The 56,234-nt window shown below is 71.1% G+C and carries 54 protein-coding genes and 2 pseudogenes; 35 read left to right on the forward strand and 21 right to left on the reverse strand.

Features of this window, described 5'->3' with window-relative positions; genetic code table 11:
- Positions 1-47: 47 nt before the first annotated feature.
- Positions 48-740 carry a ScbR family autoregulator-binding transcription factor gene (locus ACFWBW_RS28610; RefSeq protein ID WP_385378161.1) on the reverse strand — a complete coding sequence of 231 codons (693 nt, stop codon included), beginning with the start codon at positions 738-740 and terminating at the stop codon, positions 48-50.
- Between the two features lie 281 nt (positions 741-1,021).
- Between ACFWBW_RS28610 and ACFWBW_RS28615 the strand changes: the two genes are divergently transcribed.
- The 5 genes from ACFWBW_RS28615 (at position 1,022) to ACFWBW_RS28635 (ending at position 5,989) form a co-directional block, all read left to right on the forward strand.
- Positions 1,022-1,771, forward strand: coding sequence for a TetR/AcrR family transcriptional regulator (locus ACFWBW_RS28615; RefSeq protein ID WP_385378164.1), 750 nt, complete (start codon positions 1,022-1,024; stop codon positions 1,769-1,771).
- A gap of 476 nt (positions 1,772-2,247) precedes the next feature.
- Positions 2,248-3,417 (forward strand): epoxide hydrolase family protein, encoded by a 1,170-nt coding sequence (locus ACFWBW_RS28620; protein ID WP_385378167.1) that lies wholly within the window; start codon positions 2,248-2,250, stop codon positions 3,415-3,417.
- 92 nt (positions 3,418-3,509) lie between these two features.
- On the forward strand, positions 3,510-4,430 hold the full coding sequence (locus ACFWBW_RS28625) for an NAD-dependent epimerase/dehydratase family protein (protein WP_385378170.1): 921 nt from the start codon (positions 3,510-3,512) through the stop codon (positions 4,428-4,430).
- A 6-nt stretch (positions 4,431-4,436) separates the two neighbouring features.
- Positions 4,437-5,405 carry an RNA polymerase sigma factor SigJ gene (gene sigJ, locus ACFWBW_RS28630; RefSeq protein WP_385378173.1) on the forward strand — a complete coding sequence of 323 codons (969 nt, stop codon included), beginning with the start codon at positions 4,437-4,439 and terminating at the stop codon, positions 5,403-5,405.
- A 77-nt stretch (positions 5,406-5,482) separates the two neighbouring features.
- Positions 5,483-5,989, forward strand: a complete 507-nt coding sequence (locus tag ACFWBW_RS28635) for a DinB family protein (RefSeq protein WP_385378176.1) — start codon at positions 5,483-5,485, stop codon at positions 5,987-5,989.
- A 43-nt stretch (positions 5,990-6,032) separates the two neighbouring features.
- Here ACFWBW_RS28635 and ACFWBW_RS28640 read toward each other — a convergent pair whose 3' ends face one another.
- The 3 genes from ACFWBW_RS28640 to ACFWBW_RS28650 form a co-directional block, all read right to left on the reverse strand.
- Positions 6,033-6,581, reverse strand: coding sequence for a flavoprotein (locus tag ACFWBW_RS28640; RefSeq protein ID WP_385378179.1), 549 nt, complete (start codon positions 6,579-6,581; stop codon positions 6,033-6,035).
- A gap of 167 nt (positions 6,582-6,748) precedes the next feature.
- The gene (locus tag ACFWBW_RS28645; RefSeq protein WP_385378182.1) at positions 6,749-6,994 is read right to left on the reverse strand and encodes a hypothetical protein; all 246 of its coding nucleotides are present in this window, start codon (positions 6,992-6,994) and stop codon (positions 6,749-6,751) included.
- Positions 6,991-7,896 carry an alpha/beta fold hydrolase gene (locus ACFWBW_RS28650; protein WP_385378185.1) on the reverse strand — a complete coding sequence of 302 codons (906 nt, stop codon included), beginning with the start codon at positions 7,894-7,896 and terminating at the stop codon, positions 6,991-6,993. The genes ACFWBW_RS28645 and ACFWBW_RS28650 overlap by 4 nt, the downstream gene beginning before the upstream one ends.
- A 105-nt stretch (positions 7,897-8,001) precedes the next feature.
- On the opposite strand from ACFWBW_RS28650, the gene ACFWBW_RS28655 reads away from it, so the two are divergent.
- From ACFWBW_RS28655 to ACFWBW_RS28665, 3 genes are all read left to right on the forward strand, one after another.
- Positions 8,002-8,205 carry a DUF4287 domain-containing protein gene (locus ACFWBW_RS28655; RefSeq protein WP_385378188.1) on the forward strand — a complete coding sequence of 68 codons (204 nt, stop codon included), beginning with the start codon at positions 8,002-8,004 and terminating at the stop codon, positions 8,203-8,205.
- A 95-nt stretch (positions 8,206-8,300) separates the two neighbouring features.
- Positions 8,301-9,143, forward strand: coding sequence for an NAD(P)H-binding protein (locus ACFWBW_RS28660; protein WP_385378191.1), 843 nt, complete (start codon positions 8,301-8,303; stop codon positions 9,141-9,143).
- Positions 9,144-9,257: 114 nt separating this feature from the next.
- Positions 9,258-10,217: an AraC family transcriptional regulator gene (locus ACFWBW_RS28665; protein WP_385378194.1), complete on the forward strand. Its 960-nt coding sequence runs from the start codon at positions 9,258-9,260 to the stop codon at positions 10,215-10,217.
- 22 nt (positions 10,218-10,239) lie between these two features.
- Here the strand turns inward: ACFWBW_RS28665 and ACFWBW_RS28670 are convergent, their stop codons facing one another.
- Positions 10,240-10,722: a GNAT family N-acetyltransferase gene (locus ACFWBW_RS28670; RefSeq protein ID WP_385378197.1), complete on the reverse strand. Its 483-nt coding sequence runs from the start codon at positions 10,720-10,722 to the stop codon at positions 10,240-10,242.
- A 59-nt stretch (positions 10,723-10,781) separates the two neighbouring features.
- Between ACFWBW_RS28670 and ACFWBW_RS28675 the strand changes: the two genes are divergently transcribed.
- Positions 10,782-11,138, forward strand: a complete 357-nt coding sequence (locus tag ACFWBW_RS28675) for an anthrone oxygenase family protein (protein ID WP_385378200.1) — start codon at positions 10,782-10,784, stop codon at positions 11,136-11,138.
- Positions 11,139-11,177: 39 nt separating this feature from the next.
- Here the strand turns inward: ACFWBW_RS28675 and ACFWBW_RS28680 are convergent, their stop codons facing one another.
- On the reverse strand, positions 11,178-11,666 hold the full coding sequence (locus tag ACFWBW_RS28680; protein WP_385378203.1) for a DUF1772 domain-containing protein: 489 nt from the start codon (positions 11,664-11,666) through the stop codon (positions 11,178-11,180).
- A gap of 240 nt (positions 11,667-11,906) precedes the next feature.
- On the opposite strand from ACFWBW_RS28680, the gene gdhA reads away from it, so the two are divergent.
- The 3 genes from gdhA (at position 11,907) to ACFWBW_RS28695 (ending at position 15,949) form a co-directional block, all read left to right on the forward strand.
- Entirely contained in the window at positions 11,907-13,271 is a 1,365-nt protein-coding gene (gene gdhA / locus ACFWBW_RS28685) for an NADP-specific glutamate dehydrogenase (protein WP_385378206.1), read from the forward strand.
- A 326-nt stretch (positions 13,272-13,597) separates the two neighbouring features.
- Positions 13,598-14,953, forward strand: coding sequence for an AMP-binding protein (locus tag ACFWBW_RS28690; RefSeq protein ID WP_385378209.1), 1,356 nt, complete (start codon positions 13,598-13,600; stop codon positions 14,951-14,953).
- 99 nt (positions 14,954-15,052) lie between these two features.
- On the forward strand, positions 15,053-15,949 hold the full coding sequence (locus ACFWBW_RS28695; RefSeq protein ID WP_385378212.1) for a DMT family transporter: 897 nt from the start codon (positions 15,053-15,055) through the stop codon (positions 15,947-15,949).
- A gap of 15 nt (positions 15,950-15,964) precedes the next feature.
- Here the strand turns inward: ACFWBW_RS28695 and ACFWBW_RS28700 are convergent, their stop codons facing one another.
- The 3 genes and pseudogenes from ACFWBW_RS28700 to ACFWBW_RS28710 all read right to left on the reverse strand — a co-directional run bounded on the left by ACFWBW_RS28700 (position 15,965) and on the right by ACFWBW_RS28710 (position 18,151).
- Positions 15,965-16,396 carry a GNAT family N-acetyltransferase gene (locus ACFWBW_RS28700; RefSeq protein WP_385378329.1) on the reverse strand — a complete coding sequence of 144 codons (432 nt, stop codon included), beginning with the start codon at positions 16,394-16,396 and terminating at the stop codon, positions 15,965-15,967.
- A gap of 30 nt (positions 16,397-16,426) precedes the next feature.
- Positions 16,427-17,146: pseudogene (locus tag ACFWBW_RS28705) on the reverse strand (alpha/beta fold hydrolase); the annotation flags it as partial.
- A gap of 9 nt (positions 17,147-17,155) precedes the next feature.
- On the reverse strand, positions 17,156-18,151 hold the full coding sequence (locus ACFWBW_RS28710; protein WP_385378332.1) for an endonuclease/exonuclease/phosphatase family protein: 996 nt from the start codon (positions 18,149-18,151) through the stop codon (positions 17,156-17,158).
- A 558-nt stretch (positions 18,152-18,709) separates the two neighbouring features.
- On the opposite strand from ACFWBW_RS28710, the pseudogene ACFWBW_RS28715 reads away from it, so the two are divergent.
- Positions 18,710-19,853 (forward strand): annotated as a pseudogene (locus tag ACFWBW_RS28715) (ABC transporter substrate-binding protein).
- Between the two features lie 22 nt (positions 19,854-19,875).
- Here the strand turns inward: ACFWBW_RS28715 and ACFWBW_RS28720 are convergent.
- The 4 genes from ACFWBW_RS28720 to ACFWBW_RS28735 all read right to left on the reverse strand — a co-directional run bounded on the left by ACFWBW_RS28720 (position 19,876) and on the right by ACFWBW_RS28735 (position 24,115).
- Complete coding sequence (locus ACFWBW_RS28720; protein ID WP_385378215.1) at positions 19,876-20,823, reverse strand: NAD-dependent epimerase/dehydratase family protein; 948 nt, start codon at positions 20,821-20,823, stop codon at positions 19,876-19,878.
- A gap of 90 nt (positions 20,824-20,913) precedes the next feature.
- Positions 20,914-21,678, reverse strand: coding sequence for an SDR family NAD(P)-dependent oxidoreductase (locus ACFWBW_RS28725; RefSeq protein ID WP_385378218.1), 765 nt, complete (start codon positions 21,676-21,678; stop codon positions 20,914-20,916).
- An 80-nt stretch (positions 21,679-21,758) separates the two neighbouring features.
- Complete coding sequence (locus ACFWBW_RS28730; protein ID WP_385378221.1) at positions 21,759-23,021, reverse strand: cytochrome P450; 1,263 nt, start codon at positions 23,019-23,021, stop codon at positions 21,759-21,761.
- A gap of 149 nt (positions 23,022-23,170) precedes the next feature.
- Positions 23,171-24,115 (reverse strand): ScbA/BarX family gamma-butyrolactone biosynthesis protein, encoded by a 945-nt coding sequence (locus ACFWBW_RS28735; RefSeq protein ID WP_385378224.1) that lies wholly within the window; start codon positions 24,113-24,115, stop codon positions 23,171-23,173.
- A gap of 166 nt (positions 24,116-24,281) precedes the next feature.
- On the opposite strand from ACFWBW_RS28735, the gene ACFWBW_RS28740 reads away from it, so the two are divergent.
- The 19 genes from ACFWBW_RS28740 (at position 24,282) to aroA (ending at position 45,144) form a co-directional block, all read left to right on the forward strand.
- The gene (locus ACFWBW_RS28740; protein ID WP_385378227.1) at positions 24,282-24,977 is read left to right on the forward strand and encodes a ScbR family autoregulator-binding transcription factor; all 696 of its coding nucleotides are present in this window, start codon (positions 24,282-24,284) and stop codon (positions 24,975-24,977) included.
- Positions 24,978-25,210: 233 nt separating this feature from the next.
- On the forward strand, positions 25,211-26,824 hold the full coding sequence (locus ACFWBW_RS28745) for a class I adenylate-forming enzyme family protein (protein ID WP_385378230.1): 1,614 nt from the start codon (positions 25,211-25,213) through the stop codon (positions 26,822-26,824).
- Positions 26,821-27,204, forward strand: a complete 384-nt coding sequence (locus ACFWBW_RS28750; RefSeq protein ID WP_385378233.1) for a hypothetical protein — start codon at positions 26,821-26,823, stop codon at positions 27,202-27,204. Before ACFWBW_RS28745 ends, ACFWBW_RS28750 begins: the two co-directional genes overlap by 4 nt.
- 196 nt (positions 27,205-27,400) lie before the next feature.
- Positions 27,401-27,679: a LysR family transcriptional regulator gene (locus ACFWBW_RS28755; RefSeq protein WP_385378236.1), complete on the forward strand. Its 279-nt coding sequence runs from the start codon at positions 27,401-27,403 to the stop codon at positions 27,677-27,679.
- A 358-nt stretch (positions 27,680-28,037) separates the two neighbouring features.
- Positions 28,038-29,558: a 4-hydroxyphenylacetate 3-hydroxylase family protein gene (locus ACFWBW_RS28760; RefSeq protein ID WP_385378239.1), complete on the forward strand. Its 1,521-nt coding sequence runs from the start codon at positions 28,038-28,040 to the stop codon at positions 29,556-29,558.
- A gap of 80 nt (positions 29,559-29,638) precedes the next feature.
- The gene (locus ACFWBW_RS28765) at positions 29,639-30,136 is read left to right on the forward strand and encodes a flavin reductase family protein (protein WP_385378242.1); all 498 of its coding nucleotides are present in this window, start codon (positions 29,639-29,641) and stop codon (positions 30,134-30,136) included.
- Between the two features lies 1 nt (position 30,137).
- On the forward strand, positions 30,138-31,181 hold the full coding sequence (locus ACFWBW_RS28770) for a hypothetical protein (protein WP_385378245.1): 1,044 nt from the start codon (positions 30,138-30,140) through the stop codon (positions 31,179-31,181).
- A gap of 173 nt (positions 31,182-31,354) precedes the next feature.
- Positions 31,355-32,899 carry an FAD/NAD(P)-binding protein gene (locus tag ACFWBW_RS28775; RefSeq protein WP_385378248.1) on the forward strand — a complete coding sequence of 515 codons (1,545 nt, stop codon included), beginning with the start codon at positions 31,355-31,357 and terminating at the stop codon, positions 32,897-32,899.
- 96 nt (positions 32,900-32,995) lie between these two features.
- Entirely contained in the window at positions 32,996-33,808 is an 813-nt protein-coding gene (locus tag ACFWBW_RS28780) for a class II aldolase/adducin family protein (RefSeq protein WP_385378250.1), read from the forward strand.
- 77 nt (positions 33,809-33,885) lie between these two features.
- Positions 33,886-34,533, forward strand: coding sequence for an NAD(P)-dependent oxidoreductase (locus tag ACFWBW_RS28785; RefSeq protein WP_385378253.1), 648 nt, complete (start codon positions 33,886-33,888; stop codon positions 34,531-34,533).
- A 29-nt stretch (positions 34,534-34,562) separates the two neighbouring features.
- The gene (locus ACFWBW_RS28790; protein ID WP_385378256.1) at positions 34,563-35,840 is read left to right on the forward strand and encodes a multidrug effflux MFS transporter; all 1,278 of its coding nucleotides are present in this window, start codon (positions 34,563-34,565) and stop codon (positions 35,838-35,840) included.
- A gap of 156 nt (positions 35,841-35,996) precedes the next feature.
- The gene (locus ACFWBW_RS28795; protein WP_385378259.1) at positions 35,997-37,403 is read left to right on the forward strand and encodes a class II 3-deoxy-7-phosphoheptulonate synthase; all 1,407 of its coding nucleotides are present in this window, start codon (positions 35,997-35,999) and stop codon (positions 37,401-37,403) included.
- Between the two features lie 48 nt (positions 37,404-37,451).
- Complete coding sequence (gene aroH, locus ACFWBW_RS28800; RefSeq protein WP_385378262.1) at positions 37,452-37,829, forward strand: chorismate mutase; 378 nt, start codon at positions 37,452-37,454, stop codon at positions 37,827-37,829.
- Positions 37,829-38,953, forward strand: coding sequence for a prephenate dehydrogenase (locus tag ACFWBW_RS28805; protein ID WP_385378335.1), 1,125 nt, complete (start codon positions 37,829-37,831; stop codon positions 38,951-38,953). The genes aroH and ACFWBW_RS28805 overlap by 1 nt, the downstream gene beginning before the upstream one ends.
- Positions 38,954-39,115: 162 nt before the next feature.
- A complete protein-coding gene (gene aroC / locus ACFWBW_RS28810) occupies positions 39,116-40,303 on the forward strand; it encodes a chorismate synthase (RefSeq protein WP_385378265.1) in 1,188 nt (395 codons plus the stop codon).
- Entirely contained in the window at positions 40,300-41,391 is a 1,092-nt protein-coding gene (gene aroB / locus ACFWBW_RS28815) for a 3-dehydroquinate synthase (RefSeq protein ID WP_385378267.1), read from the forward strand. The genes aroC and aroB overlap by 4 nt, the downstream gene beginning before the upstream one ends.
- A complete protein-coding gene (locus ACFWBW_RS28820; RefSeq protein ID WP_385378270.1) occupies positions 41,388-41,726 on the forward strand; it encodes a hypothetical protein in 339 nt (112 codons plus the stop codon). Before aroB ends, ACFWBW_RS28820 begins: the two co-directional genes overlap by 4 nt.
- Entirely contained in the window at positions 41,723-43,855 is a 2,133-nt protein-coding gene (tkt, locus tag ACFWBW_RS28825) for a transketolase (RefSeq protein ID WP_385378273.1), read from the forward strand. Before ACFWBW_RS28820 ends, tkt begins: the two co-directional genes overlap by 4 nt.
- Entirely contained in the window at positions 43,852-45,144 is a 1,293-nt protein-coding gene (aroA, locus tag ACFWBW_RS28830; RefSeq protein ID WP_385378276.1) for a 3-phosphoshikimate 1-carboxyvinyltransferase, read from the forward strand. Before tkt ends, aroA begins: the two co-directional genes overlap by 4 nt.
- Before the next feature lie 70 nt (positions 45,145-45,214).
- On the opposite strand, the gene ACFWBW_RS28835 is transcribed toward aroA, so the two are convergent.
- Positions 45,215-45,787: a dihydrofolate reductase family protein gene (locus tag ACFWBW_RS28835; RefSeq protein ID WP_385378279.1), complete on the reverse strand. Its 573-nt coding sequence runs from the start codon at positions 45,785-45,787 to the stop codon at positions 45,215-45,217.
- Between the two features lie 95 nt (positions 45,788-45,882).
- Positions 45,883-46,665, reverse strand: a complete 783-nt coding sequence (locus tag ACFWBW_RS28840) for a helix-turn-helix domain-containing protein (protein ID WP_385378282.1) — start codon at positions 46,663-46,665, stop codon at positions 45,883-45,885.
- A gap of 222 nt (positions 46,666-46,887) precedes the next feature.
- Here ACFWBW_RS28840 and ACFWBW_RS28845 point away from each other — a divergent pair, with 222 nt between their 5' ends.
- The 3 genes from ACFWBW_RS28845 to ACFWBW_RS28855 are packed head-to-tail and all read left to right on the forward strand — an operon-like array spanning position 46,888 to position 49,327.
- Entirely contained in the window at positions 46,888-47,556 is a 669-nt protein-coding gene (locus tag ACFWBW_RS28845; protein WP_385378285.1) for a DUF4097 family beta strand repeat-containing protein, read from the forward strand.
- A 26-nt stretch (positions 47,557-47,582) separates the two neighbouring features.
- Entirely contained in the window at positions 47,583-48,545 is a 963-nt protein-coding gene (locus ACFWBW_RS28850) for an ATP-binding cassette domain-containing protein (RefSeq protein WP_385378288.1), read from the forward strand.
- Positions 48,542-49,327, forward strand: coding sequence for an ABC transporter permease (locus tag ACFWBW_RS28855; protein WP_385374174.1), 786 nt, complete (start codon positions 48,542-48,544; stop codon positions 49,325-49,327). The genes ACFWBW_RS28850 and ACFWBW_RS28855 overlap by 4 nt, the downstream gene beginning before the upstream one ends.
- Positions 49,328-49,464: 137 nt before the next feature.
- Here ACFWBW_RS28855 and ACFWBW_RS28860 read toward each other — a convergent pair whose 3' ends face one another.
- The 6 genes from ACFWBW_RS28860 to ACFWBW_RS28885 form a co-directional block, all read right to left on the reverse strand.
- Positions 49,465-51,648, reverse strand: a complete 2,184-nt coding sequence (locus tag ACFWBW_RS28860; RefSeq protein ID WP_385378290.1) for a hypothetical protein — start codon at positions 51,646-51,648, stop codon at positions 49,465-49,467.
- Positions 51,645-52,343, reverse strand: a complete 699-nt coding sequence (locus ACFWBW_RS28865) for an ABC transporter ATP-binding protein (RefSeq protein WP_385378338.1) — start codon at positions 52,341-52,343, stop codon at positions 51,645-51,647. Before ACFWBW_RS28865 ends, ACFWBW_RS28860 begins: the two co-directional genes overlap by 4 nt.
- Before the next feature lie 86 nt (positions 52,344-52,429).
- Positions 52,430-53,296: a hypothetical protein gene (locus ACFWBW_RS28870; protein WP_385378293.1), complete on the reverse strand. Its 867-nt coding sequence runs from the start codon at positions 53,294-53,296 to the stop codon at positions 52,430-52,432.
- On the reverse strand, positions 53,293-54,207 hold the full coding sequence (locus tag ACFWBW_RS28875) for an ABC transporter ATP-binding protein (RefSeq protein ID WP_385378296.1): 915 nt from the start codon (positions 54,205-54,207) through the stop codon (positions 53,293-53,295). The genes ACFWBW_RS28870 and ACFWBW_RS28875 overlap by 4 nt, the downstream gene beginning before the upstream one ends.
- Before the next feature lie 250 nt (positions 54,208-54,457).
- Positions 54,458-54,736 (reverse strand): hypothetical protein, encoded by a 279-nt coding sequence (locus ACFWBW_RS28880; RefSeq protein ID WP_385378299.1) that lies wholly within the window; start codon positions 54,734-54,736, stop codon positions 54,458-54,460.
- A 114-nt stretch (positions 54,737-54,850) separates the two neighbouring features.
- Positions 54,851-55,255 carry a hypothetical protein gene (locus ACFWBW_RS28885; protein WP_385378302.1) on the reverse strand — a complete coding sequence of 135 codons (405 nt, stop codon included), beginning with the start codon at positions 55,253-55,255 and terminating at the stop codon, positions 54,851-54,853.
- Between the last annotated feature and the right edge of the window lie 979 nt (positions 55,256-56,234).

The following is a 56,234-nucleotide window of genomic DNA, read 5'->3' on the forward strand; positions in this document are numbered from 1 at the left end:
CCCCCGTGGTTCACCACGGCGCGTGCGAGGCCGCCCTGGACGCGTCGTCAGGCGGTTGTGGCCGGAGCGGAGTCCGGGGCCGGCGCGGAGTCCGGGGCCGACAGGCCCAGTTCGGACCGGCACTCGGGGGAGCCGGTCGGGTCGAAGCGGGAGATGCGCTCCGCGGGCACGATCCCCGGGAGCATGAACTTCCACAGGTCGATGACCCGGGCGTGCAGGTCCGCGCGGCCGGTGCGTACGTGCGAGGTCACCTGGATGCCGGAGAACGCGGCGACGAGCATGGTCGACAGGCCGTGGGCGTCGACCGAGGGCAGGACGTCGCCGCGCTCCTGGGCCGGTGTCAGACAGCTCTGGCAGGTGTCGATCCAGGCGTTGTACGGGCTCGGGTCCGGGTCGGTGAAGGAGCCGAACTCGATGACCAGGCGGATCCCGGCGCGGACCCGGACGTTGGAGCGGAGGCCGAAGGCCATCCGGTGGGTGAGGTCGATGGCGGTCTGAAGGCCCGGCTCGGCGATGGCGGACATGCCCTCGGAGACCTGGAACTGCTCGTCCATCAAGGTTCGGGCGATGGCTTCCTTGGACGAGAAGTGGAAGTACAGGGCGCCCTTGGTGACGCCGGCGTGCCCGACCACGTCGGTCAGGCTGGTGCCGTGGAAACCGGTCCGGTCGAAGGCGATGGCCGCACCGTCGAGGATCGCCTGCCGGGTGATCTCGGCTCGTTCCTGTCTGGCCCTCGCCATGCGGGTTCTCCCTGGGGTCGCGGTAGTTGGGCGGAACCGGGGAGGTGGTCACCGTGGTTCGGCCAGGGCCAATCTAGGCAGATGAGCCTGAAGAAAACCAGTCGACCAGTACTTTTTACGGAAGTGGATCATTAACGGCGTTAACGCGGCGGGGGCGGGCGGAGGGTGGGCGGAGGTTGGGCTGAGGGTGGGGGAGTGGCGTTAACGCCGGGAACGGCATTAACGCCGTTAACGTGTACGGTAGACGCAGTTTAATGGCGGGTGGAGTACGAGGGGATCCCATGACGGACGCGGACGAGCAGTGGGGCGCGGCCGTTCGGCTGCTCTGGGGGCCGCCGGTGAAGTCCGCGCGCGGGCCCAAGCGGGGGCTCACGCTGGAGGGGATCGCCGGCGCGGGGGTCGCCCTCGCGGACGTCGAGGGGCTGGCCGGCGTATCGATGCAGGGAGTGGCCGGGAGTCTGGCCGTCACCAAGATGGCGTTGTACCGGTACGTGCCCGGCAAGGCGGAGCTGGTCTCGCTGATGGTGGAGGCCGCGATGCCGGACCCCTCGGTGCTGGACGGCCGTCCGGCGGGGGAGGGCTGGCGTGAGCGGCTCGCGGTGTGGGCGCGGGAGCTGCTGGCCGGATTCCGGGCGCATCCGTGGCTTTTGGAGGCGACGGTCGGGGCGCGGGTGATGGGGCCGGTCGAGCTGGGGTGGATGGAGCGGGCACTCGCCGCGCTCGACGGATGCGGGCTGACGGGGGCCGAGGCGATCGACGCGGTGGTGCTGGTGTCGGGGCACGCGCGCGGGATCGCGGAGCAGGAGCGGGCGATGGCGGGCGGGGCCGGTGGCGAGGGGCCGGACGCACAGCTGACGTCGGTGCTCGGGGAAGTGATGCGGGTGCACGGTGAGAAGTACCCGGCGCTCGGGGCCGCGCTGGCCTCCGTGGCGGAGGCCGGGGGGCAGGACCAGGCGCTGGACTTCGGGTTGGAGCGGATCCTCGACGGGCTCGGGCTGCTGGTGGCGGAGCGAGTGGGTGGGCGGGCTTAGGCATTAACGGCGTTAACGCCTTGGTCGTGGAGTGCGGGCTCGGGCGCGGGCGGCGCGCGGTATTAACGGCGTTAACGCCGGCGGGGGGCGTAGGCGTCGGTGGTGTGGGGGCGCGGGGCATTAACGGCGTTAACGCTGAAGGGGGCTGGGGCTCCGCGGCGGCCGCGGGGGAGGGCATTAACGGCGTTAACGCCTGAGGGGTTGGGGCTGGGTCCTGGGGCGGGGCATTAACGGCGTTAACGGTGTGGGGTGTGCGTCTCGGTCTCGGTGGTGGGGTTGGAGGCGGAGGCGGAGGCATTAACGGCGTTAACGCCGGAGGGGCTGGGGGTTGGTGGGGGCGCGGGGCATTAACGGCGTTAACGCCGGAGGGGGTCGGGGCTTGGTCGTGGGTGGGGGTTAACGGCGTTAACGGTGTGGGGTCGGGGGCGGGTTGTGAGGGTTGGCGTGGTCGGCAGTGGGTGGAAGGTGTGAGGGCATTGGGTGATGCGGGGCAGTGGGCGGAGCCGTTCCGGCTGGACGTGGCGCAGGCGGAGCTGGACGATCTGGGGCGGCGGCTGGAGCTGGCCCGGTGGCCCGATGAGTTGCCGGGGGCGGGCCGGGCGTACGGGATGCCGCTCGGGGAGCTCCGTGAGCTCGCGGAGTACTGGCGCACCGGCTACGACTGGCGGGCCGCCGAGGCGCGGTTGAACGAATGGCCGCAGTACACCACCGTCATCGACGGGGCACGGGTGCACTTCGCACACCTGCGGTCGCCCGAGCCGGACGCGACGCCGTTGCTCATGACCCACGGCTGGCCGGGCTCCTTCGTGGAGTTCCAGAAGGTCGTCGGTCCGCTGACGGATCCGCGCGCGCACGGCGGGGATCCGGGTGATGCCTTTCATCTGGTGCTGCCGCACATTCCCGGCTTCGCCTTGTCCGGGGCCACCACCGAGCGGGGGTGGGAGTTCAAGCGGGTCGCGCGCGCCTTCGGAACGCTGATGGAGAGGCTCGGGTACGAGGAGTACGGGGTCCAGGGCGGTGACTGGGGCGCTGCCGTCTCGCGGGAGCTGGGGCGGCTCCGGCCCGGGAACGTGCGCGGGGTGCACCTGAACCTGCTCCCGGGCGGCGGGGCCACCGCCGAGCCCCAACCGGAGGAACTGGCCGCGCTGAGCCCGGCCGAGCGGGAGCGCACGCTCGCCTCCTGGGAGCGGTACCGGGTCTGGGCGCGCGAGCGGCAGGGCTACGCCGACATCCAGGCGACCCGGCCGCAGACGCTCGCGTACGGGCTGAACGACTCACCGGTCGGGCTGCTCGCCTGGATCGGCGAGAAGTTCACGGAGTGGGCGGACCCGCGCTGCCCCGTGGATCGCGACCAGATGCTGACCAACGTGACGCTGTACTGGCTGACCGGGACCGTGGGCTCCGCCGCCCGCATCTACTACGAGCGGGCCCACGCCGACTACCAGGGTGCTGCGCCCGAGGTGTCGAGCACCCCGACCGCGCTCGCCGACTTCCCCCGGGACAACTTCGTTCCGCTGCGGCACATCGCCGCGCGGACCGACCGCATCGTGCGCTGGACCTCGTACGAGAAGGGCGGGCACTTCCCCGCGATGGAGGTACCGGAGCTGCTGGTGGGAGACGTCCGGGCCTTCTTCCGCTCCCTGTGAGCCCAGGTCGTTCTTCGGGTCGTGTCACGTTCCGGGGCTCCCGTCTGTCCCATGGATGACAGAGCGACGAGTGAGCGAAGAGGGAGACGGCCATGAAGGTTCTGCTGGCGGGTGCGAGCGGGGTTCTGGGGCAGCGGGCCGTACGGGCCCTGCGTGCGGCCGGGCACGAGGTCGCCGGTCTCGGCCGGGGCGCCGGGATGGACGTACGGGCCGACCTGCTCGACCGTGAGGGCCTGCTGCGCGCCGTGGACGGGCTCGGCTTCGACGTGGTCGTGCACGCGGCCACGGCCCTGTCGGGGAAGACCATGGCCCGGCACCAGGACATGGCGGGGACGAACGCGCTGCGCACCGAGGGCACCGTCAACCTGCTGGCCGCCGCGCGGGAGACCGGGGCGCGGCGGTTCGTCGTGGAGTCGATGATGTTCGGCTACGGGTACGGGGACCACGGCGGGGCCGTGCTCGGCGAGGACGACGGCTTCGGTCCGCAGGGGGCGGGCGTCTGGCTTGAGCGGCACGTGGGCGCGATGCGGACCAAGGAGGAACTGGCCTTCACCGCAGACGGGATCGAGGGGGTGAGCCTGCGCTTCGGGCTGTTCTACGGGGCCGGCATCACCGATGCGCAGGTTCTGCCGATGCTGCGCAAGCGCGCCCTGCCCGTGGTGGCGGCCAAGGGGCGGGCGCTGAGCTGGGTCGACGTGGGGGACGCGGCGAACGCGGTGGTCGCCGGAGTGGAGTCGGGGCGGCCCGGGCAGGCGTACAACATCGCCGACGACGAGCCGCTGGGGTGGGACGCGCACATGCGGGCGGTGGCCGCGGCGTTCGGGGCGCCCGCGCCGATGACCGTACCGCTGTGGGTGCTGAAGCCGGCGCCGCTCGCGCACACCATCATGGGGACGGATCTGCGGCTGTCCAACGCCAAGGCCGGGCGCGAACTGGGCTGGGCTCCGACGTACGCGAGCAGCGCGGCAGGGGTGGGTGCACTTGCGGGAGCCGCGGGGGCGGCGGCAGCATGATCGTTCGTGAGCACTGCTGAGCACCTCCCGGGTACCGGCTCCGCCGATGCGCTCGGTCCCTTCACCGCCCATCGCCGGCTGCTGTTCGACGTCGCCTACCGGATGCTCGGCAGCGTCGTCGACGCCGAGGACGTCCTCCAGGACGCGTGGCTGAGCTGGGACCGCGCGGACCGGTCGGCGGTCCTCAACCCGCGGGCCTACCTCGTGCGTACGGTCACCAATCTTTCGTTGAACCGGCTCACCTCCGCCCGCGCCACCCGGGAGACCTACGTCGGGCCGTGGCTGCCCGAGCCGCTGCTGACCGCGACCCTGGCGACCGGGACCCTGGCGACCGGGACCCTGCCGAGCGTGCCCGATGGCGCGCAGGAGGCGGAGACGGCCGAGGCGGTGTCGACCGCGATGCTGGTGGTGCTGGAGAGCCTGAGCCCGCTGGAGCGCGCCGTGTTCGTGCTGCGGGAGGTGTTCGGGTACTCGTACGCGGAGGTGGCGGAGGTGCTGGACCGGGCGGAGGCGACCGTACGGCAGACCGGGCACCGGGCACGGGCCCACGTACGGGCCCGGCGGCCGCGGTTCGCCACCGAGCCGGGGCAGCGCGGCGAGGTGACCCGGCGGTTCCTGGCGGCGTGTGCGGGCGGGGACCTGAACGCGGTGATGGAGCTGCTCGCCCCCGGGGTGACGGCCTGGTCGGACGGCGGCGGCAAGGTGACGGCGGCCCGGCGGCCGCTGCACGGGCCGGACCACGTGGCGCGCTGGCTGCTGGGGATGCTGGCCAAGCCCTCGCTGCGGGCGGTGACTTTGGAGTCCGCGCGGGTCAACGGGGAGGAGTCGGTGGTGTTCGTGTACGGGGGAGCCGCGCGGGCGGCGTTGACCTACGACCTGGACGCGGTGGACGGTCGGGTCGTGAACCTGCGGTTGCAGGTGAATCCGGAGAAGGTGGCGGGGTTGGTGGGATGGGGAGCGGGAGGGGCTCGGTAGGGGTGTCGGTAGGGGCCGCCGCGTCCGGGATGTGAAACCAGCGTCCGGGTGTCGCCGGGGGCTGTGATCATCATTCGATGATCGACGAACAGCGGACCCCGCCCGTGCTGGTGGGCGACGAACGGGCCACCTTGACCAGCGTCCTCCAGTGGCAGCGGGACACCCTGATGATGAAGTGCGCAGGGCTGTCGGACGAGCAGCTGCGGCGCAGGGCGGTGGCTCCGTCGGGGCTGAGCCTGCTCGGGCTGGTACGGCACCTCGCGGAGGTCGAGCGCGGGTGGTTCCGCAACGTCGTGGGCGGCGAGGACGCGCGCGGGTACTTCGGGAAGAACGCTGCCGGGGAGTGGGCCGAATTCCACGTGGACGACGCCGATGTCGCCGGGTCGTTCAAGATCTGGGAGGACACCTGCGCGCGCTCGCGGGCGATCGTGGACGCGGCCGAGTCCCTGGACGTGACCGGTTCCTCCGAGGGGCAGGCCTACTCCCTGCACTACGTGCTGGCCCACATGATCGAGGAGTACGCCCGGCACAACGGGCACGCGGACCTGCTGCGCGAGGCGATCGACGGGACCACGGGGGAGTAGCGGCGCCCCGGGGGGGGACGGGGGTTCGCCCGTCTCCCGGTGGCTAGGCCGATGCCGTGGCGCGGTCCACCTCGGCCAGGGCCGTCGCCCAGGGGAAGTGCGCCGGGGCGTCCGGGCCCGCCGGGCCGGGGGTGAATCCGCCCTCGCCGAAGAGGACCGAGACGCCGGCGCCGCGCAGGACGGCCAGGGACTGGTCGAACTGCGGGTGGGCTGCGAGGGCGTCGTTCGCGCAGGGCATGGTGACGACGGGGGTGCCCTTGCCGATGGCCTCGGCGGCGACCCCGACGACGAACCGGTCGGTCAGGCCGAGGGCCCAGGCGTTGACGGAGTTGAACGTGGCCGGGGCGAAGAGCAGGGCGTCGGCCGCCGGCCACACGTCGGGCTCGCCGGGAAACTTGTACTGCCAGCGGACGGGGTGACCGGTGAGCGCGGCGAGACCGTCGAGGCTGCCGGACAGCCAGTGGGCGGCGGTGGGAGTGAGGCCGAGGCAGACGTCCCAGCCGCGGGACTGGGCGTCCTCGACGACACGGGCCACGTCGAAGACGGGCGGGGCGGCGGAGCACAGCAGGTAGAGCGTCTTCGTCGTGGTCATACCGCAATACGATCATATTGCTTGACCTGCATGTGACCGAGGTTGCGGGCGGCGGCGCAGTGGTCGAGGTGGCCGTGGCGGTCGTAGCGGGGCGCCGGACGTGACGGACCCCCGGAACCGGCTTCGGTCCGGGGGGCTGGGGCCGAGGGCCCGGGGGATCGTGGGGGTCAGCGGTTGGAGACGGTCTGCTGTGCGCTGCCCGCGGTGAACGCGTCGAACGCGCCCGAGAAGTCGGTCAGGTCGTCGCCGGCCCGGGCGGGCACCAGGCCCGCGATGTCCTGGGTGTTCTGGACGTCTCCGACGGTGCTGGTGACGGCGTCGGCGAGCGGCGGCTCGGCGGCCATGGCGGGGGCGGCGACGGCGAGGGCCGCGGTGCCGGCGATGAGGGCCGTGGTGACGATGCGCTTGATCATGTCCTGGTGAACGACCCGGTCGTACGGGGGTCACTGAGGCCACCCGGTTGCCGGAAATCGGTCCGGAACTCCGTGAGGAACGCAGACAGCAGGGAGTGCACGACGGCCGGCCGGTCCAGGTGGACGTCGTGCCCGGAGCCCGGGACGGAGACCCCGGTCGTCACGGTGGACGGGTCGGCCGAGCCCGCCGAGTACGCAGAGTCGAGCATTCGGATGGACTCCTCGGGCGGGACGATGCCCTTCTCCCCGATGATCAGCAGGGTGGGGCACCGGACCGCGCGCCACTGCGGCCACCAGTCGCGGGTGCTGTTCTCGGTGATGGCCGCGACCATGACCGAGCGCTCGAAGCGCGGGTACCAGCCGTCCGCGCGCTGCTCCAGGCCCGCCGCCCAGGCCTCGCCGTTCAGCCCCTGACCGGTGAGGAAGGTGCGCGCCTCGGCGAGGGTGGGGAACGGGAGCGGCCAGGAGTCCAGCCAGCCGCCGATCTCGTCCGGGGTGCCCGGGTCGGAGCGGGCGGCGCCGGCATCGACCAGCACGAGGCCCCGTACGAGGTCCGGGTGCGCGGCGGCGGTGAGCATCGCGGTGTGTCCGCCGAGCGACTGGCCCACCAGCACGGGGCGGTGCAGGCCGAGCTGTTCGCAGACGGCCCGCACGTCCGCCACGTACGCGGCGCGGGAGACGTCGGCGGGGCGGCGCTCGCTGGCTCCGTGACCGCGCTGGTCCACCGCCACCACGCGGTGGTGCGGGGCCAGGTGCGCGGCGGCGGCGTCCCATTCGCCCGCGTGGCCTGCGAGGCCGTGGAGGAGGACGACGGGGGGCGCGGAGTGGGGATGACGGGAGTCCCAGTCACGGCAGGTCAGGCGCACGCCAGCTCGGGTGACGGTGCGTTCGGTCCACATCATGCGGAGATCATCCGACACTTTTCGCGGTGGGACCGATGAGTTTTCGCGGAGGTCCCGGTCTACCGTTCGTACGGAGACCGCAGGAACGCGAGGAAGAAGACCGTCATGACCGAGCCGGTGAAGGGCCCCGCCAGCTACTTCCCTTCCATCGAGAAGAAGTACGGCCGTCCGATCGCGGAGTGGCAGGAGCTCATCCGCTCCTCGCCGCTGACCAAGCACATGGAGCTCGTCGCCTGGCTCAAGAGCGAGCACGGGGTCGGGCACGGGCACGCCAACGCGCTCGTGAAGCACACGCTCGACGGGCGGTAGGGGGAGCCGCCCGGGGGATGGGCGTGGACGCAGGCGTATGCGGTTGAGCTTCTCGGCGATGTCGCGTCTCAGGCCGGGGGAGTTGACTGGTTCTCATGACGAAGACAACGCAGCAGACGCAGAACGACACCATCCTCCGCACGCTGGTCATCGGCGGCACGGGCAAGACGGGCCGGCGCGTGGCCGAGAAGCTCACCGCCCTGGGCCGCCCGGTCCGCGTCGGGTCGCGCTCCGGTGAGCCGGCCTTCGACTGGAACGAGCCCGCGAGCTGGGGACCGGCCCTGGAAGGCGTGGACCGGGTGTACGTCACGTACTACCCCGACCTCGGATTCCCCGGCGCCGCCGAGCACGTCGGTGCCTTCGCCCGGCAGGCGGTGGCCGCCGGGGCGCGCCGGCTGGTGCTGCTCTCGGGGCGCGGCGAGGAGGCGGCGCAGCGGAGCGAGGAGGCGCTGAAGGAGTCCGGGGCCGACTGGACGGTGGTGCGCGCGGCCTGGTTCAACCAGAACTTCGACGAGAGCTTCTTCCTGGAGCCGGTGCTCGCCGGCGAGATCGCCCTGCCGACGGCCGACGCCGTCGAGCCGTTCGTCGACACCGAGGACATCGCCGACGTGGTGGTGGCCGCGCTGAGCGACGACCGGCACATCGGCCGCACGTACGAGCTCTCCGGCCCGCGGCTGCTCAGCTTCTCCGATGTCGCGGCCGAGCTGTCGAAGGCGACCGGGCGCGAGATCTCGTACGTCCCCGTCTCGACCGAGGCCTACCTGGAGGTGCTGCGGGAGAACGGGCTGCCGGAGGAGTTCGTGGAGCTGTTCACCCTGATCACGGACGGGCGCAACGCGCACCTGGTGCACGGGGTCGAGGAAGTGCTGGGCCGGAGGCCGCGGGACTTCGCGGACTTCGCGCGGGAGGCGGCGGCCCGCGGGGTCTGGGACGTGTAGGCGATGGGCGGTTCGGGAGTGCGTGGGTCGGGGGTGAGTGGTTCGGGGGTGCGGGGCCGGGGGATGGGCGGCCGGGGGATGGGCGGGTGGGGACCGGGTGGGGAGAATGGGCCGATGGATACGCTGACGGCTCTGCTCGAAGGCCCCAAGGCCCAATCGGCCTTCCTCATCAAGTGCGTGTTCAACCCGCCCTGGTCGGTCCGGATCGAGGACCGGGCCCCGCTGTCGGTGATGACGATGGTGCACGGATCGGCGTGGCTGCTGCCGGACGGGGGCGAGCCGGTGCTCATCGCGCCGGGTGAGGCGGCCCTGGTGCGGGGACCGGGTCCGTACACCCTCGCCGATGCCCAGGACACGCCCCCGCAGATCAGGGTGGGTCCGGATCAGCGGTGCAGCAGGGTGGACGGCGGGGAGGACGTGTCCGACTCCATGGCCCTGGGGGTACGGACCTGGGGCGCGGCGGAAGGCTCGGCGGTGCTGCTGAGCGGCACCTACCAGAACCCCGGCGAGATCGGCAGCCGCCTGCTCACCGCGCTTCCGCGGGTACTGGTCGGCCCGGTGGACCCCACGCTGGTCGGACTGCTGGGCGTCGAGATCTCCCGTACGGAGCCGGCCCAGGAGCTCGTACTGAACCGGCTGCTGGACCTGCTGCTGATCGGCGTCGTACGCGGCTGGCTCGCGGAGCGGGGCGGCGCCGAGAACGACCCGGTCACCGGTCCGGCGCTGCGGCTGCTGCACGAGAACCCGGCGTACGGCTGGACGGTGGAGTCGCTGGCCCGCAAAGTCGGCGTCTCGCGGGCCGCGTTGGCCCGCCGCTTCACCGAGCTGGTCGGCGAACCCCCGATGGCCCATCTGACGGGCTGGCGCCTGGCCCTGGCGGCGGATCTGCTGCGTGACCCGTCGATGACGCTCGCCTCGGCCGCCCACCGGGTCGGCTACAGCTCGGCGTTCGCCCTCTCGACGGCCTTCAAGCGGGTGCGGGGTGTCAGCCCGCGGGAGTACCGGGCGGGGGCAGCGGCTGAAGGGGCCGCCGTAGAAGGGCCGGCGGCCGTGGGGGCTGCGGCCGCGGGGTGAGGGGCGGGGGCCAGGGGCGGGGTCAGGGCGTCCGGAGATCCAGGACCGCCACCGTTTCGCCGTCGCTCTGTTCGCCCGTCGGGCGGAAGCCGAGGGAGAGGTAGAACGGTTCGGGGGTGCCGGCGCCCGGGTGCCAGGTGACGTAGGCGTGGGTGGCGCCCCGGCGGCGGAGTTCGTCGAGGACCGCCGTGACCGCGAAGCGGCCGTAGCCCTTGGACTGGTGGGCGGCCGATATGTTCAGGCGCCAGAGGCCGGAGCGGAGGTCGTGGGGGTCGACGGCCGGGTCCCAGGCGATGTCGAGGAAGGCCATCACGAAGCCGACGATCTCGTCGCCGTCGACGATCGCCCGGGGCCAGGCCGTCTCCCCGTGGGCGAAGGCCTCCGCCAGCGACTTCGCGACCGGGGAGACGAGGTGCTCCTGGTCGGGGCGGACCGACAGCGCGCAGACGGCGTCGACGTTGTCGGGGGTGACCGGCGCGAGGCGGAGGGACGTGAGTGTGCTCATGCGCGCAGCCTACGTGTGCGGTACATGTGAGTGGGTGAGGGGCTGTGGGAGCCTCCCGCATGTCGGGTTTCGGGTTTCGGACCTACGGGGGCACAGCTGATGGGATCGCCGCCTTGGCCGCGGCGTTCGTCGAGGCGCGGGCCGGGCGCCGCGCGGTCGCCCTGTGGGCAGCGGTGGCCGCGGCGGCGTACCTCGTCGTGCTCGTCGTCACCTTCGCGGTCAACATCCCGCTCAACAACTTGGGTGACGCCGCCAAGTCGGCCGACTTCTCGGTCGTCGAGGAGTTCAAGGGCATCTGGGAGACGGCGAACATCGTGCGCACCCTGCTCTGTGCGGCGGCGCTGACTGCCCTGGCGCGGGCGCTCGTACTGTACGGGCGGGCGACAGGGACGACAGGGACGGCGGCGCGCGGCTAGTGCTGTGACCGGGAAGGTTCACCGGGTCGCGCCACAGCACTAGGCGGCCGCCAGGAGGGCCCAGGACTGGCAGGCCAGGGCGGCCGTGCACAGGGCGGTACGCCAGCGGTTGGCCGGTACCCACATCGTTTCGAACGCCGCGCGCACGGCGGCCGGATCGGCGATCCGCTCGGCGGGGCCGGCGGCCTCCAGGGCGTTGTTGAGCGGGATGTTCACCCGGCCGGTGACCGCGACGGCGAGCACGTACAGGACGAGGGCCACCGTCAGTGCGGGGAGCGGCGCGTGCTCGCCGGCGGGCAGGTGGAGGGCTACGGCGAGGCCGGTGAAGAGGAGTGCGCCCAGGAAGGCCAGCATGAACCAGCCATTGATGATGGAGGTGTTCACGCGCTGCATGACGGAGATGAGGGTCCGGTCGTCGGAGCGCTTGAGGGCCGGCATCACCGAGACGTCGAAGGCGAAGAAGAGGCCGGCCATCAGGCCCGTGGTGAGCGTCGCGGCGACGAGGGCGGCGACCCGTGCGATGTCCATACGGCTTGTGTATGTCCTTCCTCCCGGTTCTGTCCATGGTGGAGTGGGAGCCGAGTGGTCCACGGTGGAGTAGGGACCGAGCCGAGCAGGCCGGAAAGGCTCGTGGCCGTGGTCGGCGGGCGGGGTACTCTCCGGTTGGGACTATTTTCGGATAATATATTCCGCGATGCGGAAGTCTGGTCCGGAGCTTCGAGCCGCATCTCGGAGCCGGTCCCGGCGTAGAGACCAGGAGGACAGACCGTGACGGACCCCAAGGACCCGCAGGGCCGGCTGGACGCGCTGCGCGGCGACATCGAGCGCCGCAACCCCGCCCAGCCCGAGTTCCACCAGGCCGTACGGGAGGTCCTGGACACCCTGGCCCCCGTGTTCGCGGCACGTCCCGAGTACGCGGAACCGGGTGTGGCCCTGCTGGAGCGGCTCACCGAGCCGGAGCGGCAGATCATCTTCCGGGTGCCGTGGCAGGACGACCGTGGTCGCGTCCACGTCAACCGTGGCTACCGCGTCGAATTCAACAGCGCGCTCGGCCCGTACAAGGGCGGCCTGCGCTTCCACCCGTCCGTCGACATCGGCGTGGTGAAGTTCCTCGGCTTCGAGCAGGTCTTCAAGAACGCGCTGACCGGGCTCGGCATCGGCGGCGGCAAGGGCGGCAGCGACTTCGATCCGCGCGGGCGGTCGGCCGGTGAGGTCATGCGGTTCTGCCAGTCCTTCATGACCGAGCTGTACCGCCACATCGGTGAGCACACGGATGTACCGGCGGGTGACATCGGTGTGGGTGGGCGCGAGATCGGCTATCTGTTCGGCCAGTACCGGCGCATCACCAACCGCTGGGAGGCCGGCGTCCTGACCGGCAAGGGCCAGGGCTGGGGCGGCTCGCTGATCCGCCCGGAGGCCACGGGCTACGGCAGCGTGCTGTTCGCCGCCGAGATGCTGGCGGTCAAGGGACTGTCGCTCGACGGGCTGACGGCGGTCGTGTCCGGCTCCGGCAACGTGGCGCTGTACACGATCGAGAAGCTGCAGCAGCTGGGGGCGAACCCGCTGACCGCGTCCGACTCGCAGGGGTACGTGGTCGACGAGAAGGGCATCGACCTCGCGCTGCTGAAGCAGATCAAGGAGGTCGAGCGCGGGCGCGTGAGCGAGTACGCGCAGCGGCGCGGGGCCTCGGCGCGGTTCGTGCCGGGCGGGCGGGTGTGGGAGGTGGCTGCGGAGGTGGCCTTCCCGTCGGCCACGCAGAACGAGCTGAACGCCGATGACGCGCGGACGCTGATCGCCAACGGGGTCAGGGCGGTGTCGGAGGGCGCGAACATGCCGACCACGCCGGAAGCGGTGCATCTGCTGCAGGCGGCCGGGGTGTCCTTCGGGCCCGGCAAGGCGGCGAACGCGGGTGGGGTGGCGGTCAGCGCGCTGGAGATGGCGCAGAACGCGGGGCGTGTCGCTTGGAGCGCGGAGCGGGTCGAGGCGGAGCTGGCGGGGATCATGCGGGACATCCACGCGGTGTCCTACGCGACCGCCGAGAGGTATGGCTCCGCCGGGGATTATGTGGCTGGGGCGAACATTGCCGGGTTCGAGCGGGTCGCTGACGCGATGTTGGCGCAGGGGTTGATCTGATCCGATCCGGTGCGCTGGGGCTCCGCGGGGCTGGGGTTGGGCCTGCGGCGCTGATGCGCTGAGGTAGCGGGGTGGGGTGGCGCTGCGCGGGGGTGTCCCCTACCCGCCCTTCCTCCGTTCCCCGGGCTGCCCCAAGACCGGTGGAATCCCGGCCTGCCCCCTCCCCCCCGGGGCTCCGCCCCGGACCCCGCGCCTCAAACGCCGGCGGGGCTGGGGTGGGCAGGCGTTGGCGGGGGTGGGATGGGCTGGCGTCGGCTGGGGTGGGCACGCGCCGGCGGTCGTAGGGTGGGGTGGTTGGTGGGTGATCGGACTCCGTGGGGGGAACAGTGCTGACCGCGCTTACCGGGGTCTACGGGGATCGGGGCGATGCCCTGCGGGTGGCCGGGCGGGGGGCTTCCTATGAGGAGCTGCTCGGTGCGGCCCGTGCCGTGGCTGCCGATGTCGCCGGGGCGCCCGCCTTCGCGGTGACCGCTACGGCCTCGCTGGAGACCGTCGCCGCCGTGGTCGGCGGGCTGCTGGCCGGGGTGCCCTTCGTACCGTTGCCGCCCGACGCGGGGCCCGCCGAGCGGGAGCACATCCTGCGGGACTCCGGCGCGGTGCTCGTCGACGTGGACTTCGCACGGCGGGGAGACGGTGGGGGTGTGGGGGAATTGGGGGAGCCGGCGGGGTCCGGGCGGGGCGCGCTCGTGCTTTACACCTCCGGGACGACCGGTCCGCCCAAGGGGGTCGTTCTCACCGCCGAGGCCGTGGCCGCCGATCTCGACGCCCTCGCCGAAGCCTGGCAGTGGAGCGCCGAGGACACCCTCGTGCACGGGCTGCCGCTGTTCCATGTGCACGGGCTCGTTCTCGGGGTGCTCGGAGCGCTGCGTACCGGAAGTCGTCTCGTGCACACCGGCCGGCCCACTCCCGAGGCCTACGCGGCGGCCGGGGGCAGCCTGTACTTCGGGGTGCCGACCGTGTGGTCCCGTATCGCGGGGGCGCCTGCGGCCGCCGCCGCGCTGGGCGGCGCCCGGCTGCTCGTCTCCGGCAGTGCCGCGCTGCCCGCGCCGGTCTTCCGGGACCTGGAGCGGCTGACCGGGCTGCGGCCCGTGGAGCGGTACGGGATGACCGAGACGCTGATCACGGTGAGCGGGCGCGCGGGCGGGGCGGTGCGGCCCGGGACGGTCGGCACTCCGCTCCGGGGCATCCGTACGCGGATCGTGGCCGAGGCGGGCGCCGAGATCGGCGAGCTGCAGGTGACCGGCCCGACGCTGTTCTCCGGGTACCTGGGCCGGCCGGAGGCGACGGCGGCCGCGTACACGGAGGACGGGTGGTTCCGTACGGGCGACATCGCGGCCGTCGACGAGGCCGACGGAGTCCACCGGATCGTCGGCCGGGCCTCCATCGACATGATCAAGTCGGGCGGGTACCGGATCGGCGCCGGCGAGATCGAGAACGCGCTGCTGGATCACCCCAAGGTGAGCGAGGCGGCCGTGGTGGGGCTGCCGGACGCGGACCTCGGGCAGCGGATCGTGGCCTTCGTGGTGGCCGAGGGCGTCACGGGCCGGGAACTGACGGACTTCGTCGCCGCGCACCTGTCGGTGCACAAGCGGCCGCGCGAGGTGCGGTTCGTCGCGGAGATTCCGCGCAATGCGATGGGGAAGCCGCAGAAGAAGCTGTTGCTGCTGGGGCCGGACGCCTGACGCCTGATGCCTGACGCCTGATGCCTGACGCCTGATGCCTGACGCCTGACGCCGGAAAAGGGCAACGGGCCTTTCGGGCGGGGCGGGTAGCTTGCTCGCATGAACAAGACGTCTGATCAGGTCAGGACCGACCGGTGGGCGCTGATAGCCGCCGCGGTGACCGTCGTGCTGTGGGCCTCCGCGTTCGTTTCCATCCGTTCGGCGGCCGCGCACTTCGGGCCCGGAGCCCTCGCGTTCGGACGCTTGCTGACGGCCTCGGTCGCGCTCGGGCTGGTCCTGCTCGTCAAGCGGGTGCCGCCGCCACCGAAGCAGGCGTGGCCCGGGATCCTGGTCTCCGGGGTGCTCTGGTTCGGGCTGTACATGGTGACGCTGAACTGGGGCGAGCAGCTCGTGGACGCCGGCACCGCGGCCATGATCGTCAACATCGGCCCGATCGTGATCGCCCTGCTCAGCGGCTGGCTGCTGAAGGAGGGCTTCCCGCCCATGCTGTTGGCGGGCATGGCAGTGTCGTTCGCAGGAGCCGTGTTGGTCGGGCTGTCCACCTCGAACGGCGGGACCGCCTCGCTGGGAGGGGTCCTGCTCTGCCTGGTCGCCGCGCTCACGTACGGGGCGGGGGTGGTCGCGCAGAAGCCGGCACTGGCGCACGCGAGCCCGCTCCAGGTGACGACGTACGGCTGCTTCGTCGGTACGGCCGTCACGCTGCCCTTCGTCGGGCAGCTCGTCGACCAGCTTCCCGGGGCCCCGCTCGACGCCGTCCTGAACATGCTCTACCTCGGGCTCTTCCCGACCGCGCTCGCCTTCACCACTTGGACGTACGCGCTGTCGCGGACCACCGCGGGGAAGATGGGCGCCACCACCTACGCGGTGCCCGCCGTCGTGGTGCTCATCGCCTGGATCGCCCTCGACGAGATCCCGGCCGCGCTGACCCTGGTCGGCGGTGCGGTCTGCCTGGCCGGTGTCGCCGTCTCCCGGAGGCGGCGGGGCCTGCCGGCCTAGGCCTGGGTCCTGTGCTCAGGCGAGGCGCAGGTCCACGTAGGGCACGGTGTCGCCCGGGAGGACGTAGCGGTCGAACTCGGTGAAGCCGGCTCGTTGCGCGAAGGCGAGGCCCTCGGGATTGGAGGTGAGGACCACCGTCTCGATCACCTCGCCTCCCAGGCTCCGTGCCTGGGAGAGGGCGTATGCGTACAGCTCCCGGCCGAAACCCCGTCCCCGGTGGGCGGGAAGGACGCGCGCGATGACGGTCGCGGTCGTGGAGCCCGCGGCGGGGGGACGGACCGTCGTGCACCCGACGAGGGTGTCGCCGAAGTGGGCGACGTGCAGGACGTGGCGCGCGGAGCGCTCCCGTACGTCCTCGAGGGAGAGGACGGCCGTCGGGATGACCGTGTTGTGGACGTGCTGCCAGTCGTGCAGGGCGGTTTCGGAGGTGGCGCGCACCGGGCTGATGAGGAGAGCGGAAGCCGGCGGCGGGGTGTCCTGGGCGGCGGCTTCGAGGAGGACGCGGGCCAGGGCCGAGGGGGCGGAGAACATCGGCCAGTGGCCCGTGTCCAGGGTGACCAGCTGCCAGTCCGGGCCGGTGGACAGGAGCTCCGCCACGTCGGGGTGGGGGTCGACGCCGTCCAGGAGGCATTTGACGTAGGTCGCGGGGAGCTCGGCGAGCGGGTGGGTCAGTACGGCCGGTTCGGTGAGGGTGGCGCCCGGGTGCGGGGTCGCGCCGGCGAGGAGCCTGGCGATCTGTTCGGCGGTGAGGCCCTGGCCCTCGTAGTCGGCGGCCTGCTGGGGCGGCCAGAAGCCGTTGTTCGCCGCGATGGAGGACTCCACGGCTGAGCGGCCGTCCGGCCAGGCGGAGACGAAGGATCCGTTGTGGGTGGGGACGTTGGCGTCGACGAAGACCACCCGGTTCAGGCGGGCGCCGATCCGCTCGGCGGCCTGGCCGACCGGGATTCCGGCGTAACTGTGGCCCACGAGGACCACATCGCGCAGACCGAGTCCGTCGATGGCGTCGACTATGTCCGAGACGTGCGTCTGCTGGCCGGCCGCTACGCCCTGTTTGTCCGCGAGGCCGGACAGGGTCAGTGCGTGGACCTCGTGGTCGCCGCCGCCCGCGGTGCGCAGTGCGGTGCGGAGTTCGGCGGCCACCTCGTCCCATGCCGCCGCGCCCAGCCACGTGCCTGCCACCAGTACGAATTCAGTCATGAACGTACGCTAATCGAACTGGATGTCGGCGGTCAGGGGCAGGTGATCGCTCGGGGTGGCGGGGAGCGTACGGACCCCGGTGACCGTGCCAGATCGGGACAGGATCTGGTCGATCCGGGCCAGGGGGAAGGCCGCGGGCCAAGTGAAGGCGAAGCCGGGGGCCGTTGTCGCTGTTGCTGCCAGGGCGGTGCGGACGGGGGCCAGGCCGCGGTCGTCGGCGGTGCCGTTGAGGTCCCCGAGCAGGACGACGCGGTCGGCGGGTTCCGCGGCGAGGACGGCGCCGAGGAGGAGGGCGCTCTCGTCACGGCGGGCGGAACCGAAGCCGGACGCGCCGAGGCGCAGGGAGGGCAGGTGGACGACGTAGACGGCGACGGGCCCGCCGGGGGTCGCGGCGGTGGCGCGCAGGGCGCGGTTCCAGTGCGGGTCGCCGGCGAGGGACTGCGGCTTGATGTCCACGGGGCGGACGTCGGTGAGCGGGTACGCCGACCAGAGGCCGACCGTGCCGTGGGTGGCGTGGTGGGGGTAGTCGGCGGCGAGGGTGGTGGCGAAGGCCGTGATGGCGGCGGGGGTGAGCTCCTCGACGGCGATCAGGGCGGGGTGGCCGGCGGCGAGGGCCTTGGCCGTGCGGGAGGGGTTCGGGTTCTCGTCGCTGATGTTGTGCTGGACGGTGGTCAGGGTGGTCCGGGTGGTGGGGGCCGGGGTGGCGGGGTGGGGGAGGAGGTTGCCGAACTGGCCGAGCCAGGCGGTGGTGGGGAGCAGCACGGCCAGGGCGGTGGCGGCGGAGCGGCGTCGCAGGGCCAGGGCGAGGAGGAGGGGGACGGCCAGGCCGAGCCAGGGGAGGAACGTCTCCAGCAAACTGCCGGGATGGCCGGGGGTGTTGGGGACGAGGGAGGGGCGGGCGAGCAGTGCGGCGAGGAGGACGGAGAGGACTACGGGGACGAGTGTGGAGCGCAGTACGGGGGCGAGTGCGGGGAGGGCTGTCGTACGGGCCGCCGGCCAGGGCAGTGGGCGACGGGCGGGGCGGGGTGGCCGGCGGGGGAGGAGGGGGTGAGGTCTGGGGGTCGAGGCGGGGGTTGGGTCGGGAGTTGGGCTGGAAGTCGAGCCGCGGGTCGGGTCGGGGGTCGGCTCGTGGGTCGGGCCCGGAGTCGGGCCGGTAGTTGGGTCGGGAGTCGAGCCGCGGGTCGGGCCGGGGGGCGGGCCCGTAGTCGGGCCGGGGGTTGGGCCGGGGGGCGGGCCCGTAGTCGGGTCGGTAGTTGGGTCGGGAGTCGAGCCGCGGGTCGGGCCGGGGGGCGGGCCCGTAGTCGGGCCGGGGGTCGGGCCGGGAGTCGGGTCGGGGGTCGGGCCCGTGTTTGCCTGGGTCATGGGCCGTTCCTGCCTGTTTCGTTCGGGGGTGCGGTGTGACGTGTGGTTGGTACGACGACGTCGGCGGTGGGGGACCCGGTTCCCGTGGGGGTGTGTGTCCGGGGGTAAGCGGTTGCCACGGGTGGCGGGAGTGGATCCAATGGGCGCGATGATCAAACGGGCGCGTCGGGCGGACCGCGGTCGCGGGCGCATCGGCGCGGGATGGAGGAGCAGCACACTGTGAACGCGTCGGCATGGTCGTCATCAGGGGAGCGGGCCGGCGGGGAGGTCGTGCGGTTGGGGGCTCTCGTGCCGTTGACGCCGCCGGGCTGGGTCGAGGCCGGGCGGCACCTGCTCGCGGGGCTGGAGCTGGCCGCGCGCGAGGTCAACGACGCGGGAGGGATCGATGGTCGGCCGCTGGAGCTCGTGGTCCGGGACACCGCGGCCGACCCGGAGCGCGCCGCGGCGGCCGTGGTGGAACTGGCCGGTCTGGGTGTGGCCGCCGTGGTGGGGGAGTACCACAGCGTCGTCGCCCGGGCCGCCGCCGCCCGGGCCGACGCCCTCGGCGTGCCGTTCCTCTGCTCCTCCGCGGTGCTCGACGCTCACCGAGCAGCCGACGGAGTGGGTCGCGCGCCTGGCCCCGGCCCAGTCCCACGGCTGGCGGACGTACGCGGACTTCCTCCTCGGGGCGGGCCACCGGCGGATCGCGGTGGTGACCCAGCCGAGCGTCTACTGGGCCTCCGGGACCCGCATCCTGCGGGACCGCCTCGCTTCCCGCGGGGCCGCCGTCGTCGAGTTCGACGCCAACGCGCTCACCCCCGGGGGCCTGTGCGACGCGCTCGTCGAGCACGGTGCGACGGCGCTCCTCCTGCTGGTCGGATATCCGGAGCCGGCGGCGGCGATCGTCAGGGCCGTACGGGGAGACCGGCGGCTCGGGGAGGTCCTGATGGGGGCCCCGGCCGGACAGCCGGAGTTCGCCGGGTGGGCCGGGGCGCTGGGCGCGGACGGCGCCGGGATCCCCTTCCTGCGCTACCTGCCGGAGCGGCTCGGTCCGCTCGGCGAGCGGGTGGCGAAGGAGCTCCGCGAACGGCTGGGCGAGGAGCCCTCGTTCGTGGCCTTCGAGGGCTGGGACAGCGTCACCGTCCTCGCCGAGGTACTGCGTTCGCACGGCACGGACCGGGCGGCCGTCGCAGGGGCGTGGCCGAGGGTGGCGGTGGAGGGGACCCGGGGGCCGATCCGGTTCTCGCGGACGCCGGGGATCAGCGTCTGGCAGTGGGACCGGGCACCGGTTCGTGTGGTCGACCGGGATCCGCAGGACATCGGCCGCTTCCGGATCCTGGACGGGGAGGGCGAAGGCGTGCGCTGACCCGGCCGCCCGGCGGCGTCCCTCAGACGCGGGTCAGGTGGGCGCGGTACCAGGGGGCCGCGGAGGGGAGCAGGGCGAGGGCCGTGGGCGTGGGGCGCAGGCCGGTCAGCCGCCAGATGGGGTCGGCGCGCTGGTGGTAGTCGCGGGCCAGCAGGGAGAACTGCCGCTCCGTCACCCGGCCGGGACGCTCGCGGAGTCGCTCCACGCAGCGGTCCCACGGCCACTCCTCCCGCACCTCGGGCAGGATGCCTTCGGTGGCCAGGGCCGACACGAGGTCGGCGCTCTTCACCGGGGCCGGGTGGCTCGCGTGGTGGATCCCGCCGCGCAGGGGGCCCGGGGCCGTGGCCAGGGCGTCGATCAGGCGGGCCAGCTCGCAGACGTCGATCACGGAGAGCAGCGCGCGGCCGCCGTCCCAGTTGGCCGGGACCCGGTCGACCAGCTCGGCCAGGGCCGGGACCACCCAGCGGTCACCGGCGCCCAGCACCAGACCCGGCCGCAGGACGGTCCCGCCGGCGGCCAGCACCGGAGCTTCCGCCGCCAGCCGGCTGCGGCTCGCGGCGGACACCGGGTCCGGGGCCACCTCGTCGACGTCGATGCCGCGATGCGGGAGGTTCCCGTAGACCGCGGCCGTGGACAGGTGGACGATCCGGCGCACGCCCGCCCGCACGGCCTCCGCGAGGAGGGCTCCGCCGCCCACGACGTTGACCGTGTGGCAGCGCTCCTCGTCCCGCCCGATGTAGGAGGCCAGGTTCACCAGCGCGGCCGCGCCCTCGCAGACCCCGCGCAGCGACCCGGGGTCGCACAGGTCCGCGGGCACCCACTCCACGCCTTCGCGCGCCGCACCCGGGGTGCGGGCGAGGGCCCGCACGCGGACATCGGGACGGCGGGCCAGGGCGTCCAGCGCGGCAGAGCCGATGAAGCCGGTGGCTCCCGCCAGGACGATCACCCGGGGTCTCTCGGATATGTGCATGGGCTCGATTCCCTCGACGTGGTTACGGCGCCCGGCAGGGTGCTCCGCTGCGTCCGTACGGCTCTTCTCGTGCTTCTTGGAGCGGACGCCTCAGCGGGCGGTCCAGCCGCCGTCCACCGGGACGGTCGCGCCGACCACGAAGGACGCCTGGTCGCTGAGCAGCCACGCGGCCGCGTGCGCGATCTCGCGGGGGTCCGCCGTACGCGGCAGCGGGGCCATGGCGTGCAGACCTTCCTCCAGGCCCGGGTTCAGGTCGAACCACTGGGCCGTCATTTCGCTGCGCGTGGTGCCGGGAGCGATGGCGTTGACCCGGATGCCCTGGGCGGAGTAGTCGGCGGCGGCCTTCGTCAGGCCGATGACGGCGTGCTTCGCCGCGATGTACGCGGCGGACGCCGGGGTGCCGACCAGGCCCGCGACGCTGCTGTTGTTCACGATCGCCCCGCCGCCCGGCAGCATCGCGGCGATCTCGTACTTCATGCAGTTCCACGTGCCGAGGACGTTGGTGGCCATCACGGCCTCGAAGTCCGTGTTCTCGGTGAGGTGCAGCGGCGCGGGCACGGTCCCCAGCCCCGCGTTGTTGAAGGCGGCGTCCAGGCCCCCGAAGAGCTCCACCGCCCTGTCCACCGCCGCCTCGACCTCTTCGGCGCGGGCCACGTCGACGACGGCGTAGGCGGCGGTGAAACCCTCGTCCGTCAGCTCGCGGGTGAGCGCGGCCAGTTGCTCCTCGCGCCGGGCGGTGAGGAGCACCGAGGCCCCGTTCTCGCAGAACACCCGGGCGGCGGCCGCCCCGATCCCGCTGCTCGCGCCCGTGATCAGGGCCCGCTTGCCCACGAGGAGGCCGGTCTTTTCCGTCATGGTGAGTCTTCCGTCTTCCGTCTCGCGCGGTCCGGTTCGGTCCGCCCCGGCGGGGTTTTCAGGGAGGGTTCGCCCGCGCACTATTGGCTGGAAAAAGCCCCTTCGCGCGGTCCGGACCGGCCCAGGAGTACAGGAACCGTGCGGTGGCCGTTCGAAACGAACGAGAACTTAGGCCGGAGTTCATCGGCGGGTACGGCCAGGGCGATGTCGGGGAACCGCTCGAAGAGCGCCGACAGGGCGATGGCGACCTCCATCCGGGCCAGGTTCACGCCGAGGCAGTGGTGGGCTCCGTACCCGAACGACACGTGGTCGGCGCGGGTGTCGCGGGTGATGTCGAAGAGGTCCGCCCCGGCTCCGTGGTGGAGCGGGTCGCGGCCCGCTCCGGCGAAGCAGACGACGATCGCGTCGCCCTGCGGGATCCGCACGTCGTCGTCGATCTCGATCGTCTCGACGGCGAAGCGCAGGATGCTGTGGGCGCCGGGCGGGTCGGCGCGCAGGGATTCGTCGATCACGTCCTCCCACGAGGCCTTGCCGTCCCGCACGAGTTCGAGCTGGTCGGGGTGCGTGAGCAGGGAGACCACCGCGTTGTCGATGAGGTTCACCGTCGTCTCGTAGCCGGCGGTGAAGAGAAGGATGAGATTGTCGAGCAGTTCCTTCTCGCTCATGTCCGCCGCGCCCGAGTCGCGTGCGGCGACAAGGCCGGATGTCAGGTCGTCGGCAGGGTTTTCCCTCTTGTGCGCCACGACTTCGTTCAGGATTTCGTACATGGCTATTCCGTTTGCCACCGCCTCCTCGGGGGTGATCGAGGTGACGAAGAAACTGTCGATGATCTTCTGTAGGGGATCGCGGGCGGAATGTGGAATTCCGAAGAGCTCGCAGACGACGGCGTGCGGGAGAACGTGGGCGAATTCCTTGCGGAGGTCCACGGGCCGTCCCGCCGGGGTCTGTTCCAGGCGGTCCAGCAGTCCGGCCGCGATCTCCTCGACGCGCGGCCGCAGGGCCGCCACGCGACGCTTGGTGAACTCCCCCGCCACCGGCTTGCGCAGGCGCGCGTGCTCCTCGCCGTAGGCGGTGACCATGTTCTGTACCGAGACCCAAATGGACAGCGGCCAGTCCTGGTCGACTTCTCCGTTGATCCACGCCGGCCAGTGCCGGTACGCGTCCTTCGACACCCGGGGATCGGTGAGCAGGCGCTTCACGAGTGCGTAGTCGGTGACGGACCACGCCTCCACTCCGCCAGGAAGCACGATCCGCGCGGCTCGGCCCAGGGAGCGAATTTGCTTGATTTCCCCGTGAATGTCCTGGCCGAGCGGATCGATGACGAACGGGCACTGCCTGCTCACAGGAGTATCCCTCCTACAACTGCTGGTGACGGTGAGTCCGATGACGTCACAGGCTGGCACGCCCACGACCCTGCCGCCACTTTGCGCAGGGGTGTCTCGGCCAGTGGATCGCAGGAAATCATCGGCCATTTCGTAGGAAAGGGAGGAGATTAGGCCGAAACGGTAATTGCTTCCAGCGAGGCGAAGAAGACCCGCTGGCCGCCCTGATGGCCGGACACGCTCAGGGAGAGGGTGTCGTTCCGGTTCCGCGTCACCGGCTGCGCCTGGATCAGGCAGGGGGAATGGAACTCCACGTACCGGTCGAAGGTCAGGTGGAGCGCGGTGGGGTACAGCCGGGTGGGGCCGGCGACGGCGAAGGCGGCCTGGTGGGTGGCCTCGAGGAGGACCATGCCGGGGACGTGATCGTTCTCGCGCGCGAACAGCGTCTTGTTCGTGGTGTGCGGCCGCAGGGTCCAGCACCGGGGGTCCACGGTGGGGGCCAGCAGGACGTGGCTCGGCTCGGTCCGCAGGACGAGGGAGGGGTCCACCGGTTCCGGCACGGGCAGGAGCGGCCGGGCGTCCGCGTGTTCACCCCGCATCCGGCGGTAGGCGCCGGGAGAGGTGCACGTCAGGTTGCCGCCGCCGGTCGCGATGACCTGGCCGTCCTGCACCACGGTCATGTGGCACACCATGCCGGAGAAGCGGGTGCCGCGGCGTCTGACGTCGGTGCAGACGACATCGATGTGGACGGGGGAGCCGCTGTCCGCCGCCAGGAGAGCGGGATCGATCCGGTAGCGGATGTCGGACATCAGGAACTGGTGCCCGATGGGGACTCCGTACTCGGCGTGCGAGAGCAGGATGCCCGCCTGGCGGATGGCCTCCGCGATCACGGCGGGCGAACGGAAACCATGGAGCGCGGTATGGAACGGGTGGCTTTCAGGCCAACGCAGCGTCACGGTGAATCGGTCGGGAGCAGTTCGTTCCCAGGCCGAGAGGAACACCTCGGAGGTGTCGGGACGGTGCACAAGCCAGTTGGGTATGGCCGGAGGCCTTGCATCTGAGACCCCGACCGACGGTCTTTGGGTGTTTTCGCTCGCATAGGACCTGATTAACATGATTTCCCCTCCGGACTTCGAGGCACATTCGAGCCAGTCGTGGTATGTCTCGGTTCGCCGCAAGATACGTGCTGCCTGGTATAATTTGCAACGGCTGTTTTCGGTGACATGCTCATACCCCCGAGGAGGTGCATCGGTGGCCGCCAGCACCGTGGAAGGAGCGAAGTTGTCTCAGAGGGAGGCATCTCGGCGCACCCGGCAACTCATCGTCGAGGCCGCCGGCGCCGTGTTCGCGGAGAAGGGCTTCAACGGGGCCACGATCGCGGACGTGTACCAACGGCTCGGCCTGACCAAGGGTGCGTTCTACTACTACTTCAAGGGCAAGGAAGAGCTGGCCCAGGCAGTCCTGGCCAGCCAGATCGACACGGTCGGCTTCCCGATCCTGCCGCGGAGCACCCGGCTCCAGGAGATGATCGACAAGGGCATGCTCTTCGCCGTTCAGATCCGCAGCGATCCGATCGTGCAGGGCAGCCTGAGGCTCTCCCTGGAGCGCGGCAGCCACCACGAGCACCGCCTGCGTCCCTACCAGGACTGGATCGACCACAACCGGTTCGCCCTCGGGCAGGCCCGGGAGTGCGGCGAACTCCACGCACACGTGGACCTGGACGCGGTCGCCAACCTCATCGTCGGCGGCTTCACCGGAGTGCAGGTGCTCTCGGAGGTGATGTCCGACTGGGAGGACCTGGAAGTACGGGTATCCGTGCTGCTCAGGCACGTCATGCCGATCATCGCGCTGCCGACGGTCCTGGCCGAACTCGACATGGCTCCCGGCCGCGCCGAGCGGGTCGCCGCCGACCTGGAGCGGCACTTGCGAGAGCGGGCCGAGGCTGAATCCGTCGATCTGGTCGAGCTCCAGGCCTAGTCCGTCCGTCGCCGGAACGTCCCGGCGACCGCGCGTTCCTCCCCGCTTTCCTCCCCGCTTTCCTCCGCCGGGCGTCTTCGACGCCCGGCGGAGGGTTTTCCGCGGCCGGACCGGCGCTCCGGGCAGCTACATCAGATCTTCCGATGACCATTGCCTACCTTCATGCAGGTTTGTTTCCATGGGCGCGGCCCCGAGCCACACACGAGGCTCTTGACCGACCACGGAGAACCCACATGATCAAGCTCGATGACATCCGCCGGCACGCGGCGGGCGGCGCGACGCGGGATGCCTTGGTCGACGGCCAGGTGCGGCTGACCTGGGGCCAGTTCGCCGAGACCGTGGAACGGACGGCGGCCGGACTTGCCGAGCACCTGCCCCAAGAGGGCGCGGTGCGGGCGGTCTTCCTCGCGGGGAACAGCTGGCAGCTCACCGTCGCGATGAGCGCCTGCGCCACCCTCGGCGTCTCGTGCACCGGTCTCGATCCGCAGAGCGGCACGGACGACCTGGGCCAGGTGCTCTCCTGGCTGGAGCCGTCCGTGGTCTTCGTGGCCTCGGAGCACCGGGCCACCCTCGACCAGCTCGTCTGGCCCAGCGGCCCGCAGGCCGTGCACGTGCTCCTGGACGGGGTCACGGCGCCCGGCGCCCCGGCCGCCCCGGGCAGGCACCAGGCGCTCAACTTCGACCTGCTGACCTCGGCGGAACCCCTGCGCACGCTGCCGGCGCCCCGGCCCTACGAGTCCTTCGCGGTCAGCGGGCGCGGTGAGGGCCCCTCCCGGATCGCCGTGCGCCGCACCCCCTCCGAGGGCCGCCACTTGGTCGACCTCGTCGACGAGTTCGGCCTCAACCGGGACGACGTCCACCTGGCCTCCGCCCCGCCGACCGAGCCCACGGCCCTCGCGCTGGCCCGCACGATGCTCGGCATCGGAGCCACCGTCGTCCTCGCCGACGGAGCCGGACCCGAGGCCCTGACCGGCATGCTCGTCGCCGAGCGCGTCAGCACCGGCGTGATCACCCCCTCCGCCCTGCACGGCGTGCTCGGACTGCCGGATGCCGCCGAGCCCTCGCCGCGCACCCGCCACCTGCGGTTCCTCCTCACTCCCGGCGCCCACCTGGGCCGGTGGACCGTCAACACGGCCTGGGAGCGGCTCGGTCCGGTGCTGCACACCGCGCTCGGCAGCGCGGAGACCGGGCTGACCGCCGTCATGGGCCCAGAGGAGCTGCTGGTCTCGCCGCCGCGCTCGGGCCACACCACGCTCGGCACCACCGTCGCCGTCCTCGGCGAGGACGGGCAGCCGGTGGCGCAGGGCGAGAGCGGCCGCCTGGCCTTCGCGGGCCACCAGGTCATGGACGGCTACCTGGATGGCGAGACCGGGTTCACCTCGCTGGACCTCGGCTGGGGTGAGGAGCGCTTCCTCGTCACCGACGAGTCCGGGTACGTGGACGAGACCGGCCGGCTGCTGGTCACCGGGCGGGTCACCGAAGTGCCCGTGGTCGTCCGCGATTCGGCGGTCGACACCGAGCTGTTCCGGCTGGAGTCGGACCTGCTCAACCTGCCCTGCCTGCGCGACACCGCCGTCATGCGGGTCAGCAGCCCGGTGCTCGGCGACGCGATCGTGGTCCCCTTCATCGCCGTGGCGGTCGGCCGGGAGGCCACCGGGTACGAGGCGCTCAGCGCGGCCTGCGCCCGCCGGGTGCCGTCGCTGCCCGCGCACGTCATCGCCGTCGACACCATCCCGTACAGCCCGACGGGCCGGATCCGCACCACGGACCTGCTCGACGCGGTGCTGCCCATCATCACCCTGAACCTGCAGCTTGAGCAGTCGATGCAACAGGAGATGTCCGCGTGAACCTGCCCTCCTTCGACGACCAGCCGTACGAAGAACTGCTGGTGGAGGACTTCGAGACGGCCTTCTTCGCACTCGAACTCGAACTCCTCGACCTGCCCTGCGTGAGGGACGTCGCGGTGATGCGCACCCGGCTGCCCGAGGTGGGCGAGACGCTGGTGGTGGCCTTCGTACCGCTCCTGGAGGAGGACCAGGAGACGGGCGGGCGCCAGGCCGCGCTGGCCGCCTGCGAGCGGCGCATGCCGTGGGTGCTCTCGCACGCGGTGGCCGTCGACGCGATCCCGCGCGCGGCCGACGGATCCGCGCGTACGGGGGTCCTGATCGACCGTCTGCTCCCGCAGATCGCCCGGGACCTCCTGTCGCCGATGGAGATGTCCGACTAGTCCGCTCCGCCCAGCCCGCCGGCCACCACGAAACGGGGGCTGACCTGTGGCCATGCCCTCCCTGCGGGCATGGCCACAGGTATGTCCGGAGTCGTGCGGGAACGTGCAGCGTGCATACTCGCTCTGCAGTTATACCTGCACCGTGGTATGTTCCTGTTCTCCGAGGCTCTGAGTCTCGCAGAAGGGAGCCCCTGCCGTGCAGTTCCAGCAGTTACGCTCGTTCCGTGAAGTAGCCGCCGAGATGAGCTTCACTCGCGCCGCTCGCAACCTCCACTACTCGCAGCCCAGCGTCACCGCCCACATAAAGAACCTCGAGGACTACATCGGGGCCGAGCTGTTCCATCGCGCCGGCGGCCGGGTCCAGCTCACCGAGGCGGGCATGCGCCTGCTGCCGCACGCGGAGAAGATCATTCTGATCGCCGAAGCCGCCTGTATGGACGCGGCCTCCGCCGGCCGGACCCGTCCCGCTGCCTGACCAGCCGCCGGACGGTTTTGTAATGCCTTTCCATTCGGCCCGGCCATGTATCCGAATTACTTGGATGGATGCCGGGCCGAACTTATTTCCGGGCATTCGGAATTCATCATTCCGCAATATCGAAAAACGCGACCAGGCCTTCCCCGTGGCGTCGACAAGGCTTCCCCGCCTGGTTGTTGACGTATCCCCCTGGAACGTGATGGCGCCAGGGTTGGCGTAGATGGGCAATTGTTCGTGCGCAGCCCAACAAGAGCTGATCGGCGGCCGTGCCTACGCTCGGGTCAATCGAACTGTGCGCCCGGCAGCGGTCGCGTGTATTACCCCTGGAGAGGACACCAAAATGGGTCAGGTCCCGATAGTGGATCAGTCGGCCGGCGAGGCTCCGAACGACCTCATGACGGGCGACTCCTACCTGGAGAGCCTGCGTGACGGCCGCCAGGTCTTCGTGGACGGCGAGCTCGTCAAGGACGTGACGACGCACCCGGCCTTCGCCATGGCCGCCCGGTCGACCGCGCACCTCTACGACGCGCTCCACCACCCGGACACCAAGGACCTGATGACGACGGTCGACCGGTACACGGGGTACCGCGTCCACCGCTTCTTCACCCCGGCGCACTCGCCCGAGGACCTCATCAAGGCCCGTGACGCCATCGAGCACTGGGCCCGCCTGAGCTACGGCTTCATGAACCGCACGCCCGACTACAAGGCGTCGTTCATGGCCGGCCTGGCCGTCACCCACGACTTCTACGAGCCCTTCGGCGACAACGCCCGCGCCTGGTACGAGAAGTACGCCCGCCAGGGCCTCTCGATCAGCCACGCGATCGTCAACCCGCCCGTCGACCGCAACAAGCCGGCGCACGAGATCCGCGACGTCTACCTCAAGGTCGTCGAGGAGCGCGGGGACGGCATCGTCGTCGAGGGCGCCAAGCTCATGGCCACCGCCTCGGCGCTGAGCAACGTCGCCTTCGTCGGCCAGATCCACCTGGCCAACCTGGAAGCCGGCAAGGCCGAGGACATGGCGCTGGCCTTCATGGCCCCGCTGAACACCCCCGGCATGAAGGTCGTCTGCCGCACCTCCTACGAGGGCAAGGCCACCAGCCCCTTCGACAACCCGCTCTCCAGCCGGTTCGACGAGAACGACGCCGTGCTGGTCTTCGACAAGGCGTTCATCCCGTGGGAGAACGTCCTGATCTACCGGGACACCGAGAAGATCCACCAGTACTTCCCGCGCTCCGGCCTGCTCTCCCGCGGCTTCTTCCAGGGCGCGATCCGCATGTCGGTCAAGCTCGAGTTCATGGCGGGCATCCTCGACAAGGGCACCCGCATCAACGGCACGGACGGCTTCCGCGGCGTCCAGGCCGGCCTCGGCGAGCTGCTCGCCTGGCGCCACCAGACCTGGGCCGTCACCAGCGCCATGGCCCTGGACCCGGAGGCCGGCCCGGCCGGCACCGTACTGCCGCGCATGGACTACTCGGCCGGCTACCGGGCGCTCGCCCCGCTCAGCTGGGAGCGCACGCACCGCTTCTTCGAGGAGCACCTCGCGGGCGCGCTGCTGATGACCCCGTCCAGCGCCAAGGACCTGCAGAACCCGGAGCTGCGCCCGCTGCTCGACCGCTACTACCGCGGCACCGGCGCCACCGCCGAGGAGCGCACCAAGCTCTTCAAGCTGGCCTGGGACGCGATCGGCACCGAGTTCGGCGCCCGCCACGAGCTGTACGAGCTCAACTACGCCGGCGGTCCCGACCAGGTGCGCCTCGACACCCTGAACTGGTCGCGCGGCGCCGGTCTGCTCGACAACTACGGCGACCTCGTCCAGAGGGCCATGGACGACTACGACCTCGACGGCTGGACCCGCGGCCGCTGGGCCCAGGAGAACTGACCGTCAAGCCCGCGTACGGACGGGTGCCCGCGGCCGACGCGCCGGGCGCACCCGTCCGCGCCCAGCAGAGAGGCCCGGCCATGAACCACGACCTGCGCGATGTGATGCGTTCCTTCGCCACCGGGGTCTGCGTCGTCAGCACCTACACCGACCAGGACGGCGTGCGCACCCACAACGCGATCACCGTCAACTCGCTCACCTCCGTCTCCCTGGAACCGCCGCTGGTGTCCCTGAGCTTCCGTCACGACTCGGAGTTCTTCGCCGAGCTGCTGCGGACCGGCGTCGTCGGGATCTCGATCCTCGGCGCCGAGGGCGAGTCCACCGCCCGCGCCTTCGCGCGCCGGCGGCCCGAGCGCGACCAGGCGCTGACGGAGGTGGCCGGAGCGCCGGGCGAGACCACCGGGACGCTGCTGTTCGACGCGGCTGCCTGGATGGAGTGCAGCCTGCGCGACCACGTGGTGGCGGGCGACCACGTGATGGTCATCGGCGAAGTCGTCGCCATGGGCGCCCGCGAGACCCAGACCCCTCTGATCTTCCTTCAGGGCGGCTTCCACAGATTCGAACTGGAACAGGTGTGACGTGCGTGCGAAGAAGCTGCTGAGCTGGCGGGTGCTCCTCGGGGCGGCCCTGGCCGTATCAGCCCTGACCCTGCTGCTCCTGCCCGGCGCCCCGGCCGAGGCCACGGCCTCCACGGCGCAGGCCGCGGCGCGTACCTCGGGCCCGGTGACGGTCTGCCTGGTGACCCGCGACGCCCCGAACCGCGAGCGCACCGTCAAGGTCGCGCGGTGGGCCTCGCAGGTGCTGCTCGAGGAGACGCTCTCCTACGCGGGCACCTGCGCCTCGTACGGCAGCCCGAGCGCGCTCGGCAACGGCAACCTGCGGACGTACGCTCAGATCGAGGGCTCCAAGCCGCTGACCGTGGGCATCGTCTTCCCCAAGTCCACGCTGACCGGCATGCCGACCACGATGACCGACGGCAACCACTGCTACGACATCGACGGTAACGGCACGGTCAACGAGCACACCGAGTGCGTCGGCGGCCACGAGCGCCCGCTGGACCTGCCCGCGCAGTTCACCTCGCTGCCGGGCATGCCGCTCAAGTGGGCCCTGGTCAACTTCAACCCGATGGGGCACGGCCCGGAGCACATCTACGACCACCCGCACTTCGACTTCCACTTCTACACGCAGTCGAAGGCGGAGCGCGACGCGATCCGCAGCGGCCCCTGCGGCCTGGCCATCAACTGCGACGACTACGCGACGGCCACCAAGCCGCTCGCCCCGCAGCACATGCCGCAGGACTACACGGACAAGGGCGTGGCCGAGGCCGCCATGGGCAACCACCTGGTCGACCTCACCTCGCCCGAGTGGGGCTCCACCGCCTTCACCCAGACCTTCATATACGGCTCCTACGACGCCAAGATCAGCTTCCTCGAGCCGATGATCACGAAGGGCTGGTTCGAGGGCATAGCCGCCGGGGTCAACCCGAGCCGCTGCTGGCCGGTCAAGCAGCCGCAGCAGTGGCAGACGAGCGGCTGGTACCCGCAGGAGTACTGCATCGACTACCGCGCCAACCGCGGGGACTTCACCGTCTCGATGAAGAACTTCAAGAAATCCGCTGCCTGAGTCGACAAGACCCAAGCCATTGGCCGACCGGCTTCACCCCCGCCGCACCGGGGGTGGCCGGCGGCTTCCACCGAATCCCCGGAGTAGGCGAGGAAAGGGCCACCGTGATCGCGGACAGCACAGCCGGCGCACGACGACCCCGCGCCTTCCACGAATTGATAGGTGACTGACACATGTCCCGTGGATTCTCGATCGGCATCGTCGGAGGAGGCGCGGCTGCAGTCTGCTTGATCGACGCGTTGTCGCGAACACAAAGCGAACCGGGCAGCCTCACGGTCTTCGAACCGTCACCGCACCTGTGGCGCGGGCGTGCCTACCAGGTCGACACCGAGACCCTGAAAGTCAACGCGACCCCCGACGACATGTCCGTGCGCGCCGGCGACCTCCAGCACTTCGAGAACTGGCTGGAGACGCGGGACAAGGTCATAGGGGTCCGCACCGGAGTCGACCGCTGGTCCGGGAGCCGCTTCGCCCCCCGGACCGTCTACGGCGAGTACCTGGAGCAGACGGCCTACGCCGCGCTCGGCGAACTGCGCCGCCAGGGCTGGCGGGTCGACCTCGTCGGCGAGGGGGTCACCTCCGCGAGCCGCGCCGCCAACCGGGTGCTGCTGCGCACCGGCAACGGCCGCGCCCGCGCCTTCGACTACGCCATCCTGTGCGTCGGCGGCGACAGCCCCAAGGACGTCTACGGTCTGGGCGACACCCCCGGCTTCGTCGGGGACCCGTACCCGATCGTCAACAAGCTGGCGGACGTCGGCGAGCGCGAGCACGTCGCGATCATCGGCAGCGGCCTGACCGCCATCGACATCATCCTGTCGCTGGCCGCCCAGGGGCACCAGGGCAAGATCAGCCTGCTGTCCCGGCGCGGCGTCCTGCCCGGCGTGCGGCAGAAGGCGGTCCCCTTCGAGCTGCGGCACTTCACCCCGCACCGGATGGAGGAGCTGGCCGCGATCCACCCCGAGGTCACCCTCGACGACATCGCCACCATCATGCGGGCCGAGTTCCGCGACGTCGGCGCCGACCTCGACGCGGTGGTCTCGGAGATCATCCGGGTCGACCTGGAGGACCCGGTCGACCGGCTGCGCCGGCAGATCGAAGAGGTCGACTCCCCCCACATGGGCCTGCGCATCCTCCAGCGGGCCGTCCCCGAGACCGGCCCCGACGTCTGGCCGATGCTGCGCGAACAGGACAAGGTCCAGCTGCTGCGCGCCCACTACCGCACGATCATGAGCCTGTGCTGCCCCATGCCGCCCGGCAGCGCCGGAGTCCTCCTCGACCTCGTCGAGGCGGACAAGCTGGAGATCGTCGCCGGGCTGCAGAACATCACCCCGAACCCCGAGGCCGGCTTCGACATCGTCACCGCCGAGGGGCACGACTTCACGGCCGACCGCGTCATCAGCGCGGTCAACGCCTCCGAGGGGCGCATCCCCACCAGCGCCGCGCCCCTGGTCACCTCGCTGATGCGCAGCCGCGTCGCCAGCCGACACCCCCACGGCGGCCTGCACATAGCGCGTCCGACCAGCCAGCTCACCACCAACGGCCGGCCCGACCCGCGCCTGTACGGGCTCGGCAACATCGCCGCCGGCTCGCTCTTCTTCACCTTCGGCATCCCCTCCCTGGTCGACCGGAGCCAGGACATCGTCGGCGCGATCCTGCAGCACGCCGAGACCGTCACGGCCGCGACCCAGGAGAACGAGGACGTCCTGCTCACGGTCTAGCCGCGAGCGCACCCGCACCCCCGCGAGCGAACCCGCACCCGCACCCGTACGCCGCCGGAAAACGACCCGGAGATTCCGGAGATGAGGACCCCGAGCATGAGCATCACCGAGACCGACCGGCCCGCCTACCTGGCGGACACGCACACAGGCCTGCCGATCCCCAGCGAGCCGGTCTTCGCCACCCACGAGGAGACGCGCCGCCACCGCAAGCAGCGGCTCGCCGCCGCGCTGCGGCTGTTCGGCAAGTACGGCTTCGGTGAGGGCATCTCGGGCCACATCTCGGTCCGCGACCCGGAGCACGAGGACCGGTTCTGGGTGAACCCCTTCGGCGTCTCCTTCAACCTGGTCCGCGTCGCCGACCTCATCTGCGTCGACTCCGCGGGCACCGTCGTGGAGGGCAGGCACCGGGTCAACCCCAGTGCCTTCGTCATCCACTCGGCCATCCACGAGATGCAGCCGGGTGCCACGGCGGCCGCCCACGGCCACACCGCGCACTCCCGCGCGCTCGGCGCCCTGGGCCGCCTGCTGGACCCCATCGACCAGGAGTCCGCGGCCTTCTACAACCGCCAGGTCCTCTACGAGGAGTACGAGGGTCCCTCGGTCTCCGCCGAACTCGGCCGCGACATCGCGGAGAAGCTCGGCGACAACCGCGCGATCCTCCTGCGCCACCACGGCCTGATAACCGTCGGCGGATCGCTCGACGAGGCCGTGCACTGGTTCTTCACCTACGACAGCTGCGCCCAGGTGCAGCTGCTCGCCCGGGCGGCGGGCACGCCCAAGAGCTTCACCCATGAGCAGGCCGTCGCAGCCGGGGACGGCTTCGGCAACGAGCAGCTGGGCTGGTTCAGCTTCCAGCTCCTCTGGGACGAGATCATCCGCGAGCAGCCCGACTTCCTCGAAGAGGACTAGCCCGCGGGACGTCTCCCCGGCCGGCACGACCACCGAAAAATCACCGAAAAGACCACCGAGGAAGAAGAGGCACCACCATGAACATCCTGCTTTTCGGAGCCAGCGGACACATCGGCAGCGCCATCGCCGGCGAACTGCTCTCCCGCGGCCACTCCGTCACCGGCGTGACCCGCACCGGTGAGATCGCGGGCAACACCCACGAAGGCCTCAAGGTGATCGCCGGTGACGCCACCAGCGCCGACACCGTGGCCGAACTGTCCGCGGCGGGCTACGACGCCGTCGGCTCGGCCGTCGGCCCCAAGCTCGGCGTCGACGACGACCACAAGATCATCGTCGGTGCGGCCAACGCGCTCATCGAGGGCCTGACGCGCAGCGGCGTACGCCGTGTCGTGGTCCTCGGCGGCGCCGGCAGCCTGGAGGTCGCCCCGGGCGTCAAGGTCATCGACAACCCGAACTTCCCGGCCGTCTGGAAGCAGAACGCCCTCGCCCAGAGCGAGGCGCTCGGCCTCTACCGCCAGGCCGACTCCCTGGACTGGACGTTCATCTCCCCGGCCGCCCAGATCGAGCCCGGTGAGCGCACCGGGACCTACCGCGTCGGCGGCGAGCAGCTCCTGGTCGACGCCGAAGGCAAGAGCCGCATCAGCATCGCGGACTACGCGGTCGCCTTCGCGGACGTACTGGAGCGCGGCGAAGCGATCCAGTCCCGCATCACCGTCGCCTACTGATTCCGCGTTCCCCGGAGGGGATCAGCAACATGACTTCACCCGCGACACCGAAGGCCGCCGGCATCGTCCGGTTCGCCATCATCCTCGGTGCACTCACCGCCCTCGGCCCGCTGGCCAACGACGCCTACATGCCGGGCCTCCCGCAGATCGCCGAGGACCTGCACACCAGCGCCTCGGCGGCCCAGCTCAGCCTCACCGCCTGCCTGCTCGGCCTCGGCATCGGCCAGCTCATCGCCGGACCCGTCAGCGACGCGCTCGGCCGCCGCCGTCCGCTCATCGCCGGTCTGGCGCTGTTCGCCGTCACCGCGCTGCTCTGCGCCTTCGCCCCCAACATCTGGACGCTGGTCGGGCTGCGCGCCCTCCAGGGCCTCGGCGGCGCCACCGGCATCGTCATCGCCTCCGCGGTCGTGCGCGACCGGCACACCGGGCCCGCCGCGGCCCGGTTCTTCGCGATGCTGATGCTCATCACCGGCATCGCGCCGATCCTGGCCCCCGTCCTCGGCGGCCAGCTGATGCTCGTCACCTCGTGGAAGGGCATCTTCATCGCCCTCGCGATCGTCGGCGCCCTGATGCTCTTCGGCGTCGCCGGCGCCCTGCCCGAGACGCACCCCGCCGAACGGCGCGTGCGCGGCGGCCTCAAGGCAACCGGCCCGATCTTCCGCCGGCTGCTCGGCGACCGGGTGTTCGTCGGCTACAACCTGGCCTGCGGCTTCGCCTTCGCCGCGATGTTCGCGTACATCTCCGGCTCGACCTTCGTGCTCCAGTCCATCCACGGGATGTCCCCGCAGGCCTACAGCGTCGTCTTCGGCGTCAACGCCCTCGGCCTGGTCATCGCCGCGCAGGTCAGCGGCCGCATCGTGCACAAGACCGGCCCGCGCGCACTGCTCGCCACCGGTCTGACCGTCTCCGCGGTCGGCGGCCTCGCGCTGCTCGCCGTCGTCCTCACCGACGCCGGGCTGGCCCCGCTGCTCGTCGCGCTCTTCCTGGTCGTCTCCAGCGTCGGCCTCGTCCTGCCGAACTCCTTCGCGCTGGCCCTCCAGGACCACGGTGACGTGGCCGGTTCGGCCGCCGCGCTGCTGGGCCTGTCCCAGCACCTGATCGGCGCGGCCGTGGTCCCGCTCGTCGGCCTCGCCGGCGAGGACAGCGCGGTTCCGATGGGCATCGTCATCGCCGTGCTCGGCGTCGGCGGTCTGCTCTTCTTCGGTCTCACCAAGGGCCACCAGGCCGCCGGCGAGGAGTCCGGCGCTCCGGCGACCGAGGAGCAGGCGCCCCAGGCCCGGCCCTCCCAGGTCCACGAGCCGGTCTAGGCACCTGGCGAGACAGGCTCCCCCAGCGGATTGCCCACCGGGGGTCCGTACGGCCGCACCACCGTACGGACCCCCGGCACCCGGGGCCGCCATCCCGGGCGGCGACAGGCCCACACCTCTTCCCTTTCCACCGAAACCGATCGAGGCACAGCCACCATGACCCTCGCCACGCACGCCACGGCCGTCGACACCTGGCGGCTGCTGCCCGCCGCCCAGCAGCCGTCCTACCCCGACCCGGTCGCCCTGCGCTCCGTGCTCGACGACCTCGCCTCCTACCCGCCCCTGGTCTTCGCCGGCGAATGCGACCGGCTGCGCGACCGGCTCGCCGACGTCGCCCGGGGCGAGGCCTTCGTCCTCCAGGGCGGGGACTGCGCCGAGAGCTTCGACGCCGTCAGTTCCGACCAGGTCCGCGACAAGGTCCGCACCCTGCTCCAGATGGCCGCCGTCCTCACCTACGCGAGCTCCGTGCCCGTGGTGAAGATCGGCCGGATCGCCGGGCAGTACTCCAAGCCCCGCTCCAAGCCCACCGAGGTCCGTGACGGCGTCGAACTGCCCGTCTACCGCGGCGACTCCGTCAACGGCCTCGCCTTCACGCCCGAGTCCCGCACCCCGGACCCCGAGCGGCTCAAGCGGATGTACCAGTCCTCCGCCGCCACCCTGAACCTCGTACGGGCCTTCACCACCGGCGGCTACGCCGACCTGCGCCAGGTCCACGAGTGGAACCGCGACTTCGTCGCCGCCTCTCCGGTCGGCGAGCGCTACGAGCGCCTCGCCGGGGACATCGACGACGCCCTCACCTTCCTCGCCGCCTGCGGCGCCGACCCGGCCGCCGTCCACTCCTCCGAGATCTTCGCCAGCCACGAGGCGCTGCTCCTGGACTACGAGGCCGCGCTCACCCGCGTCGACTCCCGGACCGGGAAGCTGTACGACGTCTCCGGCCACATGATCTGGATCGGCGAGCGCACCCGTCAACTGGACGGCGCCCACGTCGAGTTCGCCTCCACGGTGCAGAACCCCATCGGAGTCAAGCTCGGCCCCACGACCTCCGCCGACGAGGCCCTGCGCCTCATCGACAAGCTGGACCCGCAGCGCGAGCCCGGCCGCCTCACCTTCATCACGCGGATGGGCGCCCGCAACGTCCGCGAGATCCTCCCCGAGCTCATCGGCAAGGTCACCGCCGAGGGCGCCCGCCCCGCGTGGATCTGCGACCCGATGCACGGCAACACCTTCGAGGCGCCCAGCGGCCACAAGACCCGCCACTTCGACGACGTGCTCGACGAGGTCACCGGCTTCTTCGAGGTCCACCGCGCGCTCGGCACCCACCCCGGCGGCATCCACATCGAGCTGACCGGCGACGACGTCACCGAATGCGTCGGAGGCGGCGCCGAGGTCCGGCTCGCCGACCTCGGGCAGCGCTACGAGTCCGCGTGCGATCCGCGCCTGAACCGCAAGCAGTCGCTCGACCTGGCCTTCCGGGTCGCCGAGCTGTACCGCGACCGCCAGGCGGCCGGCGCGGCCCGCCGCGAAGCCGTACCGCGCGAAGCCGTACCGGCCGCCGCCTGATCCCGAGCGTCCGATCGACGTACCGTCCTGAAGCAAAGGGAGAAGCCCATGTCCGTGCGTGCCCTGCGCGGTGCCATCCAGCTGGAAGTCGACGAGCGGGGCCACCTGCTGGACGGGGTCCGCAAGCTGTTCCAGGAGATGCTCCTCGTCAACGGGCTCGACCAGGACGACCTGGTCAGCGTGCTCTTCACGGCGACCCCGGACCTGGTCAGCGAGTTCCCGGCGGTGGCCGCCCGGGAACTGGGCGTCACCGACGTGCCGTTGATGTGCGCGCAGGAACTGGACATCGCCGGGTCCCTGCCCCGCGTGGTGCGGATCCTGGCGTACGCCGAGTCGGACCTGCCCAAGCCCGACATCAAGCACATCTACCTGGGCGGCGCGGCCGCCCTGCGCCAGGACCTGGTCACCGCCGGAGATTCCAGATGATCCGCTCCGCCGTGGTGGTGGGGACGGGCCTCATCGGAACCTCCATCGCCCTGGCCCTGTCCCGCCGCGGGGTGGCCGTCCACCTCATGGACGAGAACGACTCGGCCGCCCGCACGGCCGCCTCCTTGGGCGCCGGCACCCTCGGCGCCCCGAAGACCACCGTGGACCTGGCCGTACTGGCCGTCCCGCCGGCCCAGGTCGGCGCCGTCCTCGCCGCCCAGCAGAAGCTGGGCCTGGCCCGCTCGTACACCGACGTCGCCAGCGTCAAGACCGAACCGGAGATCGGGGTCCTCGCCGCCGGCGCCGACCCCGTCAGCTTCATCGGCGGACACCCCATGGCCGGCCGGGAGCGCTCCGGCCCGCTCGCCGCCTGCGCCACCCTCTTCGAGGGCCGCTCCTGGGTGCTGACCCCCACGGCCCACACCAGCCGCGAAGCGCTCAACATGGCGCTCATGATGGTCTCGCTGTGCGGGGCGGTGCCCGTCGTCATGGACAGCGACGCGCACGACCGGGCCGTGGCCCGCGTCTCCCACACCCCGCACGTGGTCGCCTCGCTGATGGCCGCCCGCCTCCAGCACCTCCAGGAGGACGCCTGCCGGCTGGCCGGGCAGGGGCTGCGCGACGTGACCCGGATCGCCGGGGGAGACCCCCGGCTGTGGAGCGACATCCTGGAGTCCAACGCCACCGCGGTCGCCGACGTGCTGACCGAACTCGCCGAGGACCTCCAGGTCACCGTGGCCGCCCTGCGGGGCCTCGCCACCGACGATGCCGACGAACGCGCCCAGGGCACCACGCTCCTGGCCGACCTGCTCGGCCGCGGCATCAGCGGCCGCGACCGCATCCCCGGCAAGCACGGACACCCGGTACCCGCCTGCGCGCCGGTCCGGGTCCTGATCGGGGACCAGCCCGGCGAACTCGCCCGGCTCCTCGCGAACGCCGCCGAACTCGACGTCAACATCGAGGACATGACCATCGACCACTCGCCGGGCGACGAGAGCGGCCTGGTCGAGCTGATGGTCGCCCGCGGGACCGCCGTGACCGTGTCCCAGGGCCTGATGAGCGCGGGCTGGCGGGTCCAGCGGATGGGGCCGATCGAGGCTCCGCCGGTGGCCGTCGGGGTCTGACCCCGGGCCGTGCGACCTCGTGTCGTGCGACCTCGCGTCGTCTGCTCCCTGTGTCGTCTGCCCCCTGCGTCGTCTGACCCCGCATCCGCGGATCCCCGTACGACCCCTTGGTCCGACCGCCCACCACGCCGGCCCACCACGCCGCACGACAGAGGATGACCCTTGAGCACTTTGCGATGGCTCACCGCGGGCGAATCGCACGGCCCCGCACTCACCGCCGTCCTCGAAGGCCTGCCCGCCGGGGTGGAGATCTCCACCAAGGCGGTCGCCGACTCCCTCGCCCGACGCCGCCTCGGCCACGGCAGGGGTGCCCGGATGGTCTTCGAGCGGGACGAGGTGACCTTCCTCGGCGGCGTCCGCCACGGCCTCACCCAGGGCGGACCGGTGTCGATCCAGGTCGCCAACACCGAATGGCCCAAGTGGCAGACGGTGATGGCCGCCGACGGCGTGGACCCGGAGGTGCTGGCCGGCCGGGCGCGCAACGCCCCGCTCTCCCGCCCCCGCCCCGGCCACGCCGACCTCGCCGGGATGCAGAAGTACGGATTCGACGACGCCCGGCCGGTCCTGGAGCGGGCCAGCGCCCGCGAGACCGCCGCCCGCGTCGCCGTCGGAGAGGTCGCCCGCGCCTTCCTCCAGCAGGCGTACGGGATCACCATCGTCAGCCACGTCGTCTCGCTCGGCGCGGCCGTCGCCCCGGAGGGCGTGGTGCCCGGGCCGGAGGACACCGAACGCGTCGACGCCGACCCGGTGCGCTGCCTGGACCCGGAGGCCTCCGCCGCGATGGTCGCCGAGGTCGACCGGGCCCACGAGAACGGCGACACCCTCGGCGGAGTCGTCGAGGTGCTCGCGTACGGACTTCCGCCGGGCCTGGGCAGCTACGTCCACGGCGACCGGCGCATCGACTCCCGGCTCGCCGCCGCCCTCATGGGCATCCAGGCCATCAAGGGCGTCGAGTTCGGCGACGGCTTCGGCCTCGCCAAGGTCCCCGGCTCCCTCGCCCACGACGAGATCGAGCGGGACGGGCAGGGCGCCGTCCGCCGCCGCACCGCCCGCTCCGGCGGGGTCGAGGGCGGCATGACCACCGGCGAACCGCTGCGGGTACGCGCCGCGATGAAGCCCATCGCCACCGTGCCGCGCGCCCTGGCCACCATCGACGTCGCCACCGGCGAGCCGGCCGTCGCCCACCACCAGCGCTCCGACGTCTGCGCGGTGCCCGCCGCGGCCGTCGTGGCCGAGGCGATGACGGCGCTGGTCCTCGCGCACGCCGCGCTGGAGAAGTTCGGCGGGGACTCCCTCGCCGAGACCGCCCGCAACCACCGGGGCTACCTCGAGAACCTGGCCGTCCGATGAGCGCCCCGACGCTGGACACGCCGGCGCCGGCGGTGAGCACCCGGATCCCGGTCGGCGGGGACCGGCCGTACGAAGCCGTCGTGGGCCACGGGCTGACCGGCGAGACCGGGCGCGTCCTCGGCTCCGAACCGCTGCGGGTGGCGATCGTGTACTCCCGCCCGCTGCTGGGCACGGCCCGGCGGATCGCCCGGGAGCTCAACCACGAGGGACGCATCGTGGTCTCCCTCGAAGTGCCCGAGGGAGAAGCCGCCAAGGACATGACCGTGGTGGTGGGCCTGTGGCGGGCCCTCGCGGACGCCGGGTTCACCCGCTCCGACGCCGTCGTGGCCGTCGGCGGCGGCGCCACCACCGACCTCGCCGGGTTCGCCGCCGCCGGCTGGCTGCGCGGCGTACGCCTCGTCCTGGTGCCGACCACCCTGCTCGGCATGGTCGACGCCGCCATCGGCGGGAAGACCGCCGTCAACCTGCCCCAGGGCAAGAACCTCGTCGGCGCCTTCCACCCGCCCGCCGGGGTGCTGTGCGACCTGGACCTGCTGGACACCTTGCCGCGCGCCGACTACGTCAGCGGCCTCGCCGAGGTCATCAAGGCCGGGTTCATCGCCGACCCGGAGATACTGCGCCTGGTCGGGGAGGACCCGGCCGGCGCCCGCCACACCCGTGAGCTCGTGGAGCGCGCCATCCGCGTCAAGGCGGAGGTCGTCACCGAGGACTTCCGCGAGGACGGCCGCCGCGAGCACCTCAACTACGGCCACACCCTGGGCCACGCCATCGAGCGGGTCTCCGGCTACCGGGTCCGCCACGGCCACGCCGTGGCCGCCGGCATGGTCTTCGCCGCCGAACTCGCCCGGCTCGACGGCCGGCTGTCCGCCGCCGACACCGAGCACCACCGCGCCCTCCTCACCGCCGCCGGGCTGCCCACCACCCACGGCGGAGCCTGGGGTCCGCTGCGCGACGCGATGGGCATCGACAAGAAGACCCGGGGCAGCCGGCTGCGCCTGGTCGTCCTCGATGCCATCGGCCACCCCGCCCTGCTGACCGGCCCGGACGAGGCGCTCCTCGCCGCCGCCTACGAACGGCTCGCCCGGTGACCCGGCCCGGAGTCCGCTACGCCCGCGCCCGCGCGATCCGCCGCGCCCACGCCGACACGGATGTGGCCGCTGCTCGGGTGCCCCTTCCGGCCCCGCTCCCGCCGCCCGCGGCGGCCCGTGGCCGGGGGGTGGTCCCGGCCCGTGCCGCCGCGGCCTTCCCGGCCCGTGCCCGGGCGCCGTTCCCCGCCCGGGCCGGGAACGCCGTCGCGGTCCCGGTCCTGCTGGGCGCCGCGGTCCCCGCCCGGGCCGGCGCACCCTTGCGCTCCTGGGTGCCCGCACCGGCCAGAGCACTCGTACCCGTACTCGAATCCCCCGAACAGGAAGGCCCGTCATGACCGCCGCCACCGCCCCGCAGGGCCCCGCGTCCGCCCTGCTCTGGGGGGACGCCGACCGCCGGGCCGTCGAGGTCGCCCGCGCACTGACCGTGGACGCGGTCGAGGCGGCCGGACACGGGCATCCCGGCACCGCCATGAGCCTCGCGCCGGCCGCCTACCTGCTCTTCCAGCGGCTGCTGCGGCACGACCCCCAGGACCCGCGCTGGGCCGGCCGCGACCGCTTCGTCCTGTCCTGCGGCCACGCCAGCCTGACCCTGTACACGCAGCTCTACCTGTCGGGCTACGGGCTCACCCTCGAGGACCTCAAGGGCCTGCGCACCGAGGGCAGTCTGACCCCCGCGCACCCCGAGTACGGGCACACCCCCGGCGTGGAGACCACCACCGGCCCTCTCGGCCAGGGCCTCGCCAACGCGGTCGGCATGGCCATGGCGGCCCGCCGGGAGCGCGGCCTGTTCGACCCGGAGGCCGCCCCCGGCACCTCCCCCTTCGACCACACCGTGTGGGCCATCGCCTCCGAAGGCGACCTGGAGGAGGGCGTCGCACACGAGGCCAGCTCGCTCGCCGGACACCAGCGCCTGGGCAACCTCGTCGTCCTCTACGACGAGAACCGCATCTCCATCGAGGACGACCGGCAGATCGCGCACTCCGAGGACACCCTCGCCCGCTACCGGGCGTACGGCTGGCACGTGCAGGAGGTCGACTGGACCGCCACGGGCGATTACGTCGAGGACGTGGCGGCCCTGCACCAGGCGCTGACCACCGCCCGCGAGACCACCGACCGGCCCTCGCTCGTATCGCTGCGCACGATCATCGGCTGGCCCGCGCCCAAGAAGCGGAACACCGGCGGCATCCACGGATCGGCCCTCGGCGCCGAGGAGGCCGCGGCCGCCAAGGCGGCGATGGGCCTCGACCCCGCGCTCTCCTTCCAGGTCCCCGCCGAAGTCCTGGCCCACGCCCGCCGGGTCGCCGACCGCGGCGCCGAGGCGCACCGCCAGTGGGACAAGACCCTTGCCGACTGGCGCGCCCTGAACCCCGGGCGCGCCGAGCTCTTCGACCGGCTCTCCGAGCGCCGGCTGCCCGAGGGCTGGCAGGAGAGCCTGCCGGTGTTCTCCGGGGGCGGCGAGATGGCCACCCGCAAGGCGTCCGGCGAGGTGCTGAACGCGCTGGCCGGCGTACTGCCCGAGCTGTGGGGCGGCTCCGCGGACCTCGCCGAGTCCAACCTCACCACCATGAAGGGCGAACCCTCCTTCATCCCGGAGGAGCTGGCGACCGAGGCGTACTCCGGCCACCGGTACGGGCGGACCCTGCACTTCGGCATCCGCGAGCACGCCATGGGCGCCATCCTCAACGGCATCGCCTTGCACGGCGGGACCCGTCCCTACGGCGGCACCTTCCTCGTCTTCTCCGACTACATGCGCCCCGCCGTGCGCCTCGCCGCCATGATGAAGCTGCCCGTCACCTACGTCTGGACCCACGACTCCATCGGGCTCGGCGAGGACGGCCCCACCCACCAGCCCATCGAGCACCTCTGGTCGCTGCGCGCCATCCCCGGCCTGGACGTGGTCCGGCCGGCCGACGCCAACGAGACCGTCGTCGCCTGGCGCACCATCCTCGAGAACGCCGACCGCCCGGCGGGCCTGTGCCTGTCCCGGCAGAACCTGCCTGTGCTGGAGCGCACCGAGGAGAGCGGGCTGTCCCCCGCCGAGGGCGCCGCGCGCGGCGGGTACGTCCTGGCCGAGGCCGAGGGCGGACGCCCCGAGGCCATCCTCATCGCCACCGGCAGCGAGGTGCCCATCGCCCTCGACGCCCGCCGCATCCTCCAGGACGGGGGCCTCGCCACCCGCGTCGTGTCCATGCCCTGCCTGGAGTGGTTCCAGGCACAGGAGGAGGAGTACCGGGAGGAGGTGCTCCCCGCCGAGGTGGCCGCCCGCGTCTCCGTCGAGGCGGGCTCCAGCCTCGGCTGGTACGCCCTGGTCGGCGCGGCCGGCACCTCGCTGGGCATCGACTCCTTCGGTGCCTCGGCCCCGTACCAGTCCCTGTACGAACTCCACGGCCTGACCGCGCCGAAGGTCGCCGCGGCCGCCCGCGCGAGCTTCGAGCGCGCCCAGCGCAGGGGCTCCGTACGATGACCGCCGTGACAACTCCCGTACTGGAGGCCCGGATACCCGGCTCCAAGAGCATCACCAACCGGGCGCTGCTCCTCGCGGCCGCCGCCCCCGGCCGCAGCCGCCTGGCCGCGCCCCTGGTCAGTGACGACACCCTCGCCTTCCGGGCCGCGCTGACGGACCTGGGCACCGGAGTGCGCGACATCGGCGACAGCGGCTACGGGTACGGAGACGGCTCCGGCTACGGCGACGGCTCCGGCGAGGTCTGGGAGGTCACCGGGCGCGGCGCCGGACCGACCGGCCCCGGCCGGGTCTGGTGCGCCGACGCCGGGACCGCGGCGCGCTTCCTGCCGCCCTTCGCGGCCACCGGGCACGGGGAGATCGCCTTCGACGGCTCCGACCAGTTGCGGGCGCGCCCGCTGCTGCCGCTGCTGGAGGCGCTCACCGGGCTCGGGGCGAAGGTGCACGGCACGGGCCTGCCCTTCACGCTCGCCGCGCGGGGGCTGGCCGGCGGCCGCATCGAGCTGGATTCCGGGCTCAGCAGCCAGTACCTCTCCGGGCTGCTGATGGCCGCCCCGCTGATGGGCGGACCGCTCACGGTGGACGTGCCCCGGCTGGTCAGCCGTCCGTACGTGGACATGACCCTGTCCCTGATGCGGCACTTCGGCGCCCGGGTCGAGGAGGAGGGCAGCGCGATCACGGTCCACCCGGGCGGCTACCGGCCCACGGACCTCGACATCGAGCCGGACGCCTCGACCGCCTCGTACTTCTTCGCGGCGGCGGCCGTCACGGGGCGCACCGTACGGGTGCAGGCGCTGGGCACCGGCAGCCTCCAGGGCGACACCGCGTTCGTGGAGGTGCTGCGGCGCGCGGGGGCGCAGGTCACAAGCACCGCGGAGTGGACGGAAGTCACGGGCACGGGCCCGCTGCGCGGCGGATTCACCGTCGACATGGGCGATATCTCGGACACCTTCATGACGATGGCCGCGATCGCCCCGCTCGCGGACGCCCCGATCACCATCACGGGCATCGCGCACGCCCGACTGAAGGAGTCCGACCGGATCGCCACCGTCGCGGAGAATCTCCGCGCGCTGGACATCCGGGTGGAGGAGGGCCCGGACCGCATCACCGTCCACCCGGGCACGCCGACCCCGGCGACCGTCGACTGCCACCGCGACCACCGCATCGCGATGTCCTTCTCGGTACTGGGCCTGCGCGCCGCCGGCATCACCCTCGACGACCCGGCCTGCGTGGCCAAGACCTTCCCCGGCTTCCACGAGGAACTGCGCCGGCTCTTCGGCACCTTCGGCTGAAACGCGCGGAGCGGCGCCCCCTGACGGGGCGCCGCTCCGTGTTCGCGCGGGTGCGGGTGTGTCAGTCCCGTCAGCGGACGACGTCGAAGACGTTCAGCTGCAGGCCGTTGTCGTACGCCGCGTGCTCGACGAGCTTCAGCTTCTGCGCGTCCTTGTCGGTGGCGCTGAAGAGGCGCTTGCCCGCACCGAGCAGGAGCGGGAAGACGAGCAGGTGGTAACGGTCGATCAGGCCGGCGTCGGAGAGCGCCCGGTTCAGGGCGGCGCTGCCGTGCATGATGATCGGGCCGCCCTCGGTCTCCTTGAGCGCGGCGACCTCGTCGAGGGTGCGCAGGATCGTCGTGTCGCCCCAGTCCGACACCAGGTCGCCCTCGGTGAGGGTGGTGGAGACGACGTACTTCGGCATCACCTTGTAGTCGGCGAAGTCCTCCATGCCGGGCCACACCGGGCTGAACGCCTCGTAGCTGGTCCGGCCCAGCAGCATCGCGCCGGCTTCCTTCTGCTCCCGGCCCTTGATCTCGAACGCCTCGGGCAGGAACTCGACGTCCTTGAAGGTCCAACCGGAGTTCCGGTACCCGGGCTCGCCGCCGGGGGCCTCCACGACACCGTCGAGGGAGACGAAGGCGGAGCTGATGATCTTGCGCATCTGGGGTTCCTCGGAATCTCGTGGCCGGCTCTCGGCGGTCCGTTCGGCACGCCCCGCGACCATGTGCGTGGCTGCCGCGGCATGCCCTTCATGATCTAAGACCGGGGCTCTTCGGGAAACTCATCGGTCCCTGCGGCATTTCTTTCGGCGGAGGTGTCCGAGGGCGCCTCCAGCTTCGTGTGGAGGATCGCGCGCGCCTGTTCCGCGGCGCGGGCGATGCTCTCGGAGACGAAGTCGAGGAAGCGGGCGATGTTCTCCATGCGGGTGCCGGCCGGGGTGTCGGCGCCGAGGACGGCGACGCCCTGCCGTGCCGTCTCCACTATCTGGGCGGCGGAGCGGGCGCTGGCCATCATCGACTGGTACCAGATGTCGTCGTCGACGACGTAGCGCTCGCGGCGGCCTTCCTCGCGTTCCCGGCGTACGAGGCCCTGCTCCTCCAGGAACGTGATCGACTTCGACACGGACGCCGGGCTGACCTGGAGGCGCTGGACGAGTTCCGACGCGGTGAGACTGCCCGTGTCGGTGAGGGTGAGGCAGGTCATCACCCGGGCCGTCATGCCGGGCATGCCCGAAGCCATCATGACGGTGGTGAACACCTCCTCGTAGGCGCGTACGGCCTCGGCGTCCCGTCCGTAGGCCTGCGGGGCCGCCTGCGGTCCGCGGGGCGTGGTGTTCTTGCGCCGGTGCGCGCGGGCTTCGGTGGCGCGGTGGGCCAGGTCGGCGCGATAGGCGCCGGGGCCGCCGTTGCGCATGACCTCGCGCGTGATGGTCGAGGTCGGCCGGTCCAGCTGTCTGGCGATCTCCGCGTAGGCGAGGCCGTCGGCCACCCCCATGGCGATCTGCTGGCGTTCCTGCTGGGTGAGCCTGCCTCCCGGCATCGCGGTCTCCTTCGTGGGTCGTCGTGCCTCCAGTATAGCGTTCACTTCCACCTCATTGCAACGTCCTGAGTGGCTGTCGTTGCATTCATCTCCAGGCTTTCGCAACGATTACATGCCTCTGACCTGCGATTTTAAAGATTCATCGCAACGAACTTCTTGCCGAGAGTTGGAAAGCAACGTAGCTTTTCCTTCATCGGAAACAACGAGTCGCAGGAGAGAATCATGCAGAAGTTCGCCACCACCGCCCCGATCTCCGCCGTTCTGGACATCCCCGCCGGCACCGTCCGCTTCATCGCCGCGGACCGCGCGGACACCGCGGTCGAGGTCCGCCCCGCAGATGCCTCGAAGGGCCGCGACGTCAAGGCGGCCGAGCAGACCCTGGTCGAGTACGCCGACGGGGTCCTGCGCATCGCGGCCCCGGCCAAGAACCAGCTCCTGGGCGCCTCTGGTTCCATCGAGGTGACCGTCCAGCTGCCCGCCGGCTCCCACGTCGAGGCGAAGGCGGCCGGCGCCGAACTCCGGGGCGTCGGACGCCTCGGTGACGTCGTCTTCGAGGCCGCGCAGGGCTCGGTCAAGCTCGATGAGGCCGCGAGCGCCCACCTGACCCTCGCGGCCGGCGACGTCTCGGTCGGCCGCCTGGCCGGCTCCGCCCGGATCAGCACCCAGAAGGGCGACCTGAGCATCGTCGAAGCCCTGCGCGGCACGGTCGAACTGCACACCGAGTACGGCGACATCTCGGTCGGCGCCGGCCGCGGGGTCAGCGCCACCCTCGACGCCGGCACCGCCCTCGGCCGGATCAACAACTCCCTCAGCAACACCGAAGGCGCCGCGGCCGGCCTCGCCATCCACGCGACCACCGCCTACGGCGACGTCACCGCCCGCAGCCTCTGACATCCCTTCACGAAGGAGCACCGCTCATGACCACCTGGGCCATCACGGCGAACGATCTGCGCAAGTCCTACGGCGACAAGACCGTCCTCGACGGCATCGACCTGGCAGTCCCCGAAGGAACGGTCTTCGCCCTGCTCGGCCCGAACGGCGCGGGCAAGACCACAGCCGTCAAGATCCTCTCCACCCTCGTCTCCCCGGATCCCGCCTCCGGCGAGATCCGGGTCGGCGGCCACGACCTGGCTGCCAACCCGCAGGCTGTGCGTGGTGCGATCGGGGTCACCGGGCAGTTCTCCGCCGTCGACGGGCTGATCACCGGTGAGGAGAACATGCTCCTCATGGCCGACCTGCACCACCTGTCGAAGGGCGAGGGGCGGCGAGTGGCCGCCGAGTTGCTGGAGCGTTTCGACCTCACCGAGGCGGCGCAGAAGCCCGCCTCCACCTACTCCGGCGGCATGAAGCGCCGCCTCGACATCGCCATGACGCTGGTCGGCAACCCGCGGATCATCTTCCTCGACGAGCCGACCACCGGCCTCGACCCCCGCTCCCGCCACAACATGTGGCAGATCATCCGCGAGCTGGTCTCCGGTGGCGTCACGGTCTTCCTCACCACCCAGTACCTGGAGGAGGCGGACGAGCTCGCCGACCGGATCGCGGTGCTCAACGACGGCAAGATAGCCGCCCAGGGCACCGCGGAAGAACTGAAGCGGCTGATCCCCGGAGGCCACGTACGACTGCGGTTCTCCGCCCCGTCCGCGTACCAGTTCGCCGCCGCCACCCTCCGCGAGGCCGCCCGGGACAACGAATCCCTCACGCTTCGGGTCCCCGGCGACGGCAGCCAGCGCGAGCTGCGTTCCCTCCTCGGCCGGCTGGACTCGGCCGGTATCGAGGCGGACGAGCTGACCGTGCACACGCCCGACCTTGATGACGTGTTCTTCGCCCTGACGGGCACCGACCCGCGCCCCAGCCAGTCCAAGGAGAACGTCCGATGAGTTCCCTCGCCCTTGCCGTCCGTGATTCGTCGACGATGCTGCGCCGCAACCTGCTCCATGCCCGCCGCTATCCGTCTCTGACGCTGAATCTGCTGCTGACGCCGATCATGCTGTTGCTGTTGTTCGTCTACATCTTCGGAGATGTGATGAGCGCGGGCATCGGCGGCGGCGACCGCTCCGACTACATCGCCTACCTCGTGCCGGGCCTGCTGCTGATGACGATCGGATCGACCACGATCGGTACTGCGGTGTCGGTGTCGAACGATATGACCGAGGGGATCATCGCCCGGTTCCGCACGATGGCCATCCATCGTGGTGCGGTGCTCATCGGGCACGTCGTCAGCAGCGTGCTGCAGTCGATCGCGAGTGTGGTCCTGGTGGGGGCCGTCGGTGTGGCCATCGGGTTCCGTTCCACGGATGCGACGGCGCTGGAGTGGCTTGCCGCGTTCGGGCTCCTGGTTCTGTTCGCCCTGGCGTTCACCTGGATCGCGGTCGGGATGGGGTTGATCAGCCCGAACGCCGAGGCAGCCAGCAACAACGCGCTCCCGATGATCCTGCTGCCCCTGCTCTCCAGCGCCTTCGTGCCGGTGGAGGGGATGCCGGGCTGGTTCCAGCCCATCGCCGAGTACCAGCCCTTCACCCCGGCCATCGAAACCCTGCGCGGGCTGCTCCTCGGCACCGAGATCGGCCACAACGGATGGCTCGCCGTCGCCTGGTGCCTGGGCCTCGCGGTCCTCGGCTACTTCTGGTCCGCCGCAAAGTTCAACAGTGACCCGAAGTAGAGGCCGAGGCAGCACAGGCTCCCTCCCGCACCCCGCTCCGCCCCGAGGCGGCGTACCCCGACAACACGTCGGAGTGCGCCGCCTCGTTCGGATGTGGGTGTCCGGGGCCCGGGGCACGGACGGGCTAATGCCCGAGGTCACTCGGCTGATGGCTTCCAGGCAGCTGCGGCCGAAGCCGCCGCCCGTGCTCCCCACCACGCCATGAGCACCGTGCACACCAGTCCTGCGCCTCCCACCGTTGTCAGCGCTGCCAGTCTGTTCGCGCCGCTGGCCGGAAGTGGGGATGTGATGAACCACGACACGAGGACTGCGGCCACCACCGCGATCATGGCCGGTCCCAGCAATGACCATGCGGCGATCGAGTAGTACACCCGCTGGTTGCCGGCCAGCACCGAGACGGGGCCCAGCTCCCTTCCGGACCGCACGAACTGTGCCATTGCCCCTATGCAGGCCACGATCGCGACCACCGACACACCGATCAACGACAACAGTGCCAGCCACCGTTCGGCCACGAGTGCTTCTCCGGCGACGCCCATACCATTCACGCCAAAGACCTTCACCTGCGTGGCCATCGCCAATTCGGCGTTGGCGGCCTGCTCTATCCGTGCTGGTGAGAGCTGCCCCCCGTCGCTTGCCAGTACGAGATACCTCGGCCCGCTGGCTCCTTGCACGGGCTTCTCCGCCTGTCCTGCGCGGGCGAAGATTCGCGTGCCCGACGTGCGCTGCAGAGCCATCGTCCGCGCGAGGCCGCTGTGCCCCACGGTCTGGATCTCCGTAGGAGAAGAGGTACATGCGACGTTGATCCGCTGCCACACCGGGCACTCGGCAACTACATCAACCCGGCCTTGCTCCGGCAGGGACCACATCGTCAGCATGCTGATGTCGGTGTCCAGATGTCGTTGGAACGCCGCCATCCTGGAGGCGGACGGGGGCGTCGGTATGCTCGGCGAAACCTGAAGGACGCTGGTGCCCAGATGCTTCGCCGGCGTTTCAGCCCTCTGGCTCGTCTCGGTGAAGAGGCTGATGGCCACCTGGCCTTGAGCGGCCAGTCCGATCGCGATGACCAGAGCGGCAACCAAACGCGTCACCGAGCGGCTCCCGCCGGCCAAGCGGCGTCCGGCAACCAGCAACCCAGCGCTTCCGCGGCCGGCTCCCACCTTGGCCATGGCCGGTCCGGCCGCAGCCACGATGACACCGACGACGCCGGGCAGCAGCGCGAGAGTGACCACCGACCCAGCCGCCAGAACCGGCAGCCGCAGGTCGAGCGGCGCCAGATCGTTACAGCGGACAGTGACGAAGAGCGCCACAGGGAACAGCCACAGCATCCACTCCCGACGCCGCCTCCCGGAGACCGGGCGGGTCGACCCGCCCGTCTTGTAGGGGGGCTGCAAGAACAGCAGGACCGCCAGCACCGCCAGCGGCACACCCGTCACGACTGCTGCCAGTTGTACTGCGGCCGCGCGTGTGTCAGGGGCGAAGAGCACAAATTCCACCAGCGGCATCGGGACATCGACCGCCAGCACCGGTGCGATCGCCACCGCCGCCACAAGAGTGCCGAGCGCCACCGGCAGGGCCGCTTCTCCCACAGTGAACCAGCGGCGTGCGCCCGGCGAGGCGCCCAGGGCAGCCAGCACGGCAGTACGCCTGTCCCGGGCGGCGGCTCCCACCCTGGCGGCAATCACCACGAAGAGCGCGGCGGGCAGCCCCACCAGCGTCGCATAGGCCCAAAAGAACTGGTCTGGACTGAGGTTGTACGAATGCTCACCCAGCGGTGGCAGCTCCTGCTGCTCGCCTCCGAAGCCGGATACTTTGATCATGGCTTTGGCATCCAGCAGGTCCGCAGAGGGCCGCACATAGGCGAAGTATTCGCCCGGCGCTTCAAGCCCTTCGGCCGAGATCGTGCCCGCAACATCTCCGAACTTGTCCGCCTCGCCGTGACCGGCGTTCTTCAGCGCTGGGGAGACGAACACCTCACCCGGCTCGGGCCACTGCGCAAGGCCCGGTGGAAGCGGCGCGTCATCGACCAGTGGCTCGAGGTACACCACGTCGTACTGGCGGTCTTCTGCTGACGTGATCGTGGGGAACCACAGGAGCTTCGCTTCCTCGGTCGACGTGGGCTCAACGATCTGCCCCCAGCGAGCCATGCTGCGCTCGGCGCGCCCGTCGAACGAGGCGGAAGCGAGTACGAAACCGGCCACGGCCAGGGTGGCGACAGCCGTGGCCGCCACGAGTGCGAAGAAGCGGATGCGGCCCGCTTCGGCAGCCTTGGCCGAGGCCCGTCCCATACGGACCAGCTGACGTCGCAGCATGACGTTGCTCATCGGGTTCCCTGGTTCTGCACCAGCTGCCCGCCGGTGAGGCGGAGCTGGACATCGGCACGGGCGGCAACCCCCGCGTCGTGAGTGACGACGATCAGGGCGCAGCCGTGGGCGCGTGGAGTGGCATACAGGAGGTCGGCCACCGCCTCGCGTTGCTCTTGGTCCAGTGCACCGGTGGGTTCGTCGGCCAACACCAGGCTGGGCTTGTTGATCAGAGCGCGGGCCACGGCCACGCGCTGTCGCTCCCCTCCGGACAGGGCGTGGGTGGCTGTGGTGGTGGGGACACCGAGATCGGCCAGGAGGCTCTGGGCTCGGGAGTTGGCGCTGTCAGCCGCTTCACCGGCCAGCAGCGCAGCCAGCGTCACGTTCTCGACAGGCGTGAGCTCGGGCAGGAGTTCACCGAACTGGAAGACCATGCCCATGTGCCGGCGGCGGTGTGCGGTCAAGGCTTTGGGCGAGAGCGTGGTGATGTCCTGTCCAGCGACGGTGATGTGGCCGGAGGTAGGACGTATCAGGCCCAGGATGCACGTCAGCAGGGTGGACTTCCCGCTCCCTGAAGCCCCCATCACAGCGACGGACTGGCCGGAATGCACGGTCAGGCCGGCGCCGGACAGCAAGGTCCGGTCGGCGACGGAGTAGGTGACATCGTCGAGGTGAAGGACAGGCGAAGCAGCAGGATGGGGCACGCGTGACTCCAAGGCAGCACGGCACGGAACTGGCGGCGGACCGGTGATCACCTCGACCAGGTGCACGCCCCCCTACCTCTGTCATCTGCGCAGTTTCATCAGCCTGCTTTTGGGCCCCTGCGGCAGTAGGCCCACATCCCTGCCAAGGTGATGGCCGCCGTGTACAGGCAGAAGACCACGGTCGCTTCAGAGGGGGACAGGTGGGAACCGACCAGTGCCCGCACGAAGGACCGGTCGTCGCCGGAGTAGGCGGAGGCGTCGGTGAGCATCGCCCGGCCGGCAGCGAAGGGCAGCCAGTTCCCCACACCGTCCAGGCCCGGCAGGTACTCGAGCAATTTGCCGGCAATTCGTTCACCGATCAGCGGCCACAGGACCAGGAGGAGAACGGGGACGATCCGGCTGCGCAGCAGGGCGCTCAGAGCCATGCACAGCAGTGCCCAGCACCCCATCCAGGCGACAAACCGTGCGGCCGGCGCCACGACTTGGGTCCAGACCGGTTGCGAAGCACCGGAAACGGCCAGGGTCGCCGCGTAGGAGAGCGCCCCCAGCAGCACGCTGATGGCTGCCACAGCGGATCCGACGGTGAAGCCAACCGCGCATTTCGCCGCGTAGGCGGTTCGGCGCCCGTTCACGGCCAGCCAGGTCGTCCTCGCTGCGCCGGTGATCAGATCGTTCGAGACCGGACCCGTGCCAAAGATGAGCATGAAGAAGCCCAGCGCCGGGATCTGGGTGGACAGTGGTGCCCAGGTGATCGAGTCCGCCGCTACCGCAGGGCTTGCAGCACTCTGTCCGTCAAGGTCCAGAAGGATGGTGAGGCCCGTCAGCAAACTGAGCAGGGCAACAACGCCGAGCAGGATCCAGGTCGAACGCAGGGCGGTCAGGTGCCGCCATTCGTACCGGCAGGCCCTGGAAAACGTGTGGGCGGGTGTAACGGGCGTAAGGGTCTTGACCGTGGCTGGTGTCACGAGATCTTGAACTCCTCTTCCGCGACTTCAAGGTAGAAGTCCTCCAGCGAAGGCTTCTCCTCGTGGAGCCAGTACAGGGGTACCCCAGCCTTCAAAGCGAGCTCGCCGATCTGTACGCGATCCAGTCCGGTGATGGTGGCGCCCTGTCCCCCAGTAGGTTCGAGGCTCCCGCCGTGGGCCGCAATCACCGTGGCCAACACCTGCAGGTCCGGTGCCTGGACGGTTGCTGCACGCCGACCGGCCGCATGCTCCAGCACTTCCTGCATCGTTGCCGTGGCCACGACCCGGCCGCGGGTGAGCACCACCACGCGATCGGCCAGCTGCTCCATCTCGCCCAGGAGATGGCTGGACACCAGTACCGCCCTGCCCTGCGCCGCCTGAGCGCGCAGGAAGTTCCGCAACCAGTGGAGGGAATGGGGATCGAGCCCGTTCGCAGGCTCATCGAGCATCAGCACGGGAGGGTCGCCCAGGAGCGCCTGTGCGATGCCCACCCGCTGGGCCATACCGAGCGACAGCTCGGACAGCCGCAGCTTGGCCGCACTGCCGAGCCCCACCGTCTCCAACAGCTCGTCAACGCGTTCATCCGGGGCAGCGGATCCGGCCGCCACCATACGCAGATGCGCACGTACGCGATGGCGCGGATGCCCGGCCACGCCACCCAGTACTGCGCCCACGACAGAGCCCGGAGCACCCCACTCAAGCAGCGGTCTGCCGAGGAAGAGGGTGCGTCCTTCACCCCGCAGGAGCCCCAGCATCAACTGAATCGTGGTGGTCTTCCCCGCCCCGTTGGCTCCGACGAAGCCAGTCACCTCACCGGCGCGCAGGACGAGCGAGACGTCACTCAGGATTCGTTTGGGGCCAAATGACCGGCCGAGGCCTTGTGCCTCAACGAGCGTGTCGCCCTCGTCCACTCTGTGTGCTTCCTTCAGGAGCCGGCCCAGGCCTGACCGATGGTCGGCGGATGGGCTAGCCGTAACGGGCGCCATACTCATGTGGCTTCGGTTCATGTACGCTCTTCTTGCGTTATCGCAAGGGGGAGGAAGCCTTTAAGGTGACCTGAACAGGCGTGGAAACCGAAGGGTCCCCCACAGGCCTCTTCCCCCGATTACCTTTCCTTGGCTGCTTCAGCGGAATGGGTCTCTGCCGAATGTGCGGCCCGGTCTACTCCCGCACGAGGGCGATCAGCTGCCAGACGAGCACAGCGTGCACAAGCAGGCACGCTCCCCATGCTGCGCGCCCCCGCGTTCCATTGCGGTACACCGTGACCCATCCGGCTGCCATGAGAATCACTGCCAGGGCGACCAGACCCCAGGAAATGGCGAACCATGGCGCGGAGAGATCGGTGAAGATTCTCAGTGCCGCCACTGGCGCGAGCAGGAGAAGAGGCAAAGACCACGTGCCCTCCGTAGCCGCTTTCTGCACATCCTTTGTATCCGTCATCGAAGGCGCTCCCATGCTCATTCCTCAGGTTACCGGCAGGGGCTGGGTGCTCCCGGGCGGACCCAGCCCCTGTCAGTCAGTCAGAACGCGGTACTACTGACCTGCTTGCGGTCATCAGTGCAGAGCGTTCCAGATCTCTATGGCCGTCAGGGTGGGCGAGATGGCGGTGACCGGGAGCTTCTGCCACCACTTCAGGCCGTCCCACCACTTCTTGAAGTCGCTGAACTTGCCGCCGATGGCCTTGCTGAAGCCGCCGATCTTGCTGAGGGCAGCCTTGATGGCCTTCCACCTGTTTGCGACTCCCACCTCACCGTTGGCGACCTTTGTCACCTCGGTCCGCTCGGCCTGCGTGAGGCTTGCCGCCCCCGGAGCTTCCAGCAGAGCACGGGCGGTCTGCTGGACCCCCGCCTGCTGAGTCGTCGAGACGATCTGAGGTGCGGCCGTGCGGCCCTCTGAGGCCTGGGCCAAGCCGGCAGTACCGCCGAGAGCGATGGCGGCCACGGCCGAAACCGCAGCCATGCGCAGCGTATTACGATTCATTCGCGTTTTCCCTTGCGTCGTCGCAAGGGGGAAGAAGCCCTTGAGGGCAAACTGAACAGGCGTGGAAACCGACGGCTCCCCCGAGCTTCTTTCCCCCGATTACTCAGTTCTCGTCGAGCCCTCGGGTCAGGAGAGCATGACGAACCTCGGCGCTTCAAACTCCGCCGAGTCGTATGCAAGTTACCCACAAAATAATCACATTGGCCATTCATATCCAGCCAAGCCATGCGGGTATACCGACCTGGTTGGTCTGGCCGGGGCGTGCTCAGGGAACGTATCCCGCAGCTCTGCGTCTGATCAATCGACGAGCACAGTGAGGAAGTCAGGGCGACACGCCAGGGAGCCCTTTGCCTTACGTGAGCTGACACTCACTCAGGTGCATACCTGCCGAGCCTGGTCACCCCAGACAGCCCATGCTGCCGCCACTACCAGCCAGCCTGTCGCAAAATGATCCGGCAGTTACTCCAGACCCGACGGCCGGGATCAGTGATTCGAACCAGATCCGGTTGAAACAGAAACAGCTTTTTTGCGGGCCCGATGGTCAATATTCATGCCAGGACATCGCACAGAATGGCGAAAAACGGTACTCGGGTGACCTGAACCCTCCCCTGTGCGGCGGAACCCGCATCCACCGGCTTGATTGCGACCGGATCGGTTCGGGGCCGTGCAGGCCATGTCGGGGCTGACCAACGTCCGCCGGCCCGGCGGGCCGCACCCTGTACTGACTGCGCCGCTAACGGCAGCCGGGATGACTGTGGCCCTCGTGGTGACCTGCGCGCGCACAATCGCCGCTCGTTGACGCGGCTTCCCGCTCCGGGATAGAAGCCTTGCCGTGGCCAGGGTTCGAGCCCGTCGGGGCAGCGGACGGGACGATCAGCAGACTGATCAGGCCGGGTAGCCGACATCGATATAGATGTAACAGCCCAGGTCAGCCCGTGATCGTGCCACACGAGGGATG

This window comes from Streptomyces sp. NPDC059957 (genome assembly GCF_042730015.1).
Classification (GTDB): Bacteria; Actinomycetota; Actinomycetes; order Streptomycetales; family Streptomycetaceae; genus Streptomyces.

Bases quoted from the DNA above. Each gene is read 5' to 3' on its own strand.
- ACFWBW_RS28610 (WP_385378161.1), bottom strand. From the start codon at position 740: ATGGCGAGGGCCAGACAGGAACGAGCCGAGATCACCCGGCAGGCGATC.
- ACFWBW_RS28615 (WP_385378164.1), top strand. From the start codon at position 1,022: ATGACGGACGCGGACGAGCAGTGGGGCGCGGCCGTTCGGCTGCTCTGG.
- ACFWBW_RS28625 (WP_385378170.1), top strand. From the start codon at position 3,510: ATGAAGGTTCTGCTGGCGGGTGCGAGCGGGGTTCTGGGGCAGCGGGCC.
- ACFWBW_RS28635 (WP_385378176.1), top strand. From the start codon at position 5,483: ATGATCGACGAACAGCGGACCCCGCCCGTGCTGGTGGGCGACGAACGG.
- ACFWBW_RS28640 (WP_385378179.1), bottom strand. From the start codon at position 6,581: ATGACCACGACGAAGACGCTCTACCTGCTGTGCTCCGCCGCCCCGCCC.
- ACFWBW_RS28645 (WP_385378182.1), bottom strand. From the start codon at position 6,994: ATGATCAAGCGCATCGTCACCACGGCCCTCATCGCCGGCACCGCGGCC.
- ACFWBW_RS28650 (WP_385378185.1), bottom strand. From the start codon at position 7,896: ATGATGTGGACCGAACGCACCGTCACCCGAGCTGGCGTGCGCCTGACC.
- ACFWBW_RS28655 (WP_385378188.1), top strand. From the start codon at position 8,002: ATGACCGAGCCGGTGAAGGGCCCCGCCAGCTACTTCCCTTCCATCGAG.
- ACFWBW_RS28660 (WP_385378191.1), top strand. From the start codon at position 8,301: ATGACGAAGACAACGCAGCAGACGCAGAACGACACCATCCTCCGCACG.
- ACFWBW_RS28665 (WP_385378194.1), top strand. From the start codon at position 9,258: ATGGATACGCTGACGGCTCTGCTCGAAGGCCCCAAGGCCCAATCGGCC.
- ACFWBW_RS28670 (WP_385378197.1), bottom strand. From the start codon at position 10,722: ATGAGCACACTCACGTCCCTCCGCCTCGCGCCGGTCACCCCCGACAAC.
- ACFWBW_RS28675 (WP_385378200.1), top strand. From the start codon at position 10,782: ATGTCGGGTTTCGGGTTTCGGACCTACGGGGGCACAGCTGATGGGATC.
- ACFWBW_RS28680 (WP_385378203.1), bottom strand. From the start codon at position 11,666: ATGGACATCGCACGGGTCGCCGCCCTCGTCGCCGCGACGCTCACCACG.
- ACFWBW_RS28695 (WP_385378212.1), top strand. From the start codon at position 15,053: ATGAACAAGACGTCTGATCAGGTCAGGACCGACCGGTGGGCGCTGATA.
- ACFWBW_RS28720 (WP_385378215.1), bottom strand. From the start codon at position 20,823: ATGCACATATCCGAGAGACCCCGGGTGATCGTCCTGGCGGGAGCCACC.
- ACFWBW_RS28725 (WP_385378218.1), bottom strand. From the start codon at position 21,678: ATGACGGAAAAGACCGGCCTCCTCGTGGGCAAGCGGGCCCTGATCACG.
- ACFWBW_RS28735 (WP_385378224.1), bottom strand. From the start codon at position 24,115: ATGTTAATCAGGTCCTATGCGAGCGAAAACACCCAAAGACCGTCGGTC.
- ACFWBW_RS28745 (WP_385378230.1), top strand. From the start codon at position 25,211: ATGATCAAGCTCGATGACATCCGCCGGCACGCGGCGGGCGGCGCGACG.
- ACFWBW_RS28765 (WP_385378242.1), top strand. From the start codon at position 29,639: ATGAACCACGACCTGCGCGATGTGATGCGTTCCTTCGCCACCGGGGTC.
- ACFWBW_RS28775 (WP_385378248.1), top strand. From the start codon at position 31,355: ATGTCCCGTGGATTCTCGATCGGCATCGTCGGAGGAGGCGCGGCTGCA.
- ACFWBW_RS28780 (WP_385378250.1), top strand. From the start codon at position 32,996: ATGAGCATCACCGAGACCGACCGGCCCGCCTACCTGGCGGACACGCAC.
- ACFWBW_RS28785 (WP_385378253.1), top strand. From the start codon at position 33,886: ATGAACATCCTGCTTTTCGGAGCCAGCGGACACATCGGCAGCGCCATC.
- ACFWBW_RS28790 (WP_385378256.1), top strand. From the start codon at position 34,563: ATGACTTCACCCGCGACACCGAAGGCCGCCGGCATCGTCCGGTTCGCC.
- ACFWBW_RS28795 (WP_385378259.1), top strand. From the start codon at position 35,997: ATGACCCTCGCCACGCACGCCACGGCCGTCGACACCTGGCGGCTGCTG.
- aroH (WP_385378262.1), top strand. From the start codon at position 37,452: ATGTCCGTGCGTGCCCTGCGCGGTGCCATCCAGCTGGAAGTCGACGAG.
- aroB (WP_385378267.1), top strand. From the start codon at position 40,300: ATGAGCGCCCCGACGCTGGACACGCCGGCGCCGGCGGTGAGCACCCGG.
- tkt (WP_385378273.1), top strand. From the start codon at position 41,723: ATGACCGCCGCCACCGCCCCGCAGGGCCCCGCGTCCGCCCTGCTCTGG.
- aroA (WP_385378276.1), top strand. From the start codon at position 43,852: ATGACCGCCGTGACAACTCCCGTACTGGAGGCCCGGATACCCGGCTCC.
- ACFWBW_RS28835 (WP_385378279.1), bottom strand. From the start codon at position 45,787: ATGCGCAAGATCATCAGCTCCGCCTTCGTCTCCCTCGACGGTGTCGTG.
- ACFWBW_RS28840 (WP_385378282.1), bottom strand. From the start codon at position 46,665: ATGCCGGGAGGCAGGCTCACCCAGCAGGAACGCCAGCAGATCGCCATG.
- ACFWBW_RS28845 (WP_385378285.1), top strand. From the start codon at position 46,888: ATGCAGAAGTTCGCCACCACCGCCCCGATCTCCGCCGTTCTGGACATC.
- ACFWBW_RS28850 (WP_385378288.1), top strand. From the start codon at position 47,583: ATGACCACCTGGGCCATCACGGCGAACGATCTGCGCAAGTCCTACGGC.
- ACFWBW_RS28855 (WP_385374174.1), top strand. From the start codon at position 48,542: ATGAGTTCCCTCGCCCTTGCCGTCCGTGATTCGTCGACGATGCTGCGC.
- ACFWBW_RS28860 (WP_385378290.1), bottom strand. From the start codon at position 51,648: ATGAGCAACGTCATGCTGCGACGTCAGCTGGTCCGTATGGGACGGGCC.
- ACFWBW_RS28880 (WP_385378299.1), bottom strand. From the start codon at position 54,736: ATGACGGATACAAAGGATGTGCAGAAAGCGGCTACGGAGGGCACGTGG.
- ACFWBW_RS28885 (WP_385378302.1), bottom strand. From the start codon at position 55,255: ATGGCTGCGGTTTCGGCCGTGGCCGCCATCGCTCTCGGCGGTACTGCC.